At 39.9% G+C, this 57,671-nt stretch carries 46 protein-coding genes (2 of these 46 running past the window's edge); 33 read left to right on the top strand and 13 right to left on the bottom strand.

Annotated elements, in window-relative coordinates:
- On the bottom strand, positions 1–1,061 hold the start of the coding sequence (locus IPJ16_03200) for a response regulator (GenBank protein MBK7626201.1). 1,075 nt of this gene lie to the left of the window's left edge; the window shows 1,061 of its 2,136 coding nt (coding positions 1–1,061); the start codon lies at positions 1,059–1,061; the stop codon falls past the left edge of the window.
- Positions 1,062–1,403: 342 nt separating this feature from the next.
- On the opposite strand from IPJ16_03200, the gene IPJ16_03195 reads away from it, so the two are divergent.
- The 3 genes from IPJ16_03195 to IPJ16_03185 all read left to right on the top strand — a co-directional run bounded on the left by IPJ16_03195 (position 1,404) and on the right by IPJ16_03185 (position 5,070).
- On the top strand, positions 1,404–2,885 hold the full coding sequence (locus IPJ16_03195) for a glycosyltransferase family 39 protein (protein ID MBK7626200.1): 1,482 nt from the start codon (positions 1,404–1,406) through the stop codon (positions 2,883–2,885).
- A 30-nt stretch (positions 2,886–2,915) separates the two neighbouring features.
- Complete coding sequence (gene pdxB / locus IPJ16_03190) at positions 2,916–4,052, top strand: 4-phosphoerythronate dehydrogenase PdxB (protein MBK7626199.1); 1,137 nt, start codon at positions 2,916–2,918, stop codon at positions 4,050–4,052.
- 88 nt (positions 4,053–4,140) lie between these two features.
- A complete protein-coding gene (locus IPJ16_03185) occupies positions 4,141–5,070 on the top strand; it encodes a sugar phosphate isomerase/epimerase (protein ID MBK7626198.1) in 930 nt (309 codons plus the stop codon).
- Between the two features lie 21 nt (positions 5,071–5,091).
- Here the strand turns inward: IPJ16_03185 and IPJ16_03180 are convergent, their stop codons facing one another.
- Positions 5,092–6,015 (bottom strand): 4Fe-4S binding protein, encoded by a 924-nt coding sequence (locus IPJ16_03180; GenBank protein MBK7626197.1) that lies wholly within the window; start codon positions 6,013–6,015, stop codon positions 5,092–5,094.
- Between the two features lie 99 nt (positions 6,016–6,114).
- On the opposite strand from IPJ16_03180, the gene IPJ16_03175 reads away from it, so the two are divergent.
- On the top strand, positions 6,115–6,786 hold the full coding sequence (locus IPJ16_03175) for a Crp/Fnr family transcriptional regulator (protein ID MBK7626196.1): 672 nt from the start codon (positions 6,115–6,117) through the stop codon (positions 6,784–6,786).
- 5 nt (positions 6,787–6,791) lie between these two features.
- On the opposite strand, the gene IPJ16_03170 is transcribed toward IPJ16_03175, so the two are convergent.
- The 5 genes from IPJ16_03170 to IPJ16_03150 all read right to left on the bottom strand — a co-directional run bounded on the left by IPJ16_03170 (position 6,792) and on the right by IPJ16_03150 (position 16,715).
- Positions 6,792–8,840 carry a hypothetical protein gene (locus IPJ16_03170; GenBank protein MBK7626195.1) on the bottom strand — a complete coding sequence of 683 codons (2,049 nt, stop codon included), beginning with the start codon at positions 8,838–8,840 and terminating at the stop codon, positions 6,792–6,794.
- A gap of 12 nt (positions 8,841–8,852) precedes the next feature.
- Positions 8,853–10,949: a M3 family metallopeptidase gene (locus tag IPJ16_03165; GenBank protein MBK7626194.1), complete on the bottom strand. Its 2,097-nt coding sequence runs from the start codon at positions 10,947–10,949 to the stop codon at positions 8,853–8,855.
- Positions 10,950–11,011: 62 nt separating this feature from the next.
- A complete protein-coding gene (locus IPJ16_03160) occupies positions 11,012–12,859 on the bottom strand; it encodes a biotin/lipoyl-binding protein (GenBank protein MBK7626193.1) in 1,848 nt (615 codons plus the stop codon).
- Between the two features lie 563 nt (positions 12,860–13,422).
- Positions 13,423–14,280, bottom strand: a complete 858-nt coding sequence (locus tag IPJ16_03155) for a DUF4249 domain-containing protein (GenBank protein ID MBK7626192.1) — start codon at positions 14,278–14,280, stop codon at positions 13,423–13,425.
- Positions 14,281–14,318: 38 nt separating this feature from the next.
- On the bottom strand, positions 14,319–16,715 hold the full coding sequence (locus IPJ16_03150; GenBank protein MBK7626191.1) for a TonB-dependent receptor: 2,397 nt from the start codon (positions 16,713–16,715) through the stop codon (positions 14,319–14,321).
- A 321-nt stretch (positions 16,716–17,036) separates the two neighbouring features.
- On the opposite strand from IPJ16_03150, the gene IPJ16_03145 reads away from it, so the two are divergent.
- Both IPJ16_03145 and IPJ16_03140 read left to right on the top strand, forming a co-directional pair.
- Complete coding sequence (locus IPJ16_03145) at positions 17,037–17,837, top strand: glycyl-radical enzyme activating protein (protein ID MBK7626190.1); 801 nt, start codon at positions 17,037–17,039, stop codon at positions 17,835–17,837.
- A gap of 154 nt (positions 17,838–17,991) precedes the next feature.
- Entirely contained in the window at positions 17,992–20,355 is a 2,364-nt protein-coding gene (locus IPJ16_03140; protein ID MBK7626189.1) for a glycyl radical protein, read from the top strand.
- A gap of 161 nt (positions 20,356–20,516) precedes the next feature.
- Here the strand turns inward: IPJ16_03140 and IPJ16_03135 are convergent, their stop codons facing one another.
- From IPJ16_03135 to IPJ16_03125, 3 genes are all read right to left on the bottom strand, one after another.
- The gene (locus IPJ16_03135; GenBank protein MBK7626188.1) at positions 20,517–21,458 is read right to left on the bottom strand and encodes a paraslipin; all 942 of its coding nucleotides are present in this window, start codon (positions 21,456–21,458) and stop codon (positions 20,517–20,519) included.
- A 6-nt stretch (positions 21,459–21,464) separates the two neighbouring features.
- Positions 21,465–21,917 carry an NfeD family protein gene (locus IPJ16_03130; GenBank protein ID MBK7626187.1) on the bottom strand — a complete coding sequence of 151 codons (453 nt, stop codon included), beginning with the start codon at positions 21,915–21,917 and terminating at the stop codon, positions 21,465–21,467.
- Between the two features lie 136 nt (positions 21,918–22,053).
- Positions 22,054–22,596 carry a hypothetical protein gene (locus tag IPJ16_03125; protein ID MBK7626186.1) on the bottom strand — a complete coding sequence of 181 codons (543 nt, stop codon included), beginning with the start codon at positions 22,594–22,596 and terminating at the stop codon, positions 22,054–22,056.
- Positions 22,597–22,885: 289 nt separating this feature from the next.
- Here IPJ16_03125 and IPJ16_03120 point away from each other — a divergent pair, with 289 nt between their 5' ends.
- A complete protein-coding gene (locus tag IPJ16_03120) occupies positions 22,886–23,608 on the top strand; it encodes a cytidylate kinase-like family protein (GenBank protein MBK7626185.1) in 723 nt (240 codons plus the stop codon).
- Between the two features lie 148 nt (positions 23,609–23,756).
- Here IPJ16_03120 and IPJ16_03115 read toward each other — a convergent pair whose 3' ends face one another.
- A complete protein-coding gene (locus IPJ16_03115; protein ID MBK7626184.1) occupies positions 23,757–25,064 on the bottom strand; it encodes a hypothetical protein in 1,308 nt (435 codons plus the stop codon).
- A 206-nt stretch (positions 25,065–25,270) separates the two neighbouring features.
- Here IPJ16_03115 and IPJ16_03110 point away from each other — a divergent pair, with 206 nt between their 5' ends.
- From IPJ16_03110 to IPJ16_03030, 17 genes are all read left to right on the top strand, one after another.
- Positions 25,271–26,206 carry an ROK family protein gene (locus IPJ16_03110; protein ID MBK7626183.1) on the top strand — a complete coding sequence of 312 codons (936 nt, stop codon included), beginning with the start codon at positions 25,271–25,273 and terminating at the stop codon, positions 26,204–26,206.
- A 144-nt stretch (positions 26,207–26,350) separates the two neighbouring features.
- Positions 26,351–27,514, top strand: coding sequence for an MFS transporter (locus IPJ16_03105; protein MBK7626182.1), 1,164 nt, complete (start codon positions 26,351–26,353; stop codon positions 27,512–27,514).
- A 213-nt stretch (positions 27,515–27,727) separates the two neighbouring features.
- A complete protein-coding gene (locus tag IPJ16_03100) occupies positions 27,728–27,979 on the top strand; it encodes a PqqD family protein (protein MBK7626181.1) in 252 nt (83 codons plus the stop codon).
- Positions 27,976–29,031: an ATP-grasp domain-containing protein gene (locus tag IPJ16_03095; protein ID MBK7626180.1), complete on the top strand. Its 1,056-nt coding sequence runs from the start codon at positions 27,976–27,978 to the stop codon at positions 29,029–29,031. Before IPJ16_03100 ends, IPJ16_03095 begins: the two co-directional genes overlap by 4 nt.
- Before the next feature lie 21 nt (positions 29,032–29,052).
- Positions 29,053–30,411, top strand: a complete 1,359-nt coding sequence (locus tag IPJ16_03090; GenBank protein ID MBK7626179.1) for a diaminopimelate decarboxylase — start codon at positions 29,053–29,055, stop codon at positions 30,409–30,411.
- Positions 30,412–30,426: 15 nt separating this feature from the next.
- Positions 30,427–32,631 (top strand): urea transporter, encoded by a 2,205-nt coding sequence (locus IPJ16_03085; protein MBK7626178.1) that lies wholly within the window; start codon positions 30,427–30,429, stop codon positions 32,629–32,631.
- Complete coding sequence (locus tag IPJ16_03080; protein ID MBK7626177.1) at positions 32,607–33,791, top strand: hypothetical protein; 1,185 nt, start codon at positions 32,607–32,609, stop codon at positions 33,789–33,791. The genes IPJ16_03085 and IPJ16_03080 overlap by 25 nt, the downstream gene beginning before the upstream one ends.
- Positions 33,779–34,399, top strand: coding sequence for a tetratricopeptide repeat protein (locus tag IPJ16_03075; GenBank protein ID MBK7626176.1), 621 nt, complete (start codon positions 33,779–33,781; stop codon positions 34,397–34,399). Before IPJ16_03080 ends, IPJ16_03075 begins: the two co-directional genes overlap by 13 nt.
- A 6-nt stretch (positions 34,400–34,405) precedes the next feature.
- On the top strand, positions 34,406–35,581 hold the full coding sequence (locus IPJ16_03070; GenBank protein ID MBK7626175.1) for a sensor histidine kinase: 1,176 nt from the start codon (positions 34,406–34,408) through the stop codon (positions 35,579–35,581).
- Positions 35,581–36,297, top strand: a complete 717-nt coding sequence (locus IPJ16_03065) for a response regulator transcription factor (GenBank protein ID MBK7626174.1) — start codon at positions 35,581–35,583, stop codon at positions 36,295–36,297. Before IPJ16_03070 ends, IPJ16_03065 begins: the two co-directional genes overlap by 1 nt.
- Before the next feature lie 149 nt (positions 36,298–36,446).
- Complete coding sequence (locus IPJ16_03060) at positions 36,447–37,511, top strand: hypothetical protein (protein MBK7626173.1); 1,065 nt, start codon at positions 36,447–36,449, stop codon at positions 37,509–37,511.
- 122 nt (positions 37,512–37,633) lie between these two features.
- Positions 37,634–38,347, top strand: a complete 714-nt coding sequence (locus tag IPJ16_03055) for a response regulator transcription factor (protein ID MBK7626172.1) — start codon at positions 37,634–37,636, stop codon at positions 38,345–38,347.
- A 180-nt stretch (positions 38,348–38,527) separates the two neighbouring features.
- On the top strand, positions 38,528–38,956 hold the full coding sequence (locus IPJ16_03050) for a DUF4907 domain-containing protein (GenBank protein MBK7626171.1): 429 nt from the start codon (positions 38,528–38,530) through the stop codon (positions 38,954–38,956).
- Between the two features lie 342 nt (positions 38,957–39,298).
- Positions 39,299–40,564: a Gfo/Idh/MocA family oxidoreductase gene (locus IPJ16_03045; GenBank protein MBK7626170.1), complete on the top strand. Its 1,266-nt coding sequence runs from the start codon at positions 39,299–39,301 to the stop codon at positions 40,562–40,564.
- Between the two features lie 36 nt (positions 40,565–40,600).
- Positions 40,601–43,999: a DUF1080 domain-containing protein gene (locus tag IPJ16_03040; GenBank protein MBK7626169.1), complete on the top strand. Its 3,399-nt coding sequence runs from the start codon at positions 40,601–40,603 to the stop codon at positions 43,997–43,999.
- Between the two features lie 131 nt (positions 44,000–44,130).
- Positions 44,131–45,576, top strand: a complete 1,446-nt coding sequence (locus tag IPJ16_03035) for an alpha-L-fucosidase (protein MBK7626168.1) — start codon at positions 44,131–44,133, stop codon at positions 45,574–45,576.
- Between the two features lie 68 nt (positions 45,577–45,644).
- Entirely contained in the window at positions 45,645–46,688 is a 1,044-nt protein-coding gene (locus IPJ16_03030; protein MBK7626167.1) for an alcohol dehydrogenase catalytic domain-containing protein, read from the top strand.
- A gap of 114 nt (positions 46,689–46,802) precedes the next feature.
- Here IPJ16_03030 and IPJ16_03025 read toward each other — a convergent pair whose 3' ends face one another.
- Complete coding sequence (locus tag IPJ16_03025; protein ID MBK7626166.1) at positions 46,803–47,477, bottom strand: bifunctional 4-hydroxy-2-oxoglutarate aldolase/2-dehydro-3-deoxy-phosphogluconate aldolase; 675 nt, start codon at positions 47,475–47,477, stop codon at positions 46,803–46,805.
- 217 nt (positions 47,478–47,694) lie between these two features.
- Here IPJ16_03025 and IPJ16_03020 point away from each other — a divergent pair, with 217 nt between their 5' ends.
- From IPJ16_03020 to IPJ16_03010, 3 genes are read left to right on the top strand one after another with little or no spacing between them, the layout of a single operon-like run.
- Positions 47,695–48,927, top strand: coding sequence for a spore maturation protein (locus tag IPJ16_03020; GenBank protein MBK7626165.1), 1,233 nt, complete (start codon positions 47,695–47,697; stop codon positions 48,925–48,927).
- Between the two features lie 14 nt (positions 48,928–48,941).
- Positions 48,942–50,273: a GntP family permease gene (locus IPJ16_03015; GenBank protein MBK7626164.1), complete on the top strand. Its 1,332-nt coding sequence runs from the start codon at positions 48,942–48,944 to the stop codon at positions 50,271–50,273.
- Positions 50,270–51,586 (top strand): DUF4147 domain-containing protein, encoded by a 1,317-nt coding sequence (locus IPJ16_03010; GenBank protein MBK7626163.1) that lies wholly within the window; start codon positions 50,270–50,272, stop codon positions 51,584–51,586. The genes IPJ16_03015 and IPJ16_03010 overlap by 4 nt, the downstream gene beginning before the upstream one ends.
- Positions 51,587–51,609: 23 nt before the next feature.
- Here the strand turns inward: IPJ16_03010 and IPJ16_03005 are convergent, their stop codons facing one another.
- Entirely contained in the window at positions 51,610–51,897 is a 288-nt protein-coding gene (locus tag IPJ16_03005) for a hypothetical protein (GenBank protein MBK7626162.1), read from the bottom strand.
- Positions 51,898–52,015: 118 nt separating this feature from the next.
- Between IPJ16_03005 and IPJ16_03000 the strand changes: the two genes are divergently transcribed.
- The 6 genes from IPJ16_03000 to IPJ16_02975 all read left to right on the top strand — a co-directional run.
- Positions 52,016–53,074 (top strand): hypothetical protein, encoded by a 1,059-nt coding sequence (locus IPJ16_03000; GenBank protein ID MBK7626161.1) that lies wholly within the window; start codon positions 52,016–52,018, stop codon positions 53,072–53,074.
- 142 nt (positions 53,075–53,216) lie between these two features.
- Positions 53,217–53,642: an antibiotic biosynthesis monooxygenase gene (locus IPJ16_02995; GenBank protein ID MBK7626160.1), complete on the top strand. Its 426-nt coding sequence runs from the start codon at positions 53,217–53,219 to the stop codon at positions 53,640–53,642.
- Positions 53,643–53,656: 14 nt separating this feature from the next.
- On the top strand, positions 53,657–54,688 hold the full coding sequence (locus IPJ16_02990; protein MBK7626159.1) for a galactitol-1-phosphate 5-dehydrogenase: 1,032 nt from the start codon (positions 53,657–53,659) through the stop codon (positions 54,686–54,688).
- 99 nt (positions 54,689–54,787) lie between these two features.
- Positions 54,788–55,903, top strand: a complete 1,116-nt coding sequence (locus IPJ16_02985) for a Gfo/Idh/MocA family oxidoreductase (GenBank protein ID MBK7626158.1) — start codon at positions 54,788–54,790, stop codon at positions 55,901–55,903.
- 108 nt (positions 55,904–56,011) lie between these two features.
- Positions 56,012–57,328, top strand: coding sequence for a gluconate transporter (locus IPJ16_02980; protein MBK7626157.1), 1,317 nt, complete (start codon positions 56,012–56,014; stop codon positions 57,326–57,328).
- A 68-nt stretch (positions 57,329–57,396) separates the two neighbouring features.
- Positions 57,397–57,671, top strand: partial view of a SpoIIE family protein phosphatase gene (locus IPJ16_02975; GenBank protein MBK7626156.1) — the start only. It continues 3,022 nt past the right edge of the window; the window shows 275 of its 3,297 coding nt (coding positions 1–275); its start codon is at positions 57,397–57,399; its stop codon lies beyond the right edge, outside the window.

Raw genomic sequence — 57,671 nt, 5'->3', positions numbered from 1 at the left:
TCATGGCTCATGTTTGCAAGAAAAATTGACTTAAGTTTATCGCTCTCTTCTGCCTTTATTTTTGACTTCAGGAGTTCAGCCTCGGTTTGTCTCCTTTTGGTTATGTTTTCACCAATACCTGCAACTCCGGATATCTTGCCATTTTCATCCTTCAAGAGTGTACAATTAAAGGAAACCAGGAGCCTGCTTCCGCCTTTTGTCAGAAACTCAGCTTCAAAATTCAAAGCGCTCTCATCACCTGATAATGCTTTAGCGAATAATTGTCCAAGTTGTTCCTGTGATTCAAGAGGCACAAAAATATCAAACAGGTTTTTTTCTGACAGTTCCTCAAACGTATACTCTGAAACCTCCAGAAGTGATCTGTTGCAGAATACTATTTTTCCCTCCATATCTACTATGGCAGAAAAGAGGAATGTATTTTTAAGTAATTCGGAAAACCTTCTTTCTGATTCTCTCAGTTTATCAGCCGCTCTTCTGTTCTGCCAGTTCTGGAACTGCCTGAACATTAATGTGCCTAATAGTAAGGTTGCAACCGGGTAGATAGTAAGGGTAGGTATTATTATAGTTTTAATAGTATCAAATCTGCTGGAAACTGGTAAAAGGATTGAACAACCAAGCATTACAACATGAACAACAATCCCCATTGCTACCAACTCTGCAAGATAGTTTTTACTTTGCTTTAAGGGTCGGAATCTGTGCCAAAGCATACCAATGGTACCTGAACTTATAACAACCGCAATGCCCATCCATACACCATCACCACCTTTCGCTAATCTGACCAGACCGGTTAACAGCATGGCAACAGCTGTAGGCAGTTTCCCGAAAAACAGTCCTGATACTGACAAAACAACTGAGCGGGTATCAAATACAAGTCCGGGAACCAGTATCCATGGTGTCAGCATCACTACTATACCGATCAGACCAATAATAATTCCTGTAAGTATCTTATTCAGAATGTTTTTTGGTTCATCGTTCCTGTTCCACCAGAATTCATAAACATAACTAAGAGCCAGCAGAATTGCTGTATTCTGGAGCAAACCGACAATTATTGAATCTTTCATTTATGACAATACTCAGATAAGAATAAATAAGAATACCTGTACAGATTCAAAGGTAATTCTATATTTTACTAACGAAATTGGCTGCAATTTAGAAAAATACAAGATACATCTTCGTCAGTGACAAAAAAACATTAAAATATTTTACAGAGAGTGTAATTGAATCCAGATGTATTGTTTTTATTTGACGGGATAATTTACTTTTTTCACTTTACTTTTTTGTTAGTCAAAAATTAAATCTACCTTTTGAATGATCAATTACATATATAAATGAGTTATTATAATCACCTTTTTGTTAAATTTTTTCAAAGATATTGGGTCTTATTAATTCTTGTTGCAGTTAAAATGATTCTGCAATTTGTAATAGTCAATCCGGTATATGAGCTTCACCGTGATGAGTTTCTGCATCTCGATCAGGCTAACCATCTTGCGTTTGGATTTATTTCGCTCCCTCCGCTTACCTCACTTATATCCAAAATAATATTTCTTTTTGGGGGAGATGTATTCTGGATTCGTTTTTTCCCTGCATTATTCGGTTCATTTACAATTGTTTTTGCCTGGCGTATTGCTGAGGAATCAGGTGGCAGTCTGACCTCAAAAATTGTAGTATCATCCGGTCTTATATTCTCTGCTCTGGCCAGACTAAACATTCTTTTTCAGCCTAATTCTTTTGATATAATGATTTGGACAGCAATCTTCTGGATCCTGATAAAATATTTTAAAACACCGGAGAATAAATGGTTGTATCTCTTATCTGTGGTTGCTGCTGTTGGGTTTTATAACAAGTATAATGTTGTTTTCCTTTTTGCAGGTTTGTTTATTGGTTTAATAGCGACACCCGGTAGGAAAATATTTAAAAATATTGCATTCTGGAAGGCAGTTGCTCTGGCACTTCTCCTGATTTTGCCAAACCTTATCTGGCAGATTAAGAATGGATTTCCTGTAGTTGAGCATATGAAAGTGCTGAAAGCTGATCAGCTCGTTAATAATACTGCATCAGGATTTCTTTTAAGTCAGCTACTTTTCTTCTTTGGTTCATTACCGGTTATTATATGCGCCCTAGCAGCACTCATTTTTTACAAATCGTTTAAGCCTTACCGGTTCATAGGAATAGCATTTATAGTAACAATTTCTCTGTTCGTAATACTTAAAGCAAAAGACTATTATGCAATAGGATTGTACCCTGTGCTCATTGCATTGGGAGCTGTGTTTATTGAGAAAATTCTTAAGGAAAAACTGAAACTGATCGTTTCTGGTTTTTTAATAGTGGCGAACCTTGGAATATTTTTTATGACTGCAAAAGTGATGTTTCCTCTTCTCTCTCCGGAAGAGATCCTGAAGAATGGCGAAACTTTCGAAAAGTATGGATTGCTTCGTTGGGAAGATGGGAAAAATCATACACTTCCACAGGATTTCTCCGACATGTTGGGATGGCGTGAAATGGCCGAAAAGGCGCTTCTGACTTATAAAATGATTCCTCAGGATGAAGTTGATAAGACTCTTATCATGTGTGATAATTACGGACAGGTTGGGGCACTCAATTATTACAACCGCGGTAAGATGCCTGAAGCTTATTCATTTAGTACCGATTATATCTACTGGCTGCCTCATTTAAATAACATTCAAAACATTTTACTGGTAGGAGAGAAACCTGAAGATGAGATTGTAAAACTTTTCAGTGAGTGGAAGCTTGCCGGAATTGTTGAAAATGAATTTGCAAGAGAAAAGGGAACAGGGATATACCTGTTCAGAGGAGCTGTCCCGGCATTTACTGTTTTATTTTATAAAGAAGCAGATGAGCGAAAAAAGAACCACGATATTTTCTAAAATGATTATCTTTCCTGAAAATAATAAATTATGGTCAGAATTGTAGCTGATGATAAAATGCCTTTTCTTAAAGGTGCTCTGGAACCAATTGCTGAAGTAAAATATCTGCCTGGCAGAATGATCAGTAACACACTTATCAAAAATACAGATGCACTTTTAATACGAACCCGGACAAAATGCACAGAGAAACTGCTGAATGGCACGACTGTTAAATTTATAGGAACTGCCACGATTGGATTCGATCATATTGATACACAGTATTGTGAAAAAAATAACATTGACTGGACAAACGCACCCGGATGCAACTCTTCATCCGTGCTGCAATATATAACCTCTGCACTCCTTAAGATTGCCCGCGATCATAAATTCAAGCTGAAAGATAAAACCATAGGTATTGTAGGAGTAGGGAATGTAGGGGCAAAAGTAGAAAAAGCTGCCAGGTTGCTGGGAATGAGAGTATTGCTTAATGACCCACCCAGGGCAAGAAAAGAAGGTGATAGAAAGTTTGTCCCGCTCGAAGATGTACTCCGTGAGGCTGACATCATAACTCTTCATGTGCCATTGCATCACGTAGGAGAAGATAGAACATATCATCTCTTTGATGAAAACTGTTTTAAAATGATCAGGAAAAAGGTCTGGTTCATTAATTCCTCAAGAGGCGAAGTTGTGGATACAGGTGCTCTCAAAAAGAATCTTGAGACAGGTAAGCTGCGGGGTGCAATTCTTGATGTATGGGAAAATGAACCGGATATAGATTTTAGCCTTATACCAAAAGCCTTCATAGCTACACCGCATATAGCAGGTTACTCTGTTGATGGTAAAGCTAAAGGAACTGCAATGGTTGTAAATTCTCTAAGCAGGTTTTTTGATCTGCCTCTCAAAGAGTGGTATCCTAAAAATATTCCGGTACCTGAAATTCCGGATATTTTCATCGACTGCAAAGGAAAATCAGATGAAAAAATCGTACACCAGGCTGTTGCACATACCTATAGCATTGAAGATGATGATATGCATTTCAGGTTCAATCCGTCAGATTTTGAGAACCTGCGCGGAGATTATCCATTGAGGAGGGAATTCCATGCTTTCACAGTTAATCTGAAAAACGGAAGTAAGAATATCCACAGGATACTTAAAGAGCTGGGATTTAAAGTTAAGGGAAAAGTATAGGGTTGGGAAGTTATTAGGTTATAAGGTTATAAGGTTATCAGGTTATTAGGTTATTAGGATATTAGGTTATTTGGTAATTGACATTTTTATGAAAAGATTCAGTAGAAGGGATTTTGCAAGGAAAGCGGCAATGGCCGGAATTGGAACTGCAATAATGCCAGTAATTAAAGCAGGAGAACCCGGAAGAGGTACTGCCGTGTCACATCTTGAAAATGTTAGTCTGAAAATCAGCCTGAATGCTTACTCTTTTGATAAACCTCTGAGAGCAGGATCAATGACAATAGATGATCTCCTGGATTTTTGTGCTGCAAAAGGTTTTGATGGAGTTGATCTGACCGGATACTATTTCCCCGGTTACCCTCAGGTGCCATCCGATGATTATATTTATCATGTTAAACAGAAGGCTTTCAGGCTTGGACTCGGAATAAGCGGAACAGGAGTTAAAAATGATTTTACCTGGTCTGATGTCTCCAAAAGGGCTGGTGAGAAGCAGCTTGTTAAGGACTGGATTGTTGTTGCAGAGAAACTAGGATCGCCAATTGTGAGAATCTTTGCGGGTACTCTTTCAAAGGAGCAGTACAAATGGGAAGACAGGGCAAAATGGATTGCTGATGATATCAGGGAATGTGCTGAATTCGGCAAAAAACATGGAGTAATGACAGCCATGCAGAATCATAATGATTTTATTAAGACCTCTTCTGATGTTGAAAAAATGCTGAAGATGGTTAATTCAGAGTGGAATGGACTTTTACTTGATATTGGCAGTTACCATTCAGCCGATCCATATAAAGACATCGCGCTGAACGCAAAACACGCGATTTCGTGGCAGCTTAAGGAGAAAGTATATATAAATGATAATCAGGTGGATACTGATTATAATAAGGTCATTTCAATAGTTAAGGAATGCGGCTACAAAGGTTACCTTCCCCTAGAGACTCTCGGAGAAGGCGACCCTGCAGTTAAAGTTGAAGCTCTTTTCAAAAAAGTAAAAGATGTACTTAATAACTCAATAACCTAATAACCTAATAACCTAATAACTCTACACCCATTCCTCCTTAAGCACATCTCCGGCTATACCGACTATCATCATCTTAACCGGAACTTTTCTTGATGCCTGCGATAGTGCCGATTTGACCATTTGCAGAAGACCTCCGCAACAGGGCACTTCCATCATCATAACTGTTATTGTATTTACTTTTGCTGTATCGACTAATGCAGTCAGTTTCTGGATATATATTTCTGAGCCATGATCAAGTTTTGGACAGGCAATAGCCAGCGATTTTCCTTTAAGATGCTTGCTGTGAAATCCGCCCATTGAGAAAGCCACACAATCTGCTGCAATAAGAAGATCAGAGCCCTGGAAATATGATGCGTTGGGATTTATAAGGTGCATCTGAACAGGCCACTGTCTTAATTCTGATGGCTGATCGCCGGCTGGAGTACTTGCAGCAGCCACACCCGGCTTTTCAATTACCATTGCTTTTGATCCGGGACATCCGCCTCCTCCATGACCGTGTGAATGGCCATGAGCATGCCCGGGTATATGAGATGGCTGAGGCGCAGCAGCAGCTTTTCCGTGATTATGTACCTCACTGATTACTTCATCGAGATTGAAGTTTAATTCTGACCTGTGTTCTTTAAGGTATGAAACACCCTCCTGGAGGAAACCTGTCTCTCCATGATCTTTCATATGTTTAAGGTGAGCAATTACTGTATTCTTACCTTTGTCTTTCATCTGCTCCATTACCCGTGTTTCATTATATGGTTCTGCTTCACGGGTTTCAATTGTTATTGCTCCTTCCGGACAATGCCCGATACAGGCACCAAGTCCATCGCACATAAGTTCACTTACAAGCCTTACTTTTCCGTCGATTACCTGTAACGCCCCCTCATGGCAATTAGGTACACACAGTCCGCAACCATTACACAAATCTTCATCGATCTTAAGGATATCTCTTTTCATATTTATATTTTTTAAATTATTTTCTGATGCAAATTTGCATAAGCTTCAGAAGCTAAATTGTAACATATGTTACAATTTGTTATTTTTATATAAAAAACAATGGACTATTCTGTTTTAACATCATCTCCTCTGTTCAAAGGATTAGATATCAGCGCAATTGAGCTCCTAATAAGTGAAGTCTCGCACAAAATACGGAATTTTAAGGCAGGAACAATTGTATCACAAAGCGGCGATCCCGTTATTTCTCTTATGATAGTGGTAAGTGGTATTGTTAAAGGTGAAATGGTCGACTATGCCGGTAGGGTCATTAAGATCGAAGATATACCAGCACCGGGAGCTCTTGCTTCTGCCTTTATGTTTGGTAACAATAACAGATTCCCTGTGAATGTTATATGCAATACTGACACAGAAATACTGGTTATAGACAAGTCTGATTTCCTCAAGCTTCTGATGAATAACGACAGGATCCTTGTTAATTTCCTTAATATGATCTCTAACCGGTCACAATTCCTGTCAGAGAAGATTAAGTTTCTTAATTTCAAGACAATTAAGGGTAAACTTGCTCAGTATATCCTTCAGAAAGCAGGCACAGACAAGAACATTATATACCTCGATGTAACACAGAATGATCTGGCCGACTTCTTTGGGGTTGCCCGACCTTCAGTAGCACGGGCTTTGGGAGAACTTGAAGAAGAGGGACTAATTGAAGCTAAAGGAAAGAGCATCAGAGTTATTAATAAAAGCGGGCTCACGAATCTCACAGCCGACTGAAGATCTTATACCGGCAAGGTTATTACGAAGCAGGTACCTTCGCCTTCTTTGCTTTCGACACTGATTATGCCTTTATTTATCCTGACGAGCTCCATACAGAGTTTTAATCCTAAGCCGGTACCTTTCTCATTCTCTGTACCCGGTGTGCTGTTTATCTCTTCAGAGGTAAAAAGACTCTTCTGTTTTTCTGCACTTATCCCAATCCCGTTATCGCAGATCTTAAGTAATATTCCGCCGTTTTCCTGTGTCTTGTCTTTAAGTAGAATGCTTATTCGTCCTCCACGATGCGTATATTTTACAGCATTTGAAAGCAGGTTTCTTATTACTATGTCAAGCAGGTCTTTATCGAAGATTGCTGTTGTGTTGCCAACCTGGGTAAAATTCACAGAGATTTCTTTCTTATCAGCAGTTTCCTTGAATATGCTGAGGTTTGTGAGTATAATGTCTGCAAGATTCAGTTTCTCCGGCGCATATTTTATTTTTTCCTCCTGACCTCTTCCCCAAACAAGCATGTTCTCCAAAAGACTTATTACCTGCTGGGCATATTGAATACTTGAATTTGCAAAAGTGTCGTATTTCTCTTTATATTCCTTCTCTTTAAGAAGGTTAAGCATATACAGGATGTTAACAACAGGACTCCTGAGATCGTGGGAAATTACAGAGAAGATCCTGTTTTTCAGCTGAATGGTTTCTGACAGTTGTCTGTTTTGAGTTGCAATCATAACATTCTGCTTCTCAATTTCCTCATTCCTCTTTTTGAGCTCCTGGGTTCTTTCATTTATTATAAGTTCGAGATTCTTATTCATGAACTCCAGTTCATTCTGCAATTTCTCCTTCTCCCGGAAAGCCATAATCCATTTATAGAGTAACAGGGCTGCCTGAATGAACACAAACAATACCACAAAATAAGTAAGGTAGTAACTTGATGTTGATACTATCTGACCCAGAGACACTCTTATATCGTGTACCCCTCCAGCAATAAGCAACATAAAGGCAAGAAAATAGGCTGTATCCAGCATTGTTTTTCTGAATAATCCTAAGAAGCTCATAATCAAGGCATAAATCATGAGTATCAGCATTGCCGGATAAAATAAAAGAGTTGAGTTGCTGAAAATTTTTACAGGAAGTACGAGGGTTCCGAGAGTTGTAAGCGTGAATATGATTGTGACCATCAATGCAAATAGTCTGAATGGTTTTTTAGGATAGATATAATATACAACCCAAACCCATCCGATCATAATCGTAAAGAGTCCAATGTATTCAATCCTGACAATCCAGTCCCACTGAATCTCAATTAAGTTCTGAATAAGATAATGTGAAGTAAACAGCGGTCTTATCGCAAGACCGAAGGTAGCCATACTGAATAAGCCCATTATTTTTTCTTTGGGATTTATCAGGAAGAAGAAGAAAAAGAAGATTGAAAAACTCAGCAGAAGACTTATTACTGCCCAGTCACCAGCCCAGCTGTTGGCCAACTGTTTCTGGACATTAGAAAAGGTCCCCAGTTTTACAGGTTGCCAGAAACCACCACGTCTGTGATCATAATTGGATACAATAATTATTATTGAAAGGACATTGGAGTCAGGGATGATTCTGAAGAAGTTCCGTTTATACTCCGGAGTTGACTCATCCGCAGATTTTCCTGTGGTCCCGTTTCCTCCGAGGTACTTGCCATTCAGATAGATATCGTATGATGAATCAAATACGGGTAAATCGATACCCAGTGCTGTCTTCAGCTCAGAAGGGAGCAAAACTGTAAGCCGGTAGGTAGCATAACCGTTTTTTTCAGTTCTTACCGACTCCTGAGGATAGTCACTCCAATACGATGGTACTTTACCGTAATAATCAGGAATTATATTGACACCATTAAAATCATGAGGATGGAGCATCTTTTTCCAGTAAAACTCCCACTCTCCGTTAAGTTTTACAATGAAATGTTCAGGATTGCTTATTTCCCGGAGGTCGAGCACACCTTTGATGGCTACCGGGTCTGATGTCTTCGCACCCAAGCTGGATGCGAAGAAAATAAGCAGAATTATTAACCTGATCTTCATTGAGATTTCTAATTATTTCAGACCTCTGTTAACAAGCAGGGCATCTATACCCGGTTCCTTGCCTCTGAATGCTATATACATATCCAGAGGATCACGGGTTCCTCCTCTGGCAAGTATCTCTTTTTCAAATTTTGCAGCTACATCCTTATTGAAAATGTTACCTGTTTCTTTAAAAGCCTGGAAAGCATCTGCATCGAGAATTTCACACCAGATATACCCATAATAGCCAGCATAGTATCCTCCGGCCCAGATATGATTGAAATAAGTAGATCTGTAACGGGGTTTTATTTCAGGTATCAGTCCGTATTTGGCCATGGCTTTATTCTCAAAATCTCTGATATCAAGGTCAACAGGCTCTTTAAGCGAATGATATTCCATGTCGAGTAACGAGGCCGCAAGGTATTCAACTGTCTGGAAGCCGGTATTGAACTTGCCTGCTTTTTCAAGTTTTTCAACTATCTCGGCTGGAATGATCTCACCGGTCTGATAATGTTTTGCATATACTTTAAGTACCTCTGGTTCAAGCACCCAGTGTTCCATTATCTGTGAGGGAAGTTCAACAAAATCCCTTGGCAGATTACCTCCGGGGAATGTTTTATTTGAGAGAAGTCCTGCAAGTGCATGACCGAATTCATGAAAGACAGTACTTGCTTCTTCTGCGGTAAGTAAAGCCGGTTTGTCAGAGGTTGGCGGTGTTGAGTTCGTAACCATTGTGACAAGGGGTGAAATCATTTTACCGTTGATATCACGACTTTGTCCCCTGAAAGCTCCGCACCAGGCACCGCCTCTTTTTGATGGACGCGGATAATTGTCAATCATAAGTATACCAACATGTTTCCCCTCGCGTGTAACCTCGAAAGTATTTACGTCAGGATGATATTTCGGAAGATCATCTCTTTTGGTGAATGTGAGTCCGTATAGCTGATTAGCAACATAAAACATGCCCTCCATCACATTATCAATCTTGAAGTAAGGTCTGGTAACTTCATCATCAAGATCATACTTCGCTTTTTTGATTTTCTCAGAGTAGTACCACCAGTCCCATGGTTCAAGTTTGAACTTGCCTCCCTCTTTATTTATAAGTTCCTGCTGTGCAGCAGCCTCTGCTTTTGCAACAGGTGTTGCAGCATCCCATACCTGAGCAAGGAAAGTCATTACTTTCTCGGGTGTTTTAGCCATTGTTCTCTCAAGAACAAAATCTGCAAAACTATCATAGCCAAGAAGATGTGCTCTTTCAACCCTCAGTTTGGCCATCCGGGCAATTATTGCTTTATTATCCTTATCGTTATCGTTATCACCTTTCATGAAATAGGCTGTGAAAAGCTTTTCACGAAGATCACGTCTGTCAGAGCTTTGCAGAAATGGTGTCATGCTTGGTACCTGAAGAGTAAATACCCATTTCCCATCCATCCCAAGCGACTTGGCCATTGAAGCAGCCTGAGTTACAACTCCTTCAGGTAATCCTGACAAATCCTCTTTTTTATCAAGAATCAGTTTGAAACCATTAGTTTCAGCAAGAAGATTCTGTCCGAACTTAACAGAAAGCATCGAAAGTTCTTCATTGATTTTACGAAGTTTATCCTTGTCTTCAGCTGAAAGTGCTGCCCCGCTTCTGATAAAATCCTTATAGGTGTCTTCAAGTATTTTTTTCTCTTCCTCATCGAGCTTAAACTTATCCTTGTTGTCGTATACGCTCTTAACACGCCTGAACAGTGTGTCGTTGAGGTTTATATCGTCGTTGTGTTTCGACGAAAGAGGGGAGAGTTCCCTGCTTATTGCCTGTAGAGAGTCGTTCGTATTAGCTGAATTCAAAGCACCGAAAACTCTGCTTACGCCTGAAAGCAGTTGGCCACTGTATGCCAATTCTTTTATTGTGTTATCGAATGTTGGTTCCTTTTTGTTATAGATTATGGCCTTTATTTCAGCCCTGTGTACTTCAAATCCTTTAAGAAATGCAGGCATGAAATGTGCTGCCTTAATCTCCTCAAAAGGAGGAATTTCAAAAGGAGTTTCGTATTTATTAAGAAGCGGATTATCGCTCTTTTCAGCCTTTTTGCATGCTGATGCTGCCACAAAAGCTATAAGAATTAAAACCAGAGTCTTTTTCATTTTTAAATATTCGGTTAGGTTATGGTTAATGGTCTGCAAAGTACAAAAATCGTTTCGGATGTCTATTTCCTGACAATTATTTTTTTCATCTTTTTAATTTTAGGGTGATCAGCTTCTGTTTTTGCTATTTCTTTTATTATGAACAGAATATCACCTTTATTCACATTTGCTCCCTGCTGAACCACGATTTCGGCGATCTCGCCGTTATAGGGACACGTTATCTCAGTGATATATGAATTGGTCTGGAGATAACAGATCCGGTTGCCTTCACTTACAGGATCACCAACAGCAGAAGGTTCAGTAAGTTCGGAGTAAAGATTATAATATACTTTCCCTTTTGCCGGAGAAAAGATGTTTTTATGATCGGGATTAGAAGTCTTTATATCTTTAGGTGTTTCTGCCTTTTTTTCAGGTTTAGCTCCAGTCCCGACAGTTAAGCTATTGTTTATCACTTCCCTGGCTTTTTGAAGTTCACTCTCAAATCTTGATTTAGCAACCCCTGACTTGTAATCGCGGTATTGCCTGTCGTGCATAGCGAGTTCAAATAGCTCCTCATCATCATTGCCTGTTTCCCAGCCATTCTTTTTCATCTCCTCCCTGAAAACTTCAAGCTGATCGGGATAGCCATCCTGAGGGATCCCTGTGTAGAACTCCTTATTCTGGTTTTTTGCCAGGTTAATTATTTCAGAGTCTAGTTCCCCCGGAAGATTTCCTGCCTTTCCAAGTATCATGTCCCAGGTATTGTTATCTATCATTGAATATCTCTCTTTTCCGCCTGCCAGCTGTATAATATTCATAAGAGCAACATTCTTTACATACTGACTGAATGGCGTTACAAGCGGGGGATACCCGAGTTTTGGCCAGATGAATTCTACTTCATCGAAGAGTTTTATTACTAATTCGTCTTCAGTAAGTTCCTTTTGACCTTTGTTTTTAAGGGTAGTATTTATTCCGGCATGAACTCCTTTAAGGTCTGCCATCATGCTTCCCATCATGCCGCCGGGCAATCCGCTGCTGATTAGCAATGAAGAGATCTGTTTGTTCCTGGGATCAATAAAACAGCCGAGAAAGTCGTCTATAAATTTCTGGGTAAGCGATCTTACTTTCATGTAAGCTTCCATATTTATTTCCGGAACATCAAATCCTGCATCTTTCAATATTGCCTGAATTGCTATAACATCGGGATGAATCATCCCCCAGCTCAGGGGTTCCATAGCAACATCGAGATAATCGGCACCTGCCCTTGCCACCTCCAGCATCGATGCCACTGACATTCCCGGTCCTGAATGGCCATGATATTGTACTATAATCCCGGGATATTTAGATTTGATCCGTCTTACAAGTTCTCCAAGCATTGCAGGACGACCGATCCCTGCCATATCCTTCAGGCAGATCTCATCTGCGCCATACTCAATAATATGGTCGGCGACATCCATAAAGTAGTCAACTGTATGTACAGGAGAATAAGTGATTGAGAGGGCTGCCTGGGATATCATCCCTGCTTCTTTTGCATATTTAATTGATAATTCAAGATTTCTGTGATCATTCAGACCACAGAAGGAGCGGGCAATATCGACACCCTGGGCTTTCTTAACTTTGAACATAAGCCTTCTGACATCCGCAGGAACAGGGAACATTCTAATGCCGTTCAGCGCCCTTTCGAGCATATGAGTTTTTATGCCTGCCACATTAAATGGCTTCGTCCATTCCCTTACAGCAGTGTTTGGATTCTCTCCGTACATTAACTGAACCTGTTCAAATGCCCCTCCGTTTGTTTCTATCCTGTCGAAACACCCCATTTCAATAATATGAGGTGCTACTTCTTTCAATTGGTCAATACGCGGCTGATACTTGCCTGACGACTGCCACATGTCGCGGTAAACAAGACTGAATCCTATTTTTCTCTTCATAAATACCCTTTTCTGGATTGGAATAATTACGAAATTACCTATTCAACATCGGGGAAAATATGATATAAGTCCTGAAAAAAAGGAAAGTCACCGGGCGGTGACTTTTTCCTTGATTTACCTAAACCTGATCGTAGAATTTGCCGAGTGGCAATAGTGGTGAAATTAACTTGTTAAATTATATTTTCATGGTTGCCCAAATCGCTAATAAAAAATACTGTCCAGGAACTTTTTATCTTCTTTTGTTTTCCATTCAACATATAGACGTGTACAATTTCAAAATGTTGCAGGAAATTTGGTTAATGTTATGTTAATCATTTGTTAAAATTGGGTAAGTAGTTGAATATTAGCTAAGTCCTGCATAATCTAGGGGATCCCTCGCTACCGCTTCGGGATGACAAGTCGTTTTGGGTCATAGGGGGAAAGAAGTGGCGATTCGCATTCTGAATTTGATCCGCTCATCGATTTTTAGACGAATCGCCACTTCTTTCCCCTCCTATACCCAGATTCGTGTGTCATCCCGACCCTCAGCGAGGGATCTCATTGAGAGAGCAGGATTTAATTTATTATTTGAATCTCATTATTAGAGAGTCAACCGTATAGGATGTGAAAATCCCCAGACCCCCTGAGATATTTGAGTACACCGGAGTAGCCTCAGCAAATGGATTTTCACTATCATTATAATCCTTAAGCGATTTATGATAGAGGTAATAGGATTTTTCAGTATGATATAAATATATTTTCAGCAGAGTTGAATCACGTGATGGCGAGAAGTAATAGCTATAGTTTCCTGTTGTGACAGCAACAAGCTTCTTTCCATCCAGACCTTTATCTGTAATATACTCGTTATCAAAAGTTGGGGATATTTCCATTGCATATGCCTTTTGAGTAGCAGGATTTGTTTTGTATACCAGACCTGAACAAGCTACTCTGTAGTAGTTTTCTTCATTTGGTACATCCTGAAATGTAACTTTAAGACTTAAATATCTGAAAGTTGTACCATATTGTGATTGCAGCTCTATTGGGGAATGCATAATTATTGAAAAGGTATCTAGTTCGATGTTGAATTCTCTTTTAACAGGAACACAACTTATACCTTCAGCTGATAAGCCGGTTTCACTTATGACTTTTAATTTATAGGTAGACCCGTAACTGACCTGCATTTTTTTGTTATCAAGTATAAATCCTCTGGCTGCAGTGTCAAGAGCAACTTCTTCTATACCATTTGAGATGTAGCCTTTAAGCATACCTAAAGGCTTTTCTGTATCAAGTTCGCCAAATAGTCTTTTATTTGATGATACGGTAAAGTATGATCTTGTATCAGACGGGGAAATAAATGATGTAATCACCAGCTTCTGTTGAAATTCCGGAAGATCTACAGTATTCACATCTGTTTCACATCCTGCCAAAAAAATCATTAGCATAACAAGCAGATAATAAATGATATTTAACTGTTTCAGTTTCAAAACTTGAATGAATATGTAAATGAAGGTATAATAGGAAACAGACTCACCTGTTTTAAATAGCCATATGTCTTGTTGGTGGCATTATCGTACTTGTAATCAGTGTAATAGTAAAATGGATTCTTCCTGTTGTAAATATTGTAACAGGAGATTTCCCAGGTCCGTTCGCCCCAGTCTTTCTTTTTATGGAACTGAATACCAATGTCAAGTCTGTGATATGACTTCATCCTGAAATTGTTCTTTTCACCAAAATCATTTATTACTCTGTCACCGGGGGTTAGCAACTGGTCTCGGTAATAGTCATAGTGAATAAATCTTGGATTATCTGATACAGGATGTTCTCTGATTATGTATTCCGACATTGGAAGGGTGACTGCATTGCCTGTTCCGTAGACCCATGTCCCTGAGAGTGTTATTCTATTGCTTAATTTGTAAGTCGCTACAACTGATATGTCATGTCTCCGGTCATATCTTGCATAATATTTCTTCCCGAAATTTAGCGAATCGAATTGCATCTGTGTCCATGAAAGCGTATAACCTATCCAGCCGTTAAACCGTCCTTCTTTCTTCTGAATCAATACCTCCATTCCATATGACCATGACCTTCCTGCTGTAACATTATCTTCCCAGTTTATGCCAACAGCGGAGTTGGCTTCATCAAGGTTAATAAAGGAGGCTCCCTCTTTATATCCTATAACATTGTCCATTGTTTTGTAGTAACCTTCAAGCGAAAGGGCCAGTTCCGGATTCCTTATGTCCTTGACAATGCCTAAAGCAACCTGTTTTGAATGCTGTGGTTTTACTCTGTCGGTGGTTGGTACCCACAGATCTGTTGGCAGACTGATGCCTGTACCTGAAATCATATGAATATATTGATTCATCGATGCATATGATCCTTTTAAGGCGTAATCATTTTTCAGCCGCCATGCTAAAGAAAGCCGTGGTTCAAGAAAAGCGTACTGGTTTTCTGAAGCCAGAAAATGACTAAGCCTCAAACCTCCGTTTACTTTCAGTGTTTGCACAGGTTGCCATGTATCCTCAGCGTAGAGTCCTGATTCAACACCATCTATGTGCCTGATATCCCGAATGTTTATGTGTTTTGGAACATCCAGTTCAACAAAAGCATGTGGTTTGAACCTATGATATATCGTAATAGCTCCAGCTTTTACCCAGTGTTTTGTATTGGGAATGAAATCAATGTCATACTTCAGTGAGAAATCCCTTATTCCCGAGTAATACTCTGCATAGTAGTCTTTGCCTTCTCCAACAACTCTATATTTATCGTATATTCCAAAAGTATAATTGCTGAATACCGCTGAGGTATTAGCAAATATCTTGTTATTGAACAAGTGGTTCCATCTCAGGGTGCCGGTAGCATTACCCCAAAGGAAGCCAATGTTCTCCTGTACTTCAGCATCATTATTTTTGACATAAAATTTGTCTTTTCCGAAATATCCGCTCAGGTAAAGCTTGTTTTTTCTCCCAAAATCATAATTGATTTTAGCATTGAAATCGTAGAAGTAGTATCCAATATTTTCTGTATCCATCGCTTTTAATATTGGTCTGAGGATAAGGTCAGCATAAGTCCGGCGCCCTGATAACAGAATTGATGACTTGCCTTTGCTGAGCGGTCCCTCGACTGTCAGTCTCGACGATATCAGGCCAATCCCTCCCTCACTGTGCCACTGTTCTTTGTTCCCTTCTTTCATATTCATCTCAAGCACAGAGGATAACCGGCCTCCATACCTTGCAGGGAATCCACCCTTTGTTAATTCAACACTCTTAAGTGCATCGCCGTTGAAAAGTGAGAAAAAGCCGAACAGATGACTGGCATTGTATACTATTGCATCATCAAGAATGATAAGGTTTTGGTCTGGTCCGCCGCCCCTGACATAGATCCCGCTGCTGCCTTCGGAACCTTTTTGGACACCTGGCATAAGCTGCAATACTTTCAGAACATCTTTTTCTCCCAGAAGTGATGGTACATTTTTAATTTGTGCGGCTTGAAGTTTTACTGTGCTCATTTTTACCGATTCACTCTGTTTCTCCTGCTTTTCAGCAGTTACAGTCACTTCATCCAGAACCAAACCAGGTTTCAGATCGATATTCAATTCAACATCATTGTGCAAGGAAGTTTTAACAATCTTGGTAGTGAATCCCACATATGATATAATAAGTTCAACAGAATCAGCCGCTGGTAAAGTCATCGAATAAAAACCGTATGTATTTGTTGTTGTGCCTGTTTTATGGTCTGATAAGTAGATATTTACACCAATCAGCGATTCGCCGCTGACAGCTTCTCTTACATAGCCGCTGATTGTATACCGATTAAAATTCTGCCCATTTACAGTGAATAGAAACAAAGATAAAATAGCACTAAGAAAGGCGAGTCTCATTGCATCAAAATGTACTGTTATAAAAATAACGATAACTTTGAGTATTTATTATGGATGTTAATCATATTGAAAAAATATTTAACTTGCACCCATCATTTATCTAAGATGATAGCAAAACTGAAATATAGTTTCAACATGCAGCGCCTCGGAAGAAGGCTATATTGCTGTCTTATGTTCTATTCCAGGTTATTCTGAAACCTGTTCAAGATTCAAGATTCAAGATTCAAGATTCAAGGTTTCAGATTCAAAGTTCCGGATTATAAATCACCTCACTTTTCATTTTTCACTTTTCACTTTTCACTTTTCACTTTTCACTTCCTTATGAAAGGTCTAATTTTCAGCGTAAAAAGGTACTCAGTGCACGATGGTCCGGGCATCAGGGTGACATTCTTCATGAAAGGATGCCCGCTGGCATGTCTGTGGTGCCATAATCCTGAAGGCATTTCCCCTTTTCCTGAAACAGTAACAAGAATAAACAGGGTAGGCGACAGGGAATTCACTAAAAGTGAGGAGGTTGGTAAATATTATTCGGTTGAAGAAATACTTGATATCCTCAATAAGGAACGGGTTTTTATAGAAAAATCCAATGGAGGCGTTACATTCTCGGGAGGAGAGCCAATGCTTCAGGCTGAATTCCTTCTTGAAGTATTGAAAGCCTGTAAAAAAGAAGGTTATCATACAGCGGTTGATACTTCAGGTTATTCATCTGCTGAGAATTTCAAATCAATTATTCCATTTACCGATCTCTTCCTCTTCGATTTAAAACACCTTGACAGTTTAAGACATCTTGAATTGACAGGAGTTTCCAATACAGTCATCCTGGAAAATTACAGGCTTTTACTTGAAAGCGGAAGGGAAGTAATGGTACGGGTGCCTGTTATACCTGGTTATAATGATGATCCTGAGAGTATTGAAGGGTTAAAGGACTACCTAGAGAAAACAAAAACAGTCACACTGAAGAAGATCAGTCTTCTTCCTTATCATAAGATAGGTTCATCGAAATATAAGAGATTTAATATTCCTAACAGAATGGAGAATGTTGAACAGCCAACAAAGGAAAGAATGATGCAACTAAAAGAGTACTTCAGTGAAACTGGTATTAAAACCAAAATTGGAGGATAGTAACAGAAATGAAGTATCCTTAGTGACCCTTTGTGGAAACCTTTGTGCCCTTTGTGGTAAGAATTTAACCACAAAGTAACTCGAAGTACAGCACTAAGGAACACAAAGGAAAATTGTAGATATTTAAAATAACATCAATTATTGAGATATGATTATTTCAGAAAGAGTTAAAAAATTAAGAGACCAGAGTCTGAATGCAGTAGAGACTCTGAGCGCAGAAAGAGCATTGCTTATTACCAGGTTTTACAAAAGTGATGAAGCCCGTGAACTCTCAGCTCCGGTAAAGAGAGCCAAAGCATTTGAATATCTTCTTAAAAACAAGGAGATCTGCATCAACGAAGGCGAACTGATAGTAGGGGAAAGAGGACCTGCACCCAAGGCAACGCCCACATATCCGGAGATTAGTCTGCATACTCTTAAAGATCTTGAAGTTCTCAATTCGAGAGAGAAAGTGTTTTTCAGAGTTGATGAAGAAGTGAGGAAGATCTATGAAAATGAGATAATTCCTTTCTGGAAAGGAAAGAGTAACCGCGACAGGGTGATGTCGCTGATGACACCTGAATGGCTGAATGCCTATAATGCCGGACTCTTCACCGAATTTCAGGAACAGCGTGCGCCGGGACATACTGTTCTGGGGTACAAAATGTTTAAAACAGGATTCCTCGATCTGAAAAAGGAGATCAATGAATCAATTTCGAAGCTTGATTTCTTTACCGACAGTACTGCATATGACAGGCTTGAAGAGCTGAAGGCAATGAATATTGCCTGTGATGCAATTATAATGTATGCCAGCAGGCATGCTTCAGAACTTGAAAAACTTGCTGAGAAAGAACAAGATAGTAACAGGAAACGTGAATTTTTAAAAATGGCTGCAGTATGCAGAAAGGTACCGGCAAATGCACCTGAAACAATTCATGAGATGCTGCAGCATTACTGGTTCATTCACCTTGGAGTGATAACTGAACTCAATCCCTGGGATTCTTTCAATCCGGGCCGGCTCGATCAGCACCTTTATCCGCTGTTTAAAAAGGAAATTGAAGCAGGTACCTTATCAACCAGGGAACTTGATGACCTTTTGGGCTGTTTCTGGGTGAAATTCAATAATCATCCATCGCCTCCCAAGATGGGTGTTACTGCGAGCGAGAGCAGTACATATACTGATTTTTGTCTGATCAATCTGGGCGGATTGAAGCCTGACGGGACAGATGCTGTTAATGAAATGTCGTATATTCTCCTCGATGTGATTAAGGAGATGCGGATCCTTCAGCCAAGTTCGATGGTTCAGATAAGTAAGAAAAATCCTGACAGTTTTATACATAAAGCACTTGATATCATCAGAACCGGCTTTGGACAGCCTTCCTGTTTTAATACTGATGCAATTATTGAAGAATTGCTGAGGCAGGGTAAGGACATCGTTGATGCACGTAACGGAGGTGCTTCAGGATGTGTTGAGACAGGCGCATTTGGTACTGAAGCATACTGGTTAACCGGTTATTTCAATCTTTCCAAGATACTTGAGCTTACTCTGAATGACGGATTTGACAACAGAACAAACAAACAGGTTGGGTTACATACTGGGGCTCCAACAAGTTTCCTGAAATTTGAAGATCTTATAGAAGCATATCGTCTTCAGGTAAAATATTTTGCCGATATCAAGATCAGGGGGAACAATGTTATTGAACGCACATTTGCAAACTGGCTTCCTGTACCTTTCCTCTCACTGCTTCTTGAGGATTGTATTGCTAATGGAAAAGACTATAACAACGGAGGTGCAAGATATAACACATCATATATTCAGGGTGTAGGCCTTGGTAGTATTACTGATATGCTTACTTCAATCAGATATAATATTTACGATAAGAAAATTATAAGCTGGCATGAATTACTGAAGGCTCTGAATGATGATTTTAAGGGATATGAACAGATGCAGCATGATCTTATTTATAATTCACCAAAGTTTGGAAACGACGATGATTATGCTGATCAGCAGGCTGTTACTGTTTTTGAAATTTATTATGATGCTGTAAATGGACGTCCCAATACAAGAGGTGGTATTCACCGAATAAATATGCTTCCCACTACTTCGCATGTCTATTTCGGTAGTGTGATGGGAGCCACTCCCGACGGACGGAATGCCAGGTTGCCTCTCTCAGAAGGAATCTCACCATTTCAGGGTGTGGATCATAACGGACCAACATCTGTTATCAAATCAGCATCAAAGATCGATCATATACGTACAGGAGGGACACTTCTGAATCAGAAATTCTCTCCCTCATTTTTCGAAGATGAGGAGAGTTATGCCAATCTTACAGCCCTGATCCGCAGTTATTTCAGTCTCGACGGACATCATATACAGTTTAATGTTGTTAATGCTGAGACCCTCAAAGATGCCCAGATTCATCCTGAAAGATACCGGGATCTTATAGTTCGGGTGGCAGGTTACAGTGATTACTTTAATGATCTTGGCGAAGATCTTCAGAATGAGATAATCAGAAGGACGGAACATGAGGAAGTATGACCTCAGATGATAATTATCTTATAAAGGTTTAATTGTTATTAGGTTAAAAAGTTATTGGGTTAAAAAGTTATTCGGTTATTCTGGGGATGATTCCTATACTTTCCCAATAACCCAATAACCCAATAACCCAATAACCCAATAACTCCTTTAAATACTAATTGTTATTTCATTTTACTCTTATCCTTTACCTCATTGAATACTGATGTAGCAGTAGCAACAACTCCTGCGATATCGGTAAGATTTGAAGGAAGGATCATTGTATTATTGGTTTTAGCCAGGTTTCCGAAAGCGTTTAGATATTGTTCAGCAATTCTCAGGTTCACGGCATTAAGACCATTTTCCTCAGAAATAGCTTTTGAGATAGCTCTCAGTCCGTTTGCAGTAGCAGTGGCAATCTGCTCAATCTCTGATGCGCGTCCTGCTGCTTCGTTAATACGCCTCATTTTCTCACCTTCAGATTTCAGGATATATTCCTGTTTGTCTCCATCGGCATTATTAATCTTGGCTTGTCTTGTTCCTTCTGATTCAGCGATAACGGCACGTTTTTCCCTCTCAGCCCTCATCTGTTTTTCCATTGCATCCTTGATGCTCTGCGGAGGTGAGATGTTTTTAACCTCATAACGGGTTACTTTAACACCCCACGGCTCGCTGGCTTTATCAACAGCTTCAACAATAGTAACGTTAATTGTTTCACGTTCTTCGAATGTTCTGTCGAGTTCAAGTTTACCAATTACGCTCCTCATAGTGGTCTGGGCGATCTGAATAGATGCAAATCTGTAGTTATCGATACCATATGACGCTTTTTGAGGATCGAGAACCTGAAGGTAAAGAATACCGTCTACCTCTACTGCAATATTATCGCGGGTGATACAAATCTGCGGTGCGACGTCAATTGCCTGTTCTTTCAGGGTGTGTCTGTATCTTACCTTGTCAATGAAAGGTATAAGAATCTGGAAGCCTGCAGTAAATGTGGCTCTGTATTTTCCAAGACGTTCAACGATTATAGCTGTTCTCTGGGGAACAATTTTAATCATTGAGGCGATAAGGATAAATCCGATAAAGATTAATCCTATAAGAATAAAAGTTGTGCTGGGTCCTTCCATTTTTACTTATTTTTTAGGTTTAACTAATAATTTGAAACTATCTTTTTCAATAATGATAACTCTCTGTCCTGCTTTAATTTCCGATTTCGATTCAGATGTCCAGGTAGTCCCTTTAAACTCTACTTTACCGTTTATCTGATCACCAAAATCAGATAATGCTAGAGCCTCTTTACCAGTAAATTCATCCTCAACCTCTTCAGATTCTTTTCCTTTACTGTAGAAGAATTTTTTTTGAATAATCTGTCTCAGGCCGATAAGTGATATAACCGATGTTATTGCAAAGATTATTATCTGCAGGTTTGTTGATGGTTCACCAATAAGGCAGACAAGGGCAGTGACCCAGGCGCCCAGACCAAAGAAGAAAATGAAAAACCCCGGGACAACCAGTTCCATGAGTAACAGGACCAGTCCGATTGCGAACCAAAGAAGTTCAGGTTTGGAAATAATGTAATCAAGCATAGTGAAGAGTTTAATTGTTTGCGAGAAAATTGATTGAACAGAAGTAAAGATAGTAAAAAAAACATATTCAGCTTAAAAAAGAAGCTATTTTGCATTATTGTGACGATTGACTAAGCCCCACAGTAAAAGTACACTTCTATTTTTTTGCAAGACTGAGATTGATGTCTTTCATCCAGAGAACCACCTTTTTTGAATAGAAGTTTAGATTTTCCCTGGTAAAATCCCCTTCCATTTTTATTAAATACCCTTTATAGGTATCGGTATTTCCTGAATACTGATAGCATACATATTCAGCAGTACCTGCATCTGCAGCAACATTTTTTGGGGCAGTAACTGCACTGGATGCTATGTTTTTTATATAGGCTGTAAATTTCTGAAGCTCCTCCGGTGAAATCTTTTTCCCCGATACCTTGCATTTAGCGATATTCGCGGTTACCTGTTTCTCAGTAAGTATCATGTCCTTATCCATAAAATTCCAGTCTTCAGGATTATTGTATGTAAGGATATTACCTCCGTTATCTATTATATAACCATTGTGCTGATAGCCCCAGGCATAATTTATATAATCATACTGAAAGATTATTGTCTGCTTTTCGCTTATAAAAGAGTTCTTTTTGCATCCTGTAACCGAAAGCATAAGCAGCACTGGCAGTAATATTTTCAAAAGTGATATTTTCATATTCTGACTGAGATGTAATATCAAAAATCGGGCCATTTGGTTTTGGTAAAGATATAAGTTTTTCTCCCTTAAAATTCGCTCGTTCGTCAAAGCTGCACATTGGATAAAATTTATTTTACCGATTCAATTTTTTTTTGTAAATTATATCGACCATAATTCGTAACGAATTGCTCTGAGGCTCCTATAGTCTCATCCGTCGGTAAAACGCGGTAAGTAGTTGAATTTCAGAATATAATATACACTGATTCACAGTCAGTAAAACTAACAAACTACTAGGGAGGAAAACAAAATGGAAAAATTTTTTGATTATTTTGATGGCCGGTACAGAGATTCCATTCTTAATAAGCCTTCTACCGACGATGGTCCGGTTATAACTATTTCGCGTCTGACAGGTTGCGATGCCCGTCAGGTAGCTGCACTGCTGGTCGATGATCTTAACCATAAATATGGCACCAACAAATGGAAATGGGTCGACAAGGACATCATATATGCAATTGCAAAAGAACTTAATACTGATACCCAGCGGGTCGAAAATTTTTACAAAGGTATTGAGTTGTCAAATCTATCCGAAATGATAATGGCATTTTCGGGAGGTTTTGTAAGCGATCTGAGGATTAAAAAAGCTATTAAGGATGTTGTCCTTTCAATGTGTAAAGAGGGCTATATTATTCTTGTTGGAAGGGGAGGAGTCTCGATTGCCCATGAAATGACAGATGCTCTTCATATAAGGCTTATAGCTCCGTTCTACTGGAGGGTTGAGAATGTTATGAAGAAGAAGCAGATGGAAATTGAGACTGCTGAAGAGTATGTAGTCGATACTGATGAGAAACGGCATAATATGATTCTTAACTTTCTGGATAAGAAGCCATTAAATCTCGACTATCTCTTTGACGCGACTATAAATAGGAGCTCTTTTACTATAAAAGAGATCTCTGAACTCGTGCAGATCATGTACGAAAAAAAGATATCCCGACAGATAGCTGAGAGAAAGAAATCCGGTTTTATCTGTTAAAAATTTGTCGTGCGGTCATGCGGTCTTGTGGTCTATTATCTGCAGACTTATTGCTCCGTGCCCTGTGTCCTCCGCTCTACTCTCTACTCTCTACGCTCTACGCTCTACGCTTTACGCTCTACGCTCTACGCTCTACGCTCTACGCTTCCTATATCCCCCCGCACCTGGCTATATTCTTAATATGTTCGCTTATTCTTTTATCGAGACTTGTTTTATATGCATCCCAATCGGTGATTGGATACTTCGCCACACCACTATCCATGGCTGCTTTTGCTACAGCAGGAGCAACAGATGAGATAAGGCGCGGATCAACAGGCTTAGGTATTATATAGTCTCTGCCGAATTTCAAATCACCCAGGTTATATGCTCTTAATACCGAGGCTGGCACAGGTTCTTTTGTGAGTGCTGCAAGAGCTTTTGATGCAGCCATTTTCATCTCTTCATTAATTGTTGATGCTCTTACATCAAGTGCACCTCTGAAGATGAAAGGAAATCCAAGAACATTATTAATCTGGTTCGGATAGTCTGATCTTCCTGTGGCAAATATCAGGTCATTTCTTGTAGATGTTGCGTCCTCAAAAGATATCTCAGGATTCGGATTAGCCATGGCAAATACTATTGGATTATCTGCCATAGAGGCAAGCATCTCTTTTGTCATCATATTAGCTGCAGAAAGTCCCAGAAAAAGATCTGCCCCTTTTAAAGCCTGTGCAAGTGTATCTAGGTCCCTGTCAGTTATAAACTCCTGCTTGTATTTATTAAGGTCTTTTCTTTTACGGTTGATTACTCCTTTACTGTCGACCATTACAATGTTTTCTTTTTTAACCCCCATCGAGACATACAGCCGGGAACAGGAGATGGCTGCAGCACCTGCACCGCAGACTACCATTTTTATTTCACCTATTTTTTTGTCTGTGATCTCAAGTGCATTTATTAATCCGGCAGCTGAAATAATTGCCGTTCCATGCTGGTCGTCGTGGAAAACCGGAATATCAAGCATCGCTTTAAGCTTTGTCTCGACTTCAAAACACTCAGGAGCTTTAATATCCTCCAGGTTTATGCCCCCAAATGTTGGCGCAATAGCCGCGCAGATCTGGATCAGTTTATCAGGATCCTTTTCATCGACTTCTATATCAAATACATCCACGTCAGCAAACACCTTGAACAGAAGGCCCTTACCCTCCATAACAGGTTTGCCTGCCATTGTTCCTATATCGCCCAGACCAAGAACCGCCGTGCCATTGGAAATTACTGCAACAAGGTTTCCCTTGGCAGTGTATTTATAAACATCTTCAGGATTTTTTTCTATCTCAAGACAAGGATATGCTACTCCCGGAGTATATGCCAGACTGAGATCATACTGAGTACCATAAGGCTTTGTTGGAATTACCTCAATTTTACCTTTACGTCCTCTGCTATGGTAGAGAAGCGCATCTTCTTTGGTTACTTTTGGCATAACGGATTTTTTTATTTGTCATTCGAAATTACTCCTTAAAAACAAGAAATTATATGAGTAAAATCATATGTTACACAACATATTTCTCTATTTGTATGAGTTTTTGCATTTATGATTTGTTTTTATTTTGCATTAACGGATAAATTAGATATTTTCAACGTCGGATTATTTAAGGCTTTTCGTCAGACATAATTATTAGAGATTTTATGGATAGAAATTTTGCTATAGGAACTGATATCGGAGGAAGTCATATCAGTTGTGCTGCTATTGACCTTCATACAGGTGAAATCCTGAGGGAAACCCTTTCTGGCAGGGCAGTTAATAATCAGGCTTCAGCCAGTACAATCATTTCTGTCTGGGCCGAGGCCTTATCAGAAGTAATATCAAAAGTATCTATTGAAAAGGTTAAGGGTATAGGTTTTGCTATGCCGGGTCCCTTTGATTATGTAAAGGGTATCAGTTATATAAGAGGCGTAGCAAAATATGAGAATCTTTACGGTTTCAATATAACAGATGCAATCGGGAGCAGTCTTGATGTGCCCGATGGGTTTCTCATCAGATTTATGAACGATGCCTCTGCATTCGCAGTCGGAGAGGCCTGGGCAGGCAGTGCATCGGGTTTCGACCGTTCTTTGTCTGTTACATTCGGAACAGGATTCGGATCAGCATTTATAAGCAACAGGATCCCAATAGTTGACGGACCTGAAGTGCCAAAGCTTGGCTGCATTTACCATATTCCTTATAAGGATGGAATTGCCGATGACTATTTTTCGACAAGATGGTTTCTTGGAAAATACAAATCGCTGACCGGTAAGGAAATGAGTGGAGTTAAGGAACTTGCTGAGCTGGCTTCCAAAGATAAAGTAGCTCACGATCTCTTTATTGAATTCGGTAACGATGCCGCAGTCTTCCTTGCACCATGGTTAAAAAAGTTCAGGGCTGAAATTCTGGTTATCGGAGGTAATATATCGTTTGCCTATAATCTTTTTGGCGGTGTTTTTGAATCGGCATTAAAGAAAGAGAACTGTAACTGCAAGGTTGTCCTTTCAGAACTTAAAGAGGATGCAGCCCTAATCGGCAGTGCATATCTTCTCGATGATGATTTCTGGAAATCTGTACAGCATGCATTACCGCTTATGTAAAATATGGCGCAAAGGCGCAAAGTCGCAGAGGCTCAAAGGCATAAAGGCGTAAAGGCGCAACGGCCTAACGGCGTAGCGGCAAAACCTTGAACTTTGAACTTTGAACTTTGAATTTTGAATTTTGAACTTTATAACCTTTATACTATGACCAGCCAAAAAATTAACGTCGCTAAAATACTTCCTGTAGTTATTGGATTTTTTGTCATGGGATTTGTTGATCTGGTTGGCATTGCCACAAATTATGTCAAAGCAGATTTTCAACTGACCGACACGATGGCTAACCTGTTGCCATCAATGGTTTTTTTCTGGTTTCTGGTATTTTCGGTCCCTACCGGATTATTAATGAATAGAATAGGCAGGAAAAATACAGTACTCCTGAGTTTGCTTATTACACTGCCGGCACTGCTCATTCCAATACTTAGTTATTCATTTCCTTCAATGCTCATTTCTTTTACTTTATTAGGAATAGGTAATACTATGATGCAGGTCTCATTAAATCCTTTGCTTGCAAATATTGTTGATGAGAAAAGGATTGCAAGCACTCTTACATTTGGTCAATTTGTAAAAGCCATCGCCTCTTTTGTTGCTCCGATTTTTGCTGCATGGGCGGTTATTAAATTTTCCGACTGGAGAATGATTATGTATCCGGTATTTCTACTTGTATGCTTGTTTGTACTTGCTTATCTGTTTTTTACAAAAGTTGAAGAAAAGAATGTTGAAACCAAAGCAGCATCATTTTCCGAATGCTTTTCCCTGCTTGGTGACAAGACTATCCTTTTATTGTTCTTAGGAATTATGACTCATGTGGGACTGGATGTCGGCATAAACACGACTGCACCCAAACTTTTGATGGAGCGGCTGAATATAAGCCTTGCTGATGCCGGTTATGCTACCAGTTTTTACTTCATATTCCGTACAACGGGATGTTTGCTCGGATCGGCATTACTTGCTAAATTCACCGGGAGGCAGGTATTCATGGTTAGTGTAATCATGATTCTGACAGGAATATTATGTCTGTTTACAGCAGACAGAACAATAATTTTCTTTGGAATAGCTCTGTTTGGCCTTGGTAATTCTAATATCTTCTCAGTGATGTTTTCACAAGCCCTTATTAATAAGCCATTGTTTAATAACCAGGTTTCAGGTTTGATGATAATGGGAGTTTTTGGCGGTGCTGTTTTCCCTCTGATTATGGGTGTGGCATCTGATTTCGTTGGAGGACAGACAGGTGCTGTATTCGTTCTTCTAGTTCTGATTGCATATCTCCTGATATTTGTTTCACAAAAAATCAAATCTCATACAGCCTGAAAAGTAAAGGCTAACAATATTAAACTGTTTTTTACTGTTTGAAGAGGTGGGATTTCCGTTTCTCCCTCTTTAATTTTACAACCACCGAATCCCTATTCAGTGAAATAAACAATCCTTAGGGTTACGAAATCTGACTTTCCGGTGAAGCTGTTTCCATTATGTAAATTACTGCACTAGTTTTGTTTCATTAAATTATCACTAGCATAACTAAAGATGAAGCTGAAGAAAAACATAGCTACAAGCGAGGCGGGGTTAATCTTCAATCCGGGAACCGGTGACTCATTCTCTGTAAACGGTATCGGAAGTGAGATACTTGCCATGCTTAAGGAAAACAGATCCCAGAAAGAGATAATTGACTTCTTTTCATCAAAGTATGACGCCGAAAAAAATCAGCTTGAGCGTGATATGGACGATTTTTTTGAACAGCTGACAGAGTACAACCTTCTTGATAATAAGCCTGTATGACTATCAGTAAAAAAAATAAAATCGTTGTAGCTGTCACTGCGCTCAATGCAATAGATAGTCCCGGACCCGGTATCGCAGTTATCCGTGCTATAAGGGAATGCAAAGATTTTGAAGTACGGATTATAGGTCTGGCTTATGAATCTCTGGAACCCGGAATCTATATGCACGATATAGTGGATAAGACATACCAGATCCCCTATCCTTCGGCGGGTACAGATGCTTTATATGCCAGGATCATGCATATCCATGATATTGAGCATATTGATGTGTTGATTCCGAATTTTGACGCGGAATTATTTAACTTCATTAAATTAAGTTCAGAACTTAAGAAGTCGGGGATAAACACATTCATGCCTGAACAGGCTGAGTTTGAAGCCCGTGATAAAATAAATTTATCTGCCTTCGGGAAAAAGCATGGTCTCCTGATGCCTGAAGACAAGGTGATATCGAGGATTTCGGAAATTGCTGATGCTGAAGAAAAATTTGGCTTTCCGCTTGTGGTGAAAGGGAAGTTTTATGATGCAATAATCTGCAATACCATAGAACAGGCAGAAAAGGCTTTTTATAAGCTTCAGGCTAAATGGGGATTACCGGTTATTATTCAGGAATTCATATCCGGTACTGAAGTAAATATTGCAGCTCTTGGTGATGGGAAAGGAAATACTATTAGCGCAATTCCAATGCGCAAGCTTTATATTACAGACAAAGGGAAAGCCTGGGCAGGTATAACAATTGATGACCAGTTGCTTATCGACCAGGCCGTTAAGTTTATTAAGGCTACAAACTGGAGAGGTGGTTGTGAGCTTGAGATTATGCTGACAAATGATCGTAAACCATATATAATGGAAGTAAATCCTCGCTTCCCGGCCTGGATTTACCTTTCAGCAGCTGCAGGTCAGAACCAGCCAGCCTCACTTGTAAAAATGGCACTTGGGCAGACCGTTACTCCTTTTATTGGCTTTGAGGTTGGCAAGGTATTTATTCGTTACTCATGGGATATGGTGATAGATATCTCCGAATTCCATAAGCTTTCAGGTTCAGGAGAATTATAATTTATCAAAAAACAGCGTACAATGGAAAAGTTAAAATATGAGCGTCCGGTTATAAAGAAGATGAATACGGGATTGATGAATAAATTTGGAACCCGTACTGAATATGAGCCAGTTACTCATATTGAGGGTATCTCAGTAAAATCCCTCATAAACGATTTCGGATCACCTCTTTTTGTCCTCTCAGAGAAGCAGATAAGACGTAACTTTCAGAATGCTTCCAGGATATTCAAGACACGGTATCCCAAGGTTCAGTTTGCGTGGTCGTATAAGACAAATTATCTTAATGCTGTCTGCAACATCTTTCATCAGGAAGGATCATGGGCCGAGGTGGTTTCAGGTTTTGAATATGATAAAGCTATTGGTAACGGTGTCCCGGGGAACAAGATCATTTTTAATGGTCCGGATAAATCAGATAATGAACTCATTTCGGCAGCAAGAAATAATTCACTTATACACATTGACCATTTCGATGAACTTTTTACTCTCATCGACCTCTCCGAAAAGAACAATCTTAAACCCAGAGTTGCAATAAGGGTAAATATGGATACTGGTGTTTATCCGAAATGGGACCGGTTTGGATTCAATTTTGAGAATGGTCAGGCATGGAATGCCATTGTCCGTATAATAAATGATAAGAATCTTGAGCTTGTCGGACTCCATTGTCATATCGGAACATTCATGCTATCACCTTCAGCCTATTCAGTAGCTGCGACAAAGATGTGTGAGCTTGCATACAGTATTAAAACGAAATACAGTAAATCGATACAGTATCTCGATCTGGGAGGCGGATTTCCTTCGGTAAACACTTTAAAAGGTTCATACCTGCCCGGATCGGATACAGTACCTTCAATTGACCAGTTTGCAGATGCAATAACAAGCGTAATTCTTGGATTCGGATTTAAACAGGATGAGATGCCGCTGCTGATCCTTGAGACCGGCAGGGCATTGATTGATGATGCAGGTTTTCTGCTTGGTACAGTTCTTGCAAATAAGCGACTCTCTGACGGACGCAGGGCCACAATACTGGATTTCGGAGTAAATACACTTTTCACGTCTTTCTGGTATGATCATAAGATCAGCCCTGCCCAGGAATTCGGGGAATATACGGAGGATATGGTACTTTATGGTCCTCTTTGTATGAACATAGATATAATACGTGAAAGTGTCAATCTTCCACTTCTCGAGAAGGGTAATAATGTTGTTGTTCATAAGGTAGGTGCATACAATATGACCCAATGGATGCAGTTTATAACTCTGAGACCAAATGTTGTACTGATAGATTCAGCTAATAAGACTCATGTAATCAGAAAATCAGAAACTCTCGGTACCATACAGGCGAATGAACAGCTTCCGGAGCATTTAAATAAAATTGATATGTAATTGTAAATCAGAAAAATGCGTGATTCGTTTAACATATTTCGCAAAATAATTATCCCGGCAGCACTTAACAGCTATTCGGTAATATTCTTTTTTAATAACAGGCTTCTGGCTCTTGTACTTCTTATAGTTACATTTTTTAATCCGGTTGCAGGATTAAGCGGACTAATCGCTGTTTTGACTACAGTACTTGTTGCCTATTCAATGGGTTTTGATAATCTTAAACTTAAACAGGGCATTTATAGTTTCAACGCCCTCCTTGTTGGTATTGGAATGGGAACAGTTTTTGAACCCGGAATAGTCTTCATTGTACTTCTGTTGCTGGCAGCACTCGCCAGCCTTATACTATCTGTAATACTTAGTGGCTGGCTCGGCAAGTATGGTTTACCATTTTTAAGCATTCCGTTTGTCATCTCTTTCTGGCTTATACTGCTGCCTTCGGGACAATTTGCAAATCTGGGACTGACACAGCGTAACGTATTCTGGATGAACGAAATGTATGCTGTAGGAGGAAAGACATTATTGGATTTCTTCCAGACAATTGAGAGTCTCCCTTTCAGTCAAATGGTTATTGTATATCTCAGATCATTAAGTTCAATAATATTTCAGGATAATCTGATAACTGGGATGCTTATTGCAATTGCATTGCTTCTTGTTTCCAGAATCACATTTCTGCTTACTGTTACCGGTTTTGTAACTGCCTATTTTTTTGCACACCTGATTGGTTCTGATATGGCAAGTTTCAGCTTTTATAATATCGGGGCTAATTATATTCTTGTAGCAATTGCCGTAGGTGGATTCTTCTCAATACCATCGCGGTACTCTTTTCTCTGGGTAGTCTTACTTATTCCCCTTACATCATTGGTTATCCTGTTCATGACTAAGCTGAGTACATATATCCAGCTTCCGTTTTTTTCCCTGCCTTTTTCAATTGTTGTGATCTCTTTTGTATACTTCCTTATTTTAAGAATTAAGCCCGGAAGACTGGTACTCACCCAGATACAGAATTATTCACCGGAAGTTAACCTTTATTCGTATACCGGAAGTGTCAATAGATTAAGGGGTGTACAATATTTTCCGCTCTATCTGCCCTTCTGGGGAGAATGGTTCGTTAGTCAGGGCTACGATGGAAAGTATACACATAAGGGAGAATGGGGCAGTGCTATCGATTTTGTACTGGTAGACGGGAAAAACAAAACATATGATGTTTCCTCAAGTTCGTGCGAGGATTATTACTGTTATAATAAACCGGTGATTGCGCCAGCCGACGGAATAATAGCAGAATTGGTTGATTATATCGATGACAATGAACCAGGAAAGGTTAATTCAAATCAGAATTGGGGTAACATAATAATAATAAAGCATTTAAATAATCTTTATACCCAATTATCACATCTGAAAACAGGAACCTTCAGAGTAAAGAAGGGTGATTTTGTCAGACAGGGTGAGATAGTTGCTTACTGCGGAAATTCAGGCCGTTCCCCGGAACCTCACCTCCATTTTCAGGTTCAGGCAACCCCTTTGCAGGGTGCCAAAACTCTTTCATATCCCTTTGCTTATTATCTTCTGAAAAATAATGAGGGCTTAAATCTCTGTTCATTCAGAACACCACTGGAGGGCGATACTATTTTAAATGTGGAACCAAGTTCCTTACTTAAAGAAGCCTTTGATTTTCAGCCTGGTATGGTACTTAAGTTTAAGTATAACACAGCTGAGCGATCGGAGAAAACAATAATATGGGAGGTGTTTGCAGATGCTTACAATTACAAATACCTCTATTGCAGCGAAACACAGTCAGCAGCCTATTTTGTTAATGACGGGACTATGTTTTATTTCACTTCATTCTACGGAGATCAGAAATCGTTGCTATACACATTCTATCTTACAGCATATAAGGTATTGCTGGCTTATTACAGCTCAATTGAAATAGATGATCTTTTTCCTTTACATATAATCAGAAAGAATCGCATCTCCTTGTTTCTGCACGATTTTGTGGCTCCGTTCTACCAGTATATGAAGGCAAAATATTCGATCAGACCAGTATGGGCAGATTCTCCGGTTAATCCTGCTAAGATCAGATTGGCGTCAAAAATCGGAATCTCATATTTCCACTCTGTCAGGGAAGAGGGGTCGGGAGAGATTATTCTTTCAGACAATCATATTGAGGAGTTTTCTTTTAAAAACACTACAACAACCATATGCGCCAAAAGAACAGATATCTGACATTTGCACTGATTATGCTTCTGACACCATCTGCTTTGATTGGCCAGAAGGAGCATGATTATCACTATTATGACAGTGTTACCTATAGTTTATACCTGTCGGGGAAATGGAATGAACTGATTGGTCTTGGTAATGAGGCAATAAGCAAAGGAATTGATTATAAATATCTTCGTCAGAGAGTCGGTTATGCAAGATTTGCAAGTGGAGATTATTATAAGTCACGGTCAGATTTTGAGAAAGCACTTGCATTCGACAGCTATGATCAGTTTACTCTCGAATATTTGTACTATTCAAATCTTTATACAGGAAGGGAAAAATATTCCGGGACAATCGAGAAAAGACTCAGTAGCGAATTCATGGAAGCACTTGGAATAAAGACTTCCAGTGCAATAGAAAGTATTGAAATGGAGTATAATTTTAAATTCGCCGGAACCTCCTACAGGTCACATCCTCAATATTACAGGGTTGGTGTTGGAAGCAAGATCAGTCCACGATTATCATTATTTCAGTCCTTCTCAAAATATACCCAGCAGGCAGAACTGCAGTTGTCGGGCACTGATGAAACAATAAATGTAAGGCAACTAGAGTATTATTCATTATTGAATATCCTGATAAGCAGAAAATTAATTGTCAGAGGAGGATACCACTATTTGCATAATAGTTCAGTGTCATCAGCCCTGAATGGAAACCTGTTCCTAGTTTCTCTGGCCCCTGATCTTAACCGTATATCACTTGAGCTAAGCGGATCAGCATTGAAAATGGCATCGGAGAGTATTTTTCAGACAGGACTGCAGGCAGGTTATGTTTTCCCGGGGAAATCGGGGTTCTACCTCACTTCAAATGTTTCGGGTCTTTTTCAGGCACAGAGTAACAATCTGATATTTAGCCAGAAAGCAGGGTTCAGGATGTTAAAGAAGGTATGGCTTGAAGGAAATGCATCATTCGGAAGGATGTTAAATTACAATGAATTCAACGGATTATATGTTTATAATTCAATAGATCCTCTAACAATGAAGACCGGAATCTCAGGTTATATTCCGGTTGGAAAAAGAATTTCTTTATGGGCAAATTATTCCTGGGAAAGAAAAGAATTTTACGAGAACAGTTCATTTCATTATAATCAATTTTCATATCTGGGAGGTTTAAGATGGAAACTTTAAGAGTATATTTATTTCTAATCCTGTCAGCAATAACTGCAGGAAATCTGAGCGGACAGTCAGATAGCAGGATACAGGCGGCTTTTGCAAGTAGTTATAAATCGGAGCAAGGCGGTAACTATGTTCAGGGTGTGTCTGAGATAAAATCAGTTTACCAGGCAGATAATTATTCAATAAATGCAAGGTTAGGCTGGTTATTTTTTCTGGCAAAACAGTATACCGAATCGGTAAACTATTACGAGAAAGCCATAAAACTTAAGCCTTATGCCATTGAGGTCAGGTTCGGATTAATTAAAGCTTTGGATGCCCTGGCGAGCTGGGACAGGGTAAAGGAACAATACGAAGCGATACTCAGGATTGATCCGATGAATACTACATCACTATACTGGCTGGGGGTATTATTGTACAACCGGAAAGACTTTGATAATGCCGGCAGAAATTTCGAGAAGATTGTTAACCTCTATCCAATGGATTATGGTTCAATAATTATGCTTGCATGGACAAGACTGTATCAGGGGAAAAAAGCAGATGCAATAGTACTATTTAATCAGGCATTGTTACTTTCTCCCGGAGACACATCTGCACTATCAGGTCTGAATCAGCTTAAATAGTATCAGATGAAAATCAAGTCACGTAAGATACCGGAGTATGTCATATATATCTTTTTATGGCTGTTATTTCTGATTATCCCTATTATTACGAATAACTATAGTTCAAAGGGAGATTTTGCCAAGGTTTTCTATGATGGACTTCGCTTGTTGCCTTTCGTTATTATTTTTCTTGTAAATAATATTTTGCTTTTGCCACTGTTGCTTTTCAGAAGCAGGACAAAACTCTATGTAGTATCGCTCCTTGTTGTGGCTTTGAGCGTTACTTCAGTATTTCATATTCTGAATCCAATTATATTTAAAGGCGATCCCAAAGTGCTTGAGCAGAGAATACTTAAGGATCCGCAGTGGGGAAGGGAAGAAATGAGACCAGGTATCCCACCTGCAGTACGTAATAACATCCCGTCCAGCCCGGAATTATTTAAACCACCTGCAGAAGCAGGAATTTCTCAGAACAGCAGAATGCCATTGCCTGGTCAGCCCCTGGTTCAGTTCTTAAATACCTTTCTGATATCACTTCTGATAGCCGGATTCAATACTGCAATAGCTGTAACAAACAGATGGTTTGATGAAGAGCAGGCACGCAAGGAGGTAGAAAAGGAACATATGAAATCAGAACTTGCTTTTCTTCAGAATCAGATCAGTCCTCATTTCTTCATGAATACTTTAAACAATATACATTCATTAATTGAAGCAGATCAGAAGCTGGCCCAGAATGCCATTCTGAAGTTATCGGAAATGATGAGGTACCTTCTTTATGAATCAGGAAGAGGGACTACCACACTGAAGAGAGAGGTTGAATTCTTAAAGAGCTATGTTAAGCTCATGCAGCTTCGTGTGGATGATTCTGTTAAGGTGACCTTTGAATTACCTGATGATTTTAATAATGTTAACCTTCCGCCATTGCTGTTTATATCTTTCATAGAAAATGCATTTAAGCATGGTGTTAGTTACAGGGAGCCTTCGGCGCTCTCCTTTAAGTTAATCCAGGAGAAAGATTCTCTGATTTTTATTTCTGAGAATACTATCTCTTCATTCCGCAGTAATGATTCTATCCGGCAGGATGGTGGAATAGGACTTGAAAACATTAAGAAAAGACTTGAACTGCTTTATGAAGATAAACATCAGTTGATAATTGATAGTAATCAAAAAACTTTCAAAGTAACATTAATTATACCAACATGATTATCAGATGTATAGCCATAGATGATGAACCGCTTGCACTAAGCAAGATGGCTGGTTATATTTCGAAGACACCATTTTTAGAACTTGTTGCTTCCTGCAGATCGGGTTATGAGGCGATGGAACTTCTTTCAGAAAAGGAGGCAGACCTATTGTTTGTTGATATAAATATGCCTGATATAAGCGGGCTTGACTTTGTGCGATCGCTTCATAATAAACCAAGGATAATATTTGTAACGGCATTCAGTGAATATGCGATTGAAGGTTTCAGACTTGATGCACTTGATTACCTGTTAAAGCCTGTTGGGTACAATGAGTTTCTAAAATCGGCAAATAAGGCCAGAAGTTATTTTGAATCATCTGTACAGGAGTCTCCAAGGATCGGGAATTCAAGAGAGTATATTTTTGTGAAATCAGATTATAAAACAGTTCGTGTTTCAGTTAATGATATTACTTATATAGAGGGAATGAGAGAGTATGTCAGGATTCATCTCGAATCCGGTAAACCGCTAATGCCTCTTATTAGTCTGAGGGTACTTGAAGAACAATTGCCCTCCGACAGGTTCATGAGAGTACATCGTTCATATATAGTTAACCTTCAGAAAATTGTAACAATTGAACATAACAGGATCGTTTTCGACGGCAAAGTTTATATTCCGGTGAGTGAGCAGTACAAAGAGCAGTTTAATAACTATGTCAGCACCCACATGCTGGGATGATCAGCGTTATCCTGAAGAGTAAAACAGGCATTTGGTTGAATTTATCAGGGCTTTCATTGAATATATTTTAGAACACCTTTTTATCACTCTATTTTTGATTAGTTAAGTAAATAAAGTGGTAATAAACAGGAAAACTAAAACATGAGATTATGAAAAAAATGGGTAGAATATTTTTAGGTACAATTCTTTTCACGGCATTTTTAAGTGCTTGTACAAAGAATGATGGTCTTCTCGAGAATGCTACACTTAAGCAGGCAATTGACGAAAGCGCTCTGAGTTTAAATAGTGCTATGGCAGAAATTACAGCTTCCCAGGCATACAGCATCCTGACTGTAAGTGATGACGGTACTTCTAAATCAGCAAGTGAGACTGATTACAGGGTTTATATTCCTTTAGAACTTGTTAAAGGTGTATATAATTACAAGCCGGGAAACAGTTTCGACAGATGGGGAATTTCTCTGATAAGGTACTTCTCAAAATCAGCAGATAACAATCAGATGATAGTAAATATGCCACTGAAGAAGGTTACAAATCCCAGGCTATTGAGACAATATGCTCCGGAAGATTCATTGCTTACCAATAATTTCTCAATTGCCGTATCTGATTATCACAATAATTATAACAGTTATCATGATTATGATTATATCCTGTCTTCAGAGATAAGTGTTGATAATACACTTGCAGGTAAACTTAACATCAGTTCTGTAGTTAGTCCGACTCTCGGTACCGATTATGCATCGCAATATGCATTTACCGATAGCTATACTGCTAACTACAAGTATGTTTCAGGTGATACTACAAAATCAGGCTTCAGCATAAAAGATGGTGACAATATATTATATGAAGAGAATCTGCTTACAATTAAGAATGATACTGCAAGATTTGGGCGGGAGCATCTTTATACGCTTACAATAGGTAATGTGCAAATTATAAGGAACTCATCAACACGCACTGTTCAGATTGCTGTTAATGGAGAGATTCAGGAAGCAGCGGTGGTTGAAGTTATCGATAAAGTTGCTGATCCGGAAGCATCAGTTTGTAAAAAACGTGATATCCAGATTACATTTGAAGACGGAACAATAACAACGGTTTCTGCACTTATCGGCGATTCTGTTGAAGACATTAAGACACTTTTCGAATCGTTACATCAGGTGTACTTCGCAGCTTATGTTGTTGACTGGATAGCATACGATATATATTATCAGAGAAACTAGAATCAGGGTTAGGTTAGTAAATAGGTTAGTAGTTAGGATTATTGATTCTTCCGTCACTTATCGCCCGATAAGTACGGAAGAATTTTTTTTTATATCTTGTCAGAAATTCTGACCTGATGACTATTAAGTGTCTGGCTATTGACGATGAACCTCTTGCACTAAAGCAGATAGGCAGTTATATTAAGAAAACTCCGTTTCTTGAACTCGTTTCCTTATGCAATAATCCATTCAGCGCAATGGAATTTATTGCAGAGAACCATGTAGATCTGCTGTTTGTTGATATAAGCATGCCGGATCTTTCAGGAATGGATTTTGTTAAATCCCTTACAATTAAGCCTTTAGTAATATTCACTACAGCATATAGTGAGTATGCAATTGACGGTTTCAAGGCAGATGCCATCGACTATCTTCTGAAACCAATTGGATATAAGGATTTCCTCAGAGCTGCCAATAAGGCGAATTCTATGTTTGAGCTCAAAACAACTCATTCTGAACAAAAGGAGGTAACCCGGGACCATCTTTTTGTAAAATCTGATTATAAAATAATAAGAATAGAATTTTCTGACATTAAATACATTGAAAGCGTACACGAATATGTAAGAATACATCTTCTGGATGATAAACCGGTCATGTCTCATATAAGCCTGAAATCAATTGAGGAACAGCTTCCTGCTTCTTCCTTCCTGAGAGTGCACCGGTCTTTTATTGTTAACAGTGCCAGAATAAAAATGATCGAGCGGAACAGAATCGTTTTTGATAATAATGTTTATATCCCGGTAAGCGATCAGTATAAGGCTAATTTTCAGAAATTTCTGAGTTCCCATTCCCTTTTTTAATAACTCAGGAAGTAAAAATTACATAATTTTTCTTTTTTCCGGAGCTGTTAAATGGCTCTTCGTCCAACCAGATAATACAAATATACATTAACCTTAATAGTTCATACAATTGCCACAATTATTGTAGTTTAAGCCATTTTATCGACATATATTAGTAGTGGATAGTTGAAAATTTAGTCAATGCAAATAAAATCGGTTAAAAAGTACTTTTATAAAATTTCATTTCCGGTTTTAATGGCGCTTCTTTTTATGCTTGTATTTACAGATTGCAGGAATGAAAAAAGTATTGAAAATAACGCAGGTTCAGGTAAATCAGTTTCCCAGCAGACAGGTTATGAAGAGAATCGGGCATATGTAAAGTTTAAATCATTTCAGAATCCTGATTCAACATGGGGATTCACAATTTTTGTAAACAGCAGACCATTTCTGCTATATAAGAAGATACCGGTTAGCAAGGCAAAAAACGGATTTGAATCCAGGAAAGATGCCGAAACAGTTGCAGGAATATTTGTAAAGATGATAAATAGTGGAAATTTAAAACCAAGCATAGATTTAAAAGCGTTAGACACCCTGGGGATTGTTATAAGAAAAAGAAAAATACCAGGTTAACAGTTTTAGGTTAATTCTCTGTTCCGGAGTACCCCATTCCCCAAATTCCCTTAACTCCGGAACTATTTATCCCCCTTCGGATGTTTGATTTTCCCCAAGAAACCAATCAAAACCTGAAGGGGGTTCTCTTTACAGGTAAGGTTTACAAAAAATAGAACTCTAAGAACTTGCTATTTGACTATAAAACTTGCAAATTGCAGTCAGAAAAGCAGGAAGTCAGAAGACCGAAGACCGGAGACCGGTGACCGAAGTAACCAGATGACGCCTGCTTTGAAGTCCGCAGCTTTAGCGAAGGATGTACGACTTTTATTACATACTACAATTCATATAATACAGAATATTATGAAAAATCAAAACCTTGACAGACGCGATTTTCTGAGGAAAACAAGTGCTGCTGCTGTTGCATTTACAATTATTCCCCGACATGTGCTTGGCGGCCAGGGCTATATGGCTCCAAGTGATCAGCTGACCAAAGGAATCATTGGAGTCGGCGGAATGGGAAGAGGTCATATAGATTACGAAGGACGTCTTCTGGCTGTTTGCGATGTTGACAAAACTCACCTTGAGCAGGCAATTGCACAGGCAGGCGGCAAAATTGACGGATATCATGATTTCCGTGAACTTATTGCCCGTCCTGATATTGATATAATACATATTGCTACTCCTCCTCACTGGCACGGTATTATGGCAAAGACAGCTGCTGAGGCAGGCAAGGATATCTGGTGTGAGAAACCAATGACACGTACTATAGGAGAAGGGATGAAGGTTGTAGAGGCTGTTCAGAAGAATGGTCGCATGTTTCGCCTGAATACCTGGTTCAGATTTAAAGATCCGTTTTATGGATTAGGCACTACAGTAAAACCGTTGAAGAAGCTTGTCGACAGCGGTGTGCTGGGATGGCCATTAAAGGTTACTGTTAGCGGAATAACAGGTTACGACTGGAAATTCTACTGGAGCGGACTTCATAACCTTCAGCCTATGCCTGTACCTGCCGAACTGGATTATGACTTCTGGCTGGGCCCTGCTCCATACAAGCCTTATAATCCCGAAAGAGTACACTCAAAATTCCGTGGTTACTGGGATTATGACGGAGGTGGCCTTGGTGATATGGGACAGCATTACCTCGATCCTGTTCAGTATTTACTCGGGAAAGATAATACTGGTCCGGTTTTAGTTGAAATTGATGCCCCGCAGCAGCATTATGATGCAGTGGGGTCATGGAGAAGAATCACATATACATATGCTGATGGATGCCAGATTATACTTGATGGCGAAAACCGCGATAAGAATGCAGCTTATATTGAAGGTCCTCATGGAAAGGTATTTAAAGGATTCAAATCAGATATACCAAATATGGAGAAACTGATTGATTCTCTTCCTGATCCTGCACCGCAAATAGGGACCTTTTCCGAATCAGTTCGTACCAGGAAAAAATTCGCTCTCAACGAATCAAACGGTCACAGATCATGTTCTGTTGTTAATATGGGAATTATCGCACTCAGGTTAGGCAGGAATCTTAAGTATGATCCTGTTAAACAGCAATTTATCGATGATGAGGGAGCCAACAGGTTGATTAATCCTCCAATGCGTGGGCCCTGGAAAATCTGATAGCTTAATAATTTGAAAATTTGAAAATTCGAAAATATGAAAAGTCTTAGAATATCATTAATCAGTATTTCATTCCTGCTCTTGTCATTAATAACATACTCACAGGATAAAAGAACTACCGAAACAAAAGTTGCTGACCTTCTGGCCCGCTTCCCTGCCAACGACCTTCAGTTAAATGATAAGCTGATGGGCGACATGTTGATTATCGGCGATGCTGGTTTAAAGCAGATCTGCGATATGATTATTCCTGCAGGAACAGGTGATGATACCCCTGCAAGATTCGCCATTGAGAGCTTTACACGTTTCCTCTCACAAAAAGGGAAAGAAACTGAGAGAGCTGAATGGGAGAAAAGATGCATAACCTATGCCACAACTCATAAAGATAACGGTGTAAAAGATTTCTTTATGAAACAGCTTCAGCTTATTGGCGGAACCTCATCCGCAGAAGCTATGAAACAATTCCTCGGAAGTAAGGACATGTGTCAGCCTGCCTTAGCCGTAATACTTGCAGCCGGTGGGAAGACTTCAGAGACAATCCTTGCTGAATCGCTAAAGAATAAAGATCTTCCCTGTGCTGCTGCCGTAATGAATGCTCTGGCTATAATGAAATCTCAAATTGCTGTAAATGAATATATTGAATGGTCTGCTGGCATTGATGTAAATACCAGGGCATCAGCATATAATGCACTCGCAGTGAGCGGAAGTCCTCTGGCATACCCGGTATTGTCAAAAGCCGCACAGGCTGTTGCATACAGATGGGAGCATACAGGAGCAACAGCTGCTCTGCTGAACTATGCAAAAGTTATTGGCCAGAATGGTGATCTGAAAACAATGGATAAAATATGCAAACTGGTGATTTCAAAAAGCAATGAAGACCTCAATATCCAGAATAAAACTGCTGCTCTTGATATCTACACAGGATTTCATGGCATCGATGCCATGCCAATGCTGATCAAAGCTGCCGCTCACCAGAACAGCAAATACAGAAATGCTGCAATGCGCATGTCACTTAAGATTTCAGGAACCGAGGTTGTTAATAAGTGGATTAACTATTTCCCAAAAGCTATACCGGCCGCAAAACCTGAAATTATTACTATGCTGGGCGAGAGACGCGACAAACTTGCCCTGTCGCTGGTAACTTCATCATTGTCCGACCAGGACCAGAATATTCGTATTGCAGCTGCTGAGGCAATCGTAAAGATAAGCGGGAGCGAAGCATTGCACTCTCTTATCAATTATTTGCTTGTATTCGGAAGCGAACCTGATCAGGAAGCAGCAAAATCTGCAATAATGAGTGTTGCGGGAAGCGATAAAATGCCTTTGCTTATTCCTGTTTTAAAAGATGGCCCTTCCGCTTCGAAGAAGAGTGTAATTGAAATACTTGCCTGGAATAAAGACAATAAATATTTTTCTGAAATACTTCCATTCGCAACATCTTCTGACGAAACATTAAAAGCAGCAGCTATCAGGGCTCTTGTAAGCCTTGCTGGTCCTTCTGATCAGGGTAAACTGATTGAGCTTCTTTCTGTAACAGAAAAGCCTGAATATGTTGCCGATATCCAGAACGCAATAGCAGCTGCTGCGAATAAAGAATCAGATCCTGAAAGAAGATCTGCTACCATTCTGTCAGCCATGGGTGGCAAGGTACAGAAAGAGAAAATTATTCCTGTTTTAGCAAAAACCGGTGGCAGCAAAGCCCTCGCGGTTGTAAAAAATGAATTTGAGAATGGTAATCCGGCCATGCGTGATATTTGTTTTAAAGCCCTCACCGGATGGATGGATTACTCAGCTTCATCAGCACTTTATGAGATTTGTGCCTCAGGAAATAAAACATTTGAAGGACCTGCATTTGACGGCTATGTAAGGCAAATCAGATCTGCAGGACTTGCTGATGAGCAGAAGCTTCTTCTATTCAGAAAGATTATGCCTTATGCCCTTACATCTGACAGGAAAAACAGGGTTCTGACGGAGCTTGGGAAACTCAAGACTTACCAGACATTATACTTTGTAGGCGGTTTTCTGGATGATCCTTCAACATCTGCTGCCGCTGCAAAAGCCTGTATGTATATTGCGCTTCCATCAGTTACATCAAAGGCAGGAATGTATGGAGACCTTGTTAAGGAGATACTTACAAAAGCTGTTGGAAAACTTGCCGGACAGGAAAGCGAGTATGATAAGGAGATGGTAAATAAATATCTTGCCGGAATGCCTGCTGATGAAGGGTTTAAGTCAATGTTCAACGGTAAGGATCTTACCGGCTGGCAGGGACTTGTTGAGAATCCTGTTGCAAGGGCAAAAATGAAACCTGCTGAACTTGCTAAGAAACAGCTTGAAGCCAATAATAAAGTTCCCGGAAACTGGAGCGTAAAAGACGGCTCTATATGGTTCAACGGTAAGGGAGATAACCTGTGTTCAATTAAAGAGTATGGCGATTTTGAGATGCTTGCCGACTGGAAAATCACAAAAGCAGGCGACAGCGGTATTTACCTCAGGGGCACTCCTCAGGTGCAGATCTGGGATACTTCAAGAGTTGAAGTAGGAGCTCAGGTAGGATCAGGTGGTTTGTATAATAATCAGAAGAATCAGTCCAAACCGCTTAAAGTTGCAGATAACCAGGTAGGTGAATGGAATACCTTCAGAATTGTCATGATAGGAGAGAAAGTCTCGGTCTGGCTTAACGGAGACCTTGTTGTTGATAACATTACAATGGAGAATTACTGGGACCGTACTATTCCTATTTTTCCGAAAGGATCAATTGAGTTGCAGGCCCATGGCACTGATCTCGCTTTCAGGGATCTCTACGTAAGGGAGATAAGTGAGAAAGAATATAATCTCACTCCCGAGGAGAAATCGGAAGGATTTGTAGCACTGTTTAACGGCAGAAACCTGAATAACTGGGTTGGTAACAAGGAATCATATATTGCGGAAGATGCAATGATAGTTGTTAAACCAAGCGATGGTTCAGGCGGCAATCTCTACACTGAAAAAGAATATGCGGATTTTATATTCAGATTTGAATTTCAGCTTACACCTGCTGCTAATAACGGTCTTGGCATAAGGACACCGCTAACCGGAGATGCTGCTTATGTTGGTATGGAACTTCAGATCCTCGACGATACCGCACCTGTTTATGCTAACCTTCAGCCATATCAGTACCATGGTTCGGTTTATGGTGTGATACCAGCAAAAAAAGGTTTCCAGAAGCCGGTAGGAGAGTGGAACTATGAAGAGGTAAGAATCCAGGGAACAAAGATCACAATAACCCTCAATGGTAATGTTATTGTTGATGGCGACTTAGCCGGACCAAGAGATAATGGAACGATGGATCATAATGACCATCCCGGATTAAAGAATACAACAGGTCATATAGGATTCCTGGGTCATGGTTCAGAACTAAAATTCAGAAACATTAGAATAAAAGACCTGTCAAAATAAAATATTTATGTTCTTCTCTGTGGCTCTCTGTGTCAACTCTGTGGCTCTCTGTGTAATAAAAGGAACTTACACAGAGTTACACTGAGAAGCACAGAGTTACACAGAGGGTTACACAATAATACTTCTGAAAAATGAAAACAAATCTTTTACTGCTTATCTCAGTAGTGTATCTTAGTGCGTGTTCCCAGGTTACACCTCCTGAACCATTTGGGCCGCTGCCTTCAGAAAGGCAGCTCGCATGGCACGAGCTGGAGTATTATATGTTCGTCCATTTTACTGTTAATACTTTCACAGATAAGGAGTGGGGCTATGGTGATGAGAAGGAATCTGTTTTTAATCCCACCGCACTTGATTGCCGCCAATGGGCAAAAGTTGCAAAGGATGCCGGTATGAAAGGCATAATCATTACCGCAAAGCATCACGATGGTTTCTGTCTCTGGCCTTCACAATACACTGAGCACTCAGTAAAAAATTCTGTATGGAAAGAAGGTAAGGGTGATGTACTCAGAGAACTGCGTACTGCCTGTGATGAACTAGGTCTGAAAATGGGGGTATATCTCTCTCCGTGGGACAGGAACAGTGCTGTCTATGGGACACCTGAGTATCTTATTTATTATCGCAACCAGCTCAATGAACTTCTTACAGCTTATGGTGATATTTTTGAGGTTTGGTTTGATGGTGCAAACGGAGGTGATGGATTTTACGGAGGAGCCAGGGAGAAAAGAAAAATTGATAACAAGACATATTACGACTGGCCAAATACTCATTCTATAGTAAGAAAGCTTCAGCCCTCAGCTGTGATGTTCAGCGATGCTGGACCTGATATCCGATGGGTTGGGAATGAGAGCGGTATGGGAAGCCTTACAAACTGGTGTCTGCTGAAAAAAGACGAGATGTATCCGGGTGGTGATTTTGCAAAGATCCTGGGTGAAGGTCATGAAGATGGTAATTATTGGGTTCCTGCAGAAGTTGATGTATCTATCCGCAGAGGATGGTTTTATCATCAGACCCAGGACTCTCTTGTCAGATCTCCGGAAAACCTGCTGGAGCTTTATTATCAGTCAGTTGGTCGCAACAGTAATCTCCTTCTTAATGTTCCTCCCGACAGGAGAGGTCTGCTGCATGAGAATGATGTTAAGTCGCTTTTGGCATTCAGAGAATTGCTTAATAAAGAATTTGAGAATAACCTGTCACTAGGGAAAAAAGCATCAGCAAAACCTGTAAGGGGTAAAGGCTATGAGGCTGCTAATGTTACAGATGGCAATTCAGAGACATACTGGACCACTAAGGACGATCAGACATCCGGTGAAGTAATTATCGATCTGGGAAATGAGACCGAAGTGAACAGAATAGTCCTTCAGGAATACATAAAACTTGGTCAGAGGGTGCAGGAGTTCAGTGTATCAGTGTTCACGGGTGGTGAATGGAAAGCACTGATAGATGGTACTACTATTGGTCATAAGGTTATACGGAAATTTCCAGTAGTTTCTGCTTCCAAAATTAAAGTAACAATAAGTAAATCAAAAGCTTGTCCGGTTATCTCGAACATCGAACTGTACAGGGCACCGGGGATTTAATTTAGAGACGCAATGCATAGTAGAGACGCAATGCATTGCGTCTCTACTATACAAAAAAATGTATAAATATGAGAGCTGCAGTTATCAGGGAATACGGGAAAATCGGACTGGAAGAAGTAGAAAAGCCAAAACTTCTGAAAAACAATGTTATGGTACAGGTTCGTTATGCCAGTATCTGCGGTTCTGATCAGCATATTTTCAAAGGGGAGTTTCATCCCAGAACAAAACTTCCGTTAATCGCCGGGCATGAATTTGCAGGTGTTGTTGAAGAGGTTGGGTCGGAGGTAAAGAATCTCTTACCCGGAGATAAGGTGACAGTCGACCCTATAATCTGGTGCGGAACCTGCGCAGCCTGCAGAATCGGACACTATCCTGCATGTACTTCGCTTAAACTCGTTGGTATTGATCTGAATGGCGGTTTCGCTGAGTATGTTTCTGTCCCTTCAGATATGATCTATAAGATCCCCGGACATATCTCTGATGAACATGCTGCAATGATAGAAATACTTTCAATCGGATTTCATGCTTCAGCACGGGCAGGTTTAGGTAAAGATGATGATATTCTGATAGTTGGTACCGGAAAAGTTGGTCAGTCTATTTTGCATGCTGCGAAGACAATCACTTCAGGCAAAATATTCATGGCCGATATTCTTGATGAAAGACTCGCACTTGCGTCATCAGCATTTCCTGATATTCAGACCATTAATATCAGGAATACAGACCCTGTTGCTTTTATAAAGGAAGCAACCGGAGGAAAAGGTGTGGATATAGCTTTTGAAGCAGTAGGGCATGAAGTTCATCTGGAAGGAAAATTTAATCCCGTCAGAACCTGCATAAATGCAATAAAAGGGGCAGGGACAGTCTGTGTACTCGGACTGTCAGACCATCCGGCAGAGATTCTCATGAAGGAACTTATCTGGAAAGAGGCAAAGATTGTGGCATCAAGGGTAAGTCATGGTGAATTCTCAAAAGCAATAGAAGCTCTCGCCGGAGGGAAATTGAATCCCGATAAAATGATAACTGGTATTCTCGACCTTAAGGATGCTCAGAAAGGCTTTGAGTTACTTGAAAAAGAACCAGCCAGAAATCTGAAAATTCTTCTTAAGATATAATACCTCTGTGTACCTCTGTGAATCCTCAGTGTCTCTCTGTGACAGTTCTTTAAAAAAATTACACAGAGAGACACAGAGTCGGCACAGAGTTACACAGAGAAAAGTAAAGAGATTTTAAGGTAATTGGAACATCCTGGCAACCTTAACAGCTGCTGTAATTCTTTTTGTTAATCCGGCCCAGTCTTTCTTCTGAATATGCTCCTTTGTAATAAGATTCGAACCTATCCCCACACACGTTACACCGGCATTGAACCATTCTGTAAGGTTTTCAAGTGTAGGTTCAACACCACCCGTCGGCATGATGCTTGTCCAGGGGCAAGGCCCTTTTATTGATTTCACGAAATCCGGTCCGCCAACAGATGAACCGGGGAATATTTTAACTATCTCAGCACCAAGTTCTTCGGCATAGCTGATTTCTGATAATGTAGCGCATCCGGGAGACCACATTATCTTTCTGCGGTTACAGACTTTTGCCATTTCAGGGTTCAGGATGGGTGAAACGATAAAGTTTGCACCAAGCTGTATATAGAGTGAGGCTGTTCCTGCATCTACCACTGAGCCAACACCCATAATCAGATTCGGAACCTCTTTTTCTGCCCATTTATTCAATTCACTGAATAGCTCGTGAGCATAATCACCACGATTCGTAAATTCGAAAACCTTTATTCCGCTATCGGCACATGCTTTAATAACATTCTTGCAAACAGTTGCGTCTTTATGGTAAAAAACCGGTACAATACCGACTTCCTTCATTTTAAGGATAACTTCTATTCTGGTGAAACGTGCCATCGCTGAATTAATTGGTTACACAAATTTATCTATTATTAAATAATATGCAATAGGCTACCGGCAACCGGACCGCGGCAACCGGCTCGCTTAAATATGGTCCTATCAACCACACTCCGCACGCCGCAAACCACCTTTATCTTTTCACTTTTGACTTTTGCCTTTTAACTTTTGCCTTTTGAACTCTATAATAATTATCTTAGCACTTCAAACTCTGTAAATGGTACTTAATTATATCTGGATTGCTTTCTTCCTGATTGGATTCATAGTTGCTCTGGGGCAACTCATATTTGCCGGTAATACTCAGATCTTTAACGATCTGGTTAATTCAGTATTTTCAAATGCAAAGACCGGATTCGAAATATCACTTGGTCTTACAGGCGCACTTACTCTCTGGATGGGACTGTTAAAAGTTGGAGAAAAAGGAGGAGTAGTTGCCATACTGGGAAAGCTGATCGGGCCTCTGTTTCAGAAACTTTTCCCGGGCCTGCCGAAAGGCCATCCTGCATATGGCTCGATAATGCTTAATATCTCTGCTAATATGCTAGGACTTGATAATGCTGCTACACCGGTAGGTCTTAAAGCGATGAAAGAGATGCAGGAAGTTAATGATGATAAGGAAACAGCTTCGAATGCCCAGATAATGTTTATGGTTCTGAATGCGGCAGGATTAACAATTATACCTGTAAGCATAATCGTCTACAGGACACAGCTCGGTGCAGTTAATCCGGCTGATATTTTTATTCCGATACTTATTTCAACATTTGCTGCTTCCATAACTGGTATGATCAGTGTAGCTCTGATACAGAAGATAAACTTATTTGATAAAGTTGTTCTTGCCTATCTGGGAGGTCTTACTGCTATTGTCGTAGGTATTATATTCTATTTCAGTGGTTTGCCTAAGGAAGAAATCTCTGTCATTTCAACTTTCTCGGCAAACTTCATACTGATGCTTATAATTGTTACATTTATTATTCTTGCTCTTATTAAGAAAGTAAATGTTTATGATGCTTTTATTGAAGGAGCAAAGGAAGGATTTAATATTGCCATTAAAATAATTCCTTTTCTTGTTGCAATCCTTGTTGCTATTGGTATTTTCAGGGCTTCAGGTGCAATGGATTTCATCATTTCGGGTATTGCAATGTTTTTTGCCTGGCTTGGAATTGATACGCAGTTTACAGCCGCCCTTCCTGTCGCTTTCATGAAACCTCTCTCAGGAAGCGGAGCCAGAGGTTTAATGATCGACGCAATGACAACCCATGGGGCCGATTCCTTTATAGGCCGGCTTGCGTGTACGATGCAGGGTACGACCGATACCACCTTCTATATTGTTGCTGTATATTTCGGATCGGTAGGAATTAAAAATACCCGTCACGCAATTGGATGCGGCCTGCTGGCTGATCTGGCCGGATTTACTACCGCAATTTTTGTAGCGTACCTTTTCTTTACATAATTTAAGAGCTGAATATGAGCGTTTTAGTCACTTCGATTCTTGTTGGAATAAGTATAATTGCGATAATATACCTGACATCCAGTTTAAAGCTTAAAGCATTCATAGCCCTTTTTATTGTTTCAGTCTTTCTTGCATTTTCCACATTACCTGCAGACAGAGTAATAGCAACAATAAAGGAAGGTTTCGGAAACACCATGGCATCAATAGGATTCCTCATAATCCTTGGTGCAATTATCGGGATTACTCTTGATAAAACAGGAGGTACCCTAAGCATCGCCCGCTATATCCTTTCCAAAACAGGTGAAAAAAGAAGTGTTCAGGCATTAGGGCTAACCGGATTCATTACCGGACTTCCCATTTTTTGCGATTCAGGGTTTATAATCCTAAGCGGACTTGCAAAGTCGTTCAGCGCTAAATCAAAAATTGCCTTGCCATTTATGGCAACAGTTCTGGCGACATCTCTCTATTCAGTGCATTGCCTTATACCTCCTCATCCCGGAGCACTTGCTGCCGCAGGCCTCTTTCAGGTAAACATCGGATACCTTATTATAGCAGGTACTCTTTTTGCTGTTCCGGGTGCACTTGCTTCATATTTCTGGGCAAAATGGATGACAAAAGGAAAAGATTATCCTCCTGCCACTGAGCCTGGGGTTGATACACAGATGGTGAATGATCAGCTTCCTTCACCGTTTCTTTCATTTTTGCCGATTGTAGTTCCTCTTTTACTTATTACTGTCAAATCATTATTAAACCTTATTGATTCAGGAGGTCATTCTCTGATTACGAAAATATTCTTCTTTCCCGGCGATCCCATTTTCGCACTATCAATCGGCGTTGTGCTTTCGTTGTTCCTGCTGAAGAAAAAAACAATAGAATCGATGAATTCTGTGTTCGGGGAAGCTATTGAAAAGGCAGGACCAATACTTATAGTTACAGCTGCAGGCGGCATGTTTGGCATGGTCATCAAGGCTACAGGAACAGGAGAGGCTGTAGGAAAAATTCTGGCAGGGACAAACATAGGTCTTGTTGTACCTTTTCTGATAGCCGTCCTGATGAAGACAGCGCAGGGATCTTCAACTGTTGCAATAATCACAGCTGCATCGTTTGTAGCACCAATGCTATCTATGCTTGGTCTCGATTCAGAATCAGGCAGGCTATTAGCCATGCTTTCCATGGGTGCCGGATCGATGTTGGTTTCTCATGCCAATGATTCCTACTTCTGGGTTATTTCTAACTTTTCAGAAATTGACCCCGGAACAAATTTAAAGGTCTACTCTTTTTCAACAATTGTAATGGGAACAGTAGTTTTTCTATGCGTTTGGATTACATCACTAGTAGTTTTATGACCAGCAGAATAATAGCCGAACAAATATTTCTTGCAGGTGTGGAAAGTGTCATTCCTTCACACCTTATTCATGATGTTCTTCATCTGAAAGATAATATTCTCCATATAAAACACCTTCAGTTTCCGCTAAAGAGTATTAATAACATTTACATCATAGGTGCCGGGAAAGCAAGTGCTGCAATGGCATTTGAGGTTGAAAAAATTCTGGGACCATATATTACTGAAGGACATATTATTGTCAAGTATGGTCATTCATGCAAATTAAATCGTATCAGGGTTACTGAGGCGGCTCATCCGGTACCAGATTCGAATGGGTTTAAAGCTACTGAAGCTATTCTTAAAATAGCTGTGAAAGCCGGAGTCAGTGATTTGGTAATATGCTTATTATCAGGAGGAGGCTCTGCCCTTCTTGCCGATTTCCCACAGGGATCTTCTCCGGGCGAAATAGCAAATGTTAATAACCTGCTTATTAACAGCGGAGCATGTATTCATGAGATAAATGCAGTAAGAAAACACTGTTCACTTGTAAAGGGCGGACAGCTTGCACGGGCCGTAAATCCGGCAACTCTTGTAAGCCTTATACTTTCTGATGTTGCCGGTGATCCTCTCGATGTAATATCCTCGGGTCCAACAACTCCCGATCCTACATTATTCAGTCATGCTCTCGAAGTACTTGATAAGTTCAATCTGATGAATGATATGCCATCAGGAATAATTAAATACCTGAAGGAGGGAGCAGATGGTTTAAGACCTGAAACCCCGAAACCCACTGATCCTGTTTTTGCAAAGACTGAGAACCTTCTTATAGGGACAAACAGACTTGCACTGGAAGCAGCCAAAAGGAAAGCGCTTGATTATAACATAAATGCACTGATAATAGACGATCAGCTTCAGGGCGATACAACATCTGTAGCAGAATATTTGGTTGAAACAGCACTGAAATTCAAAGAAAACGAGTATGAAGTAAAACCTGTATGTCTGCTTTTCGGGGGAGAGACAACTGTAAAGATGACCGGTAAAGGGAAGGGTGGCAGAAACCAGCATCTGGCACTCCAGACCGCTTTATTGCTTAAGGATCATCCGGGAATTACAGTTCTCTCGGCAGGGACTGATGGAAATGACGGGCCCACAGGTGCTGCTGGAGCTGTAGTTGATTCAGAAACCTGTTTAAAAGCGCTGGACGATGATATTGATCCTGTTAAATTCGTACTGGATTTTGATTCATATCATTTCTTCAAAAAGACTGGTGGTCATATCATTACAGGACCTACAATGACCAACGTTATGGATATAATTGTTGTCATTATTGAATAGTTGAATTCACAATCCACAATCTGTCACAAAAACGAATAAATTCTCTGAAAGAATATCCATCTCTTAGGTTTTGAAGTATTTATTTCGGTTATTTCAATATCCTTTTCATTGTAACCATTTGTAATGCAATACTGCTTAATCCTTTCGTATGCCATCGATTTGTGAACAGAAGGTTCAGATAGGATATGAATTATTTCGGTTTTGTAAAACACTGTAAATGAAACCCATCCTAGCCAGGTTTTAACCTTTGTTTCATAAAAGGCAATATCATTTTTGATATAACTTATTATCCTGAATTTTTTCTTGCTCATGATCTGTTTTGTAATTGTGAACTCTGATATTAGTCATATTTGCATCCGGTATAAAAGTTATTTTTGTATCCGATATGCAAATGATTGCATATTATAAATTTAAAGTAAAATGAACATTATGAATACAACAATCCTTTTCCTTGTTTTATCCCTGTGTATGATATCATGCAGGCAAGGCTCCTTAACTTCTGAATCAACTGTCCCGGCAAACGGGCAACTTCCCGATACAACAGACATTACAAATAATTTTTATGATAACACTTTAACAAATGCTCTTCAGCAATATGACCTGATTATTGAAGGAGAGGTTGCAAATCCGGGTAAAGTTAATTTTTCAACTCTCCCTGTGCATAGTGTAATTGTTAAAGAGACATTACTTGATAGTACCGGTGGCGACAGATTTGTCGGAGCATACAGATACGACGGATACTCTCTTTTCGATATTCTTAACAAGAGTATTCTTAAGAAATCGAATGCAGATGAGTTTAATCCGATTATAGATCTATATGTGGAAGTAGAAAATAGTAATGGTGAAAAAGTGGTATTCAGCTGGGGTGAGATATATTATCCAAATAATCTTCACAAAATCATAATCGCCACAAGTGTGTCGCGGATAGTACCTTCCAAGACAAAGGACCTGTGGCCTCTTCCTTCGGAAAGTAAAATTGTGGCAGCAAGCGATTTAATAACTGAAAGAAACATCTCATCCCCTGTTAAGATAACTGTACAGTCGGTTAAAAAATCTTTTCCTGTTGTAAAGGGTTTGTCTCCGATGTACTCTTCCGGTTTTAAAGTATTTGATGCCGGGAAAGAAGTCGCTTCGCTTGCACCGGCAGAACCGGAAAATATTACATATAATACGATTTTCTACGGGAGGGGCAAAGGAATCCACAGTACATCACCTTTTAAAGGGATGATACTTAGAGATGTAATTGCTTCTTATTATGCAGTCAGCAGGGAAAATCTTAAAACAGGAATTTTCTGCATAGCAGGTAAAGACGGATACCGGTGTGCTGTTTCATATTCTGAACTCTTCAACAGGAACGATCAGCAGGAATTCCTTCTAGTGCGTACAGAACCTGAGGAAGATGGTGGCTTATTCAGGGTATTCCCGGCAAGTGATTTCTTTTCCGACAGGGCAATTAAATCACTGTCTGAAATTCATCTGATCCGATAACAACACTCCATAGAATGACTATTTTGCTTTGCGAACTTAGCGAATAACCTTTGCGACCTTTGTGGTTAATGGATTTACCCGAATCAATTATTATTTATTATATTCATGGCGTTAAAAAAACTGTAACCAAAAACTGATAACCATGAAAGTAAAATTATTTGTCGTCCTGCTTGGTATTGCCTTAATTGCCGCCAGTTGTGGTAATAAAAAAAGTGCAGAAGCTGTTTCTGTTCCCGGTACCTCAGTTGCTGTACCTGAAGTGGATTCAAAGATGATGATAATAGCCAGGCTCACTGTTAAACCTGAAAGAGCAAAAGATTTTGTTGAGGCTGCAAAAGATATCATTGCCAAATCAAATGCTGAGGAAGGCTGTCTTTATTATCAGCTGTTTCAGGATCCTTATGACAATTCCAAATTTGTGTTTGTTGAGGAGTATAAGAATCAGGCAGCTGTAGATGCTCATTTTGCTGCAGAGTATTTCAATGCATTTGGACCAAAGATAAGCGATATGCTGGTAGGTGCTGCTGAAATAAAAGTCGTTACCGTTGCCAAAGAGGTAGTACAATAGTAATAAACCAGTATATGAAAGCCCTCGTACTGGAAGAATACAACAGACTTGTTTATAAAGATGTACCTGATCCTGAAATTAATACAGGAGAAGTCCTTGTAAAAGTCATGGCCTGCGGTATCTGCGGCTCTGATGTTCATGGTCTCGACGGAAGTACAGGCCGAAGGATCCCTCCGATGATCATGGGGCACGAGGCTTCAGGGATTATTGTTAAAACCGGGTCCGGGGTTAACGGCTGGAAGACGGGAGACAGAGTGACATTTGATTCAACTGTGTACCCTTTGAATGATTGGTATACTCTTGAGGGTCATTATAACTTAAGTGATAACAGGGAAGTCCTTGGTGTCTCTCCCGGCACCTATAAGAGAGCCGGTGCATTTGCTGAGTTTATTGCTATTCCTCAGCATATTCTGTACAAAATTCCTGATAATGTAACATTTGAACAGGCTGCAATGGTTGAAGCAGTTGCCGTAGCCCTTCATTCAATAAACATTTCAGGAATAAAGACCGGCGATAAATGTGTAGTTGTAGGTACAGGTATGATCGGGACTTTTATTCTTAAACTTCTCCGGCTTTCAGGCGCTTCAAGGATTATTGCAATAGATATAAATTCAAACAAGCTTGATCAGGCAATAAAAGCCGGGGCAGATGATATCTTTCTGGCAACTGATCCAAACCTTGGTGAAAAAATCATTGCCCTTACAAATAACAGAGGAGCCGATATCTCATTTGAGGCAGTCGGCAGAAGTGAATCTGTAAATATTGCGATTGATGTTCTCCGCAAAGGCGGTAAAGCAGTTCTTGTTGGTAATGTATCCCCAAAAGTGGAATTTCCCCTTCAGAAGGTTGTTACCCGTGAATTGACAGTTCTGGGGAGCTGTGCCATACGGGGGGAATATGAAGTTGTTCTTAATCTGCTTCAGACCGGAAAGATAAGTGTTGACGATCAGATCTCTGCCGTAGCACCCCTTTCAGAAGGAGCTGGCTGGTTTGACAGACTTTACAGGAAAGAGGAGGATTTAAATAAAGTAATTCTTGTTCCCTGACATTTCGGATTTCGGATTGCGGATTGCGGAATAAAATACTGTAAATTGATAAATCCGAAATCAAAAATCCGAAATCCGAAATTTTTAATAGTTAAGACAATGTTTGATAGAATATACAACATTTCAATTGCAGGATGCAGCCGCGTAGCTCATCTTCATGCAAAGGCTGTTCAGAATATCCCAAATGCCCGGCTCGCAGGTGTCTGGAGCAGAACAGCAAGCACGGCAAATGATTTTGCTGCTGTTTATAAAACAAAATCGTATGCTGATATTTCTGAAATGGTAGCCGATAATAAAACAGACCTCGTTATTGTCTGTTCCGCTCATCCTTACCATATTCAGCCAGCAACGGAAGCTGCTAAGGCAGGGGCTAATGTGCTGGTTGAGAAGCCTCTGGCCTCAGATCTGAAGGATTGCGACGAAATGATAAAAATCTGCAGGGAGAATAAAGTAAAGCTTGGCGTAATTAGTCAGCGGCGGTGGTATGAACCTGTGAGAAGGGTGAAAGATGCAATTGAGAGCGGGAAACTGGGAAAACCTGCAATGGCAACAGTCACAATGCTTGGCTGGCGCGATAAGGCCTATTATGATTCTGATGAGTGGAGGGGGTCGTGGAAGAAAGAGGGTGGCGGGGTACTTGTAAACCAGTCGCCTCACCAGCTTGATCTTATGCTATGGTTTATGGGTGAAATAGATGAAGTTTATGGAATATGGAGAAACCTGAACCATCCGTACATAGAGGTCGAAGACACTGCTCTGGCAATTGTGAAGTTTAAAAGCGGGGCTATAGGAAATATTCTTGTTAGCAATTCGCAGAAACCTGGAATCTACGGAAAAGTACATGTCCATGGAGAAAACGGAGCATCAGCCGGAGTCCAGACAGATGGAGGTGCTATGTTTATTGCCGGACGAACGGGCGTGGCTGAACCACCCGTAAACGACCTCTGGACAATCCCGGGAGAGGAGCATCTGCTCAAAGAGTGGGTTAAAGAGGATACAGATACTTTTAATAATTGCGATCCCACTGTTGTATATATGCAGTATCAGATTGAAGAATACCTGAAAGCAATTGCTGAGGGAAGAGACCCTGCTGTTAACGGTGAAGCAGGACGGCGAACAGTCGAGTTATTCACAGCTATATACAGATCTACCCGCGATAATATGCCAATCAAATTTCCGCTGAAACCTGAACCTGGATTTGATGGGCGGGGCTAGAAAAAGCGTAAAGCGTAGAGCGTATAGCGAAGAGCGTGGAGCACTGAGCCCTGAGCAACTTAATATAACCCTGAATTATGGAATTGTTAAATAATTAATATTGATAGCATGCCACTTCTGATAGTCGTCCTTGGAATCTGCCTCCTTCTGGTTCTGATACTTGTTTTTAAATTCAACTCATTCCTCTCTTTTGTTATTGTGTCAATTTCTGTAGCTCTTGCAGAAGGAATGACACTTGACCAGGCTGTACTGTCGATCGAAAAAGGTATTGGCAATACTATGGGATTCCTTGTACTTATTTTATGTCTTGGATCAATGCTCGGGAAACTAGTATCGGAAAGTGGAGCTGCCCAGAGGATTACAACCAGACTTGTTAATGCTTTCGGATTAAAACATATTCAGCTTGCCCTGATGCTTACCGGTTTCATCGTTGGAGTTTCGCTCTTTTATGATGTCGGTTTCTTCATTATGATTCCACTTGTTTTCACCGTGGCAGCAGCAACCGGTTTACCTTTGCTGTATGTGGGACTTCCTATGCTTGCAGCACTCTCGGTTACACATGGTTATCTTCCGCCGCATCCTGCTCCTACGGCCATCGTTGGTGTATTTAATGCGGATCTTGGGAAAACACTTTTCTATGGTATAATTGTGGCTATCCCTGCTATTTTTGTCTCCGGACCAATACTTTCCAAGGCACTCAGCAAGATAGATGCTAAGCCGTTTGCAGAATTTGTAAATGTTAAACCATTGACTGAAGAAGAGATGCCCGGATTCTGGACAAGCTTCTTTTCAGCACTTTTGCCTGTTCTGCTTATAACTCTTGCAACTATTGCAGGGTTTTTACTTCCCGAAGAAAATATTGTACGAAAGGTTCTTGGATGGATAGGCAATCCTGTATTTGCAATGCTGCTCTCAGTTCTTTTCGCTATTTATACACTTGGAATCGCCAGGGGAAGAAAGATTAATGACATCATGAATTCCCTTGCTCACTCTGTTACAAGCATAACAATGATTATGCTTCTTATTGCCGGTGCCGGTGCATTAAAACAGGTTCTTATTGACGCTGGAGTCAGCGATTACATTGGCGGACTTCTGAGTGAATCATCACTATCACCATTATTTCTCGGTTGGCTCATTGCAACAGTTTTGCGGTTCTGTGTAGGGTCTGCTACAGTTGCCGGAATTACTACTGCCGGTATTGTACTTCCCCTGGTAACAGCAGGTGCTGTGAAACCTGAACTTATGGTACTTGCTATTGGTTCAGGGAGTCTGATGTTCGGACATGTGAATGACGGAGGATTCTGGTTGTTTAAAGAATACTTTAACCTGAGTATTAAAGATACTCTGAAATCCTGGTGTGTTATGGAAACATCTATCGGAATAATGGGATTAATTGGTGTTCTGGTACTTAATCTTTTTGTGTAATTTTATCGCACAATTGTTTTGGTTGGGTTGTTATTATAATATTATACGAAGAATATAAAAAAATGGCCATGAGGAAGTTTATTTTACTGGTTTCATTTTTATTGGTTGTTTCTTTACTTAAAGCCCAGCAAGGCGCTCCTTTGCTGACACACTTCTATGAGAGCAGGGATATTGAAAATCAGAACTGGGCTATTTGTCAGGATGAGTATAACGTTATGCTTTTTGCAAACAGAAAAGGCATTTCAGCATTCGACGGACAGGATTGGACTTCGGTCAGGATTCCGGTAATCCCTTATACAATGAGGGCAAATCCCAAAGACGGTAAGATCTTTGTCGGTGGAGA

Source organism: Bacteroidales bacterium, from assembly GCA_016709865.1.
Classification (GTDB): domain Bacteria; phylum Bacteroidota; class Bacteroidia; order Bacteroidales; family VadinHA17; genus LD21.
Note: the sequence above shows the minus strand (reverse complement) of the source record. Positions and strands in the feature narration are given on the sequence as shown.

Coding starts and splice junctions, on each gene's coding strand:
- IPJ16_03005 (MBK7626162.1), bottom strand. CDS start 51,897: ATGAGCAAGAAAAAATTCAGGATAATAAGTTATATCAAAAATGATATT.
- IPJ16_03030 (MBK7626167.1), top strand. CDS start 45,645: ATGAGAGCTGCAGTTATCAGGGAATACGGGAAAATCGGACTGGAAGAA.
- IPJ16_03125 (MBK7626186.1), bottom strand. CDS start 22,596: ATGAAAATATCACTTTTGAAAATATTACTGCCAGTGCTGCTTATGCTT.
- IPJ16_03120 (MBK7626185.1), top strand. CDS start 22,886: ATGGAAAAATTTTTTGATTATTTTGATGGCCGGTACAGAGATTCCATT.
- IPJ16_02985 (MBK7626158.1), top strand. CDS start 54,788: ATGTTTGATAGAATATACAACATTTCAATTGCAGGATGCAGCCGCGTA.
- IPJ16_03020 (MBK7626165.1), top strand. CDS start 47,695: ATGGTACTTAATTATATCTGGATTGCTTTCTTCCTGATTGGATTCATA.
- IPJ16_03110 (MBK7626183.1), top strand. CDS start 25,271: ATGGATAGAAATTTTGCTATAGGAACTGATATCGGAGGAAGTCATATC.
- IPJ16_03035 (MBK7626168.1), top strand. CDS start 44,131: ATGAAAACAAATCTTTTACTGCTTATCTCAGTAGTGTATCTTAGTGCG.
- IPJ16_03000 (MBK7626161.1), top strand. CDS start 52,016: ATGAATACAACAATCCTTTTCCTTGTTTTATCCCTGTGTATGATATCA.
- IPJ16_02990 (MBK7626159.1), top strand. CDS start 53,657: ATGAAAGCCCTCGTACTGGAAGAATACAACAGACTTGTTTATAAAGAT.
- IPJ16_03145 (MBK7626190.1), top strand. CDS start 17,037: ATGAAAGGTCTAATTTTCAGCGTAAAAAGGTACTCAGTGCACGATGGT.
- IPJ16_03085 (MBK7626178.1), top strand. CDS start 30,427: ATGCGTGATTCGTTTAACATATTTCGCAAAATAATTATCCCGGCAGCA.
- IPJ16_03155 (MBK7626192.1), bottom strand. CDS start 14,280: ATGCTAATGATTTTTTTGGCAGGATGTGAAACAGATGTGAATACTGTA.
- pdxB (MBK7626199.1), top strand. CDS start 2,916: ATGGTCAGAATTGTAGCTGATGATAAAATGCCTTTTCTTAAAGGTGCT.
- IPJ16_03015 (MBK7626164.1), top strand. CDS start 48,942: ATGAGCGTTTTAGTCACTTCGATTCTTGTTGGAATAAGTATAATTGCG.
- IPJ16_03105 (MBK7626182.1), top strand. CDS start 26,351: ATGACCAGCCAAAAAATTAACGTCGCTAAAATACTTCCTGTAGTTATT.
- IPJ16_03010 (MBK7626163.1), top strand. CDS start 50,270: ATGACCAGCAGAATAATAGCCGAACAAATATTTCTTGCAGGTGTGGAA.
- IPJ16_02995 (MBK7626160.1), top strand. CDS start 53,217: ATGAAAGTAAAATTATTTGTCGTCCTGCTTGGTATTGCCTTAATTGCC.
- IPJ16_03095 (MBK7626180.1), top strand. CDS start 27,976: ATGACTATCAGTAAAAAAAATAAAATCGTTGTAGCTGTCACTGCGCTC.
- IPJ16_03060 (MBK7626173.1), top strand. CDS start 36,447: ATGAAAAAAATGGGTAGAATATTTTTAGGTACAATTCTTTTCACGGCA.
- IPJ16_03130 (MBK7626187.1), bottom strand. CDS start 21,917: ATGCTTGATTACATTATTTCCAAACCTGAACTTCTTTGGTTCGCAATC.
- IPJ16_03050 (MBK7626171.1), top strand. CDS start 38,528: ATGCAAATAAAATCGGTTAAAAAGTACTTTTATAAAATTTCATTTCCG.
- IPJ16_03150 (MBK7626191.1), bottom strand. CDS start 16,715: ATGAGACTCGCCTTTCTTAGTGCTATTTTATCTTTGTTTCTATTCACT.
- IPJ16_03165 (MBK7626194.1), bottom strand. CDS start 10,949: ATGAAAAAGACTCTGGTTTTAATTCTTATAGCTTTTGTGGCAGCATCA.
- IPJ16_03100 (MBK7626181.1), top strand. CDS start 27,728: ATGAAGCTGAAGAAAAACATAGCTACAAGCGAGGCGGGGTTAATCTTC.
- IPJ16_03170 (MBK7626195.1), bottom strand. CDS start 8,840: ATGAAGATCAGGTTAATAATTCTGCTTATTTTCTTCGCATCCAGCTTG.
- IPJ16_03180 (MBK7626197.1), bottom strand. CDS start 6,015: ATGAAAAGAGATATCCTTAAGATCGATGAAGATTTGTGTAATGGTTGC.
- IPJ16_03025 (MBK7626166.1), bottom strand. CDS start 47,477: ATGGCACGTTTCACCAGAATAGAAGTTATCCTTAAAATGAAGGAAGTC.
- IPJ16_03175 (MBK7626196.1), top strand. CDS start 6,115: ATGGACTATTCTGTTTTAACATCATCTCCTCTGTTCAAAGGATTAGAT.
- IPJ16_03070 (MBK7626175.1), top strand. CDS start 34,406: ATGAAAATCAAGTCACGTAAGATACCGGAGTATGTCATATATATCTTT.
- IPJ16_03115 (MBK7626184.1), bottom strand. CDS start 25,064: ATGCCAAAAGTAACCAAAGAAGATGCGCTTCTCTACCATAGCAGAGGA.
- IPJ16_03195 (MBK7626200.1), top strand. CDS start 1,404: ATGATTCTGCAATTTGTAATAGTCAATCCGGTATATGAGCTTCACCGT.
- IPJ16_03160 (MBK7626193.1), bottom strand. CDS start 12,859: ATGAAGAGAAAAATAGGATTCAGTCTTGTTTACCGCGACATGTGGCAG.
- IPJ16_03090 (MBK7626179.1), top strand. CDS start 29,053: ATGGAAAAGTTAAAATATGAGCGTCCGGTTATAAAGAAGATGAATACG.
- IPJ16_03045 (MBK7626170.1), top strand. CDS start 39,299: ATGAAAAATCAAAACCTTGACAGACGCGATTTTCTGAGGAAAACAAGT.
- IPJ16_03075 (MBK7626176.1), top strand. CDS start 33,779: ATGGAAACTTTAAGAGTATATTTATTTCTAATCCTGTCAGCAATAACT.
- IPJ16_03080 (MBK7626177.1), top strand. CDS start 32,607: ATGCGCCAAAAGAACAGATATCTGACATTTGCACTGATTATGCTTCTG.
- IPJ16_03185 (MBK7626198.1), top strand. CDS start 4,141: ATGAAAAGATTCAGTAGAAGGGATTTTGCAAGGAAAGCGGCAATGGCC.
- IPJ16_03135 (MBK7626188.1), bottom strand. CDS start 21,458: ATGGAAGGACCCAGCACAACTTTTATTCTTATAGGATTAATCTTTATC.
- IPJ16_03040 (MBK7626169.1), top strand. CDS start 40,601: ATGAAAAGTCTTAGAATATCATTAATCAGTATTTCATTCCTGCTCTTG.
- IPJ16_02980 (MBK7626157.1), top strand. CDS start 56,012: ATGCCACTTCTGATAGTCGTCCTTGGAATCTGCCTCCTTCTGGTTCTG.